Origin of the sequence: Variovorax sp. dw_308 (assembly GCF_019207085.1) — a bacterium.
GTDB lineage: Bacteria > Pseudomonadota > Gammaproteobacteria > Burkholderiales > Burkholderiaceae_C > Variovorax.
This window is the reverse complement of sequence record NZ_JAATOM010000001.1, coordinates 112,734-170,404: the sequence shown is the minus strand read 5'-3', so window position 1 is coordinate 170,404 and position 57,671 is coordinate 112,734. Positions and strand designations below refer to the sequence as shown.

47 protein-coding genes (2 of these 47 cut by a window edge) are annotated in these 57,671 nt (G+C 66.9%); 21 read left to right on the top strand and 26 right to left on the bottom strand.

Annotation, left to right across the window (positions count from 1 at the left end; translation table 11 throughout):
• From HCU76_RS00755 to HCU76_RS00745, 3 genes are all read left to right on the top strand, one after another.
• On the top strand, positions 1-455 hold the 3' portion of the coding sequence (locus tag HCU76_RS00755; protein ID WP_213955249.1) for a hypothetical protein. 244 nt of this gene lie to the left of the window's left edge; only the last 455 of its 699 coding nucleotides appear in the window; its start codon lies beyond the left edge, outside the window; it ends in the stop codon at positions 453-455.
• A 5-nt stretch (positions 456-460) separates the two neighbouring features.
• A complete protein-coding gene (locus HCU76_RS00750; RefSeq protein ID WP_256353898.1) occupies positions 461-991 on the top strand; it encodes a cysteine hydrolase family protein in 531 nt (176 codons plus the stop codon).
• 175 nt (positions 992-1,166) lie between these two features.
• Entirely contained in the window at positions 1,167-1,688 is a 522-nt protein-coding gene (locus HCU76_RS00745) for a hypothetical protein (RefSeq protein ID WP_213955247.1), read from the top strand.
• Positions 1,689-1,730: 42 nt separating this feature from the next.
• Here the strand turns inward: HCU76_RS00745 and HCU76_RS00740 are convergent, their stop codons facing one another.
• The 4 genes from HCU76_RS00740 to HCU76_RS00725 form a co-directional block, all read right to left on the bottom strand.
• Positions 1,731-3,464 carry a cation acetate symporter gene (locus HCU76_RS00740; protein ID WP_213955246.1) on the bottom strand — a complete coding sequence of 578 codons (1,734 nt, stop codon included), beginning with the start codon at positions 3,462-3,464 and terminating at the stop codon, positions 1,731-1,733.
• Positions 3,461-3,769 carry a DUF485 domain-containing protein gene (locus HCU76_RS00735; RefSeq protein ID WP_213955245.1) on the bottom strand — a complete coding sequence of 103 codons (309 nt, stop codon included), beginning with the start codon at positions 3,767-3,769 and terminating at the stop codon, positions 3,461-3,463. The genes HCU76_RS00740 and HCU76_RS00735 overlap by 4 nt, the downstream gene beginning before the upstream one ends.
• A 154-nt stretch (positions 3,770-3,923) precedes the next feature.
• A complete protein-coding gene (locus HCU76_RS00730) occupies positions 3,924-4,670 on the bottom strand; it encodes a response regulator transcription factor (protein WP_213955244.1) in 747 nt (248 codons plus the stop codon).
• Positions 4,667-6,628: a PAS-domain containing protein gene (locus HCU76_RS00725; protein ID WP_256353897.1), complete on the bottom strand. Its 1,962-nt coding sequence runs from the start codon at positions 6,626-6,628 to the stop codon at positions 4,667-4,669. The genes HCU76_RS00730 and HCU76_RS00725 overlap by 4 nt, the downstream gene beginning before the upstream one ends.
• 154 nt (positions 6,629-6,782) lie before the next feature.
• Between HCU76_RS00725 and acs the strand changes: the two genes are divergently transcribed.
• From acs to HCU76_RS00685, 7 genes are all read left to right on the top strand, one after another.
• Positions 6,783-8,768, top strand: a complete 1,986-nt coding sequence (gene acs, locus HCU76_RS00720; RefSeq protein ID WP_213955242.1) for an acetate--CoA ligase — start codon at positions 6,783-6,785, stop codon at positions 8,766-8,768.
• A gap of 127 nt (positions 8,769-8,895) precedes the next feature.
• On the top strand, positions 8,896-9,327 hold the full coding sequence (locus HCU76_RS00715; protein ID WP_213955241.1) for a GNAT family N-acetyltransferase: 432 nt from the start codon (positions 8,896-8,898) through the stop codon (positions 9,325-9,327).
• Between the two features lie 3 nt (positions 9,328-9,330).
• Positions 9,331-9,801 carry a GNAT family N-acetyltransferase gene (locus tag HCU76_RS00710; protein ID WP_213955240.1) on the top strand — a complete coding sequence of 157 codons (471 nt, stop codon included), beginning with the start codon at positions 9,331-9,333 and terminating at the stop codon, positions 9,799-9,801.
• On the top strand, positions 9,801-10,211 hold the full coding sequence (locus tag HCU76_RS00705; RefSeq protein ID WP_213955239.1) for a PaaI family thioesterase: 411 nt from the start codon (positions 9,801-9,803) through the stop codon (positions 10,209-10,211). Before HCU76_RS00710 ends, HCU76_RS00705 begins: the two co-directional genes overlap by 1 nt.
• Before the next feature lie 82 nt (positions 10,212-10,293).
• The gene (locus HCU76_RS36440) at positions 10,294-11,127 is read left to right on the top strand and encodes an SRPBCC domain-containing protein (protein WP_256353896.1); all 834 of its coding nucleotides are present in this window, start codon (positions 10,294-10,296) and stop codon (positions 11,125-11,127) included.
• A complete protein-coding gene (locus HCU76_RS00690; protein ID WP_213955238.1) occupies positions 11,124-11,462 on the top strand; it encodes a DUF1161 domain-containing protein in 339 nt (112 codons plus the stop codon). Before HCU76_RS36440 ends, HCU76_RS00690 begins: the two co-directional genes overlap by 4 nt.
• Before the next feature lie 28 nt (positions 11,463-11,490).
• Complete coding sequence (locus HCU76_RS00685) at positions 11,491-11,766, top strand: DUF2277 domain-containing protein (protein ID WP_213955237.1); 276 nt, start codon at positions 11,491-11,493, stop codon at positions 11,764-11,766.
• Between the two features lie 41 nt (positions 11,767-11,807).
• On the opposite strand, the gene HCU76_RS00680 is transcribed toward HCU76_RS00685, so the two are convergent.
• A complete protein-coding gene (locus HCU76_RS00680) occupies positions 11,808-12,125 on the bottom strand; it encodes a DUF1330 domain-containing protein (protein WP_213955236.1) in 318 nt (105 codons plus the stop codon).
• Positions 12,126-12,222: 97 nt separating this feature from the next.
• Positions 12,223-12,417, bottom strand: a complete 195-nt coding sequence (locus HCU76_RS00675) for a hypothetical protein (RefSeq protein ID WP_213955235.1) — start codon at positions 12,415-12,417, stop codon at positions 12,223-12,225.
• A 93-nt stretch (positions 12,418-12,510) separates the two neighbouring features.
• On the opposite strand from HCU76_RS00675, the gene pbpC reads away from it, so the two are divergent.
• Positions 12,511-14,745, top strand: a complete 2,235-nt coding sequence (gene pbpC, locus HCU76_RS00670; RefSeq protein ID WP_218508164.1) for a penicillin-binding protein 1C — start codon at positions 12,511-12,513, stop codon at positions 14,743-14,745.
• A gap of 58 nt (positions 14,746-14,803) precedes the next feature.
• Positions 14,804-16,282, top strand: a complete 1,479-nt coding sequence (locus HCU76_RS00665; protein WP_371319747.1) for an MDR family MFS transporter — start codon at positions 14,804-14,806, stop codon at positions 16,280-16,282.
• 27 nt (positions 16,283-16,309) lie between these two features.
• Here HCU76_RS00665 and cynS read toward each other — a convergent pair whose 3' ends face one another.
• From cynS to HCU76_RS00650, 3 genes are all read right to left on the bottom strand, one after another.
• Positions 16,310-16,753 (bottom strand): cyanase, encoded by a 444-nt coding sequence (cynS, locus tag HCU76_RS00660; protein WP_213955232.1) that lies wholly within the window; start codon positions 16,751-16,753, stop codon positions 16,310-16,312.
• Positions 16,754-17,547: 794 nt separating this feature from the next.
• A complete protein-coding gene (locus HCU76_RS00655; RefSeq protein ID WP_213954965.1) occupies positions 17,548-17,976 on the bottom strand; it encodes a nuclear transport factor 2 family protein in 429 nt (142 codons plus the stop codon).
• A 79-nt stretch (positions 17,977-18,055) separates the two neighbouring features.
• Entirely contained in the window at positions 18,056-18,982 is a 927-nt protein-coding gene (locus tag HCU76_RS00650) for an aminotransferase class IV (RefSeq protein ID WP_345944660.1), read from the bottom strand.
• A 101-nt stretch (positions 18,983-19,083) separates the two neighbouring features.
• Here HCU76_RS00650 and HCU76_RS00645 point away from each other — a divergent pair, with 101 nt between their 5' ends.
• From HCU76_RS00645 to HCU76_RS00635, 3 genes are all read left to right on the top strand, one after another.
• Entirely contained in the window at positions 19,084-19,878 is a 795-nt protein-coding gene (locus tag HCU76_RS00645; RefSeq protein WP_213954966.1) for a TetR/AcrR family transcriptional regulator, read from the top strand.
• A gap of 165 nt (positions 19,879-20,043) precedes the next feature.
• Positions 20,044-22,200, top strand: coding sequence for a YccS family putative transporter (yccS, locus tag HCU76_RS00640; protein ID WP_213954967.1), 2,157 nt, complete (start codon positions 20,044-20,046; stop codon positions 22,198-22,200).
• A gap of 134 nt (positions 22,201-22,334) precedes the next feature.
• The gene (locus tag HCU76_RS00635; protein WP_345944661.1) at positions 22,335-23,492 is read left to right on the top strand and encodes an alpha-hydroxy acid oxidase; all 1,158 of its coding nucleotides are present in this window, start codon (positions 22,335-22,337) and stop codon (positions 23,490-23,492) included.
• Between the two features lie 31 nt (positions 23,493-23,523).
• Here the strand turns inward: HCU76_RS00635 and HCU76_RS00630 are convergent, their stop codons facing one another.
• The 3 genes from HCU76_RS00630 to HCU76_RS00620 form a co-directional block, all read right to left on the bottom strand.
• A complete protein-coding gene (locus tag HCU76_RS00630) occupies positions 23,524-23,925 on the bottom strand; it encodes a hypothetical protein (protein WP_213954969.1) in 402 nt (133 codons plus the stop codon).
• 534 nt (positions 23,926-24,459) lie between these two features.
• Entirely contained in the window at positions 24,460-25,311 is an 852-nt protein-coding gene (locus HCU76_RS00625; RefSeq protein WP_218508163.1) for a class I SAM-dependent methyltransferase, read from the bottom strand.
• 157 nt (positions 25,312-25,468) lie between these two features.
• The gene (locus tag HCU76_RS00620; RefSeq protein ID WP_213954971.1) at positions 25,469-26,029 is read right to left on the bottom strand and encodes a putative glycolipid-binding domain-containing protein; all 561 of its coding nucleotides are present in this window, start codon (positions 26,027-26,029) and stop codon (positions 25,469-25,471) included.
• Positions 26,030-26,089: 60 nt separating this feature from the next.
• Here HCU76_RS00620 and HCU76_RS36435 point away from each other — a divergent pair, with 60 nt between their 5' ends.
• Genes HCU76_RS36435 through HCU76_RS00610 form a run of 3 tightly spaced genes read left to right on the top strand, consistent with a single transcriptional unit; the run spans position 26,090 to position 28,218 of the window.
• Positions 26,090-26,224, top strand: coding sequence for a hypothetical protein (locus HCU76_RS36435; RefSeq protein ID WP_256353892.1), 135 nt, complete (start codon positions 26,090-26,092; stop codon positions 26,222-26,224).
• 36 nt (positions 26,225-26,260) lie between these two features.
• Positions 26,261-27,526: a DNA polymerase IV gene (locus tag HCU76_RS00615; RefSeq protein ID WP_218508162.1), complete on the top strand. Its 1,266-nt coding sequence runs from the start codon at positions 26,261-26,263 to the stop codon at positions 27,524-27,526.
• Between the two features lie 5 nt (positions 27,527-27,531).
• A complete protein-coding gene (locus tag HCU76_RS00610; protein ID WP_218508161.1) occupies positions 27,532-28,218 on the top strand; it encodes a TIGR02117 family protein in 687 nt (228 codons plus the stop codon).
• On the opposite strand, the gene HCU76_RS00605 is transcribed toward HCU76_RS00610, so the two are convergent.
• Entirely contained in the window at positions 28,163-29,326 is a 1,164-nt protein-coding gene (locus tag HCU76_RS00605; RefSeq protein WP_218508160.1) for an acyltransferase, read from the bottom strand. The genes HCU76_RS00610 and HCU76_RS00605 overlap by 56 nt on opposite strands.
• A 175-nt stretch (positions 29,327-29,501) precedes the next feature.
• Between HCU76_RS00605 and HCU76_RS00600 the strand changes: the two genes are divergently transcribed.
• Positions 29,502-30,653: a DNA topoisomerase IB gene (locus HCU76_RS00600; RefSeq protein ID WP_256353890.1), complete on the top strand. Its 1,152-nt coding sequence runs from the start codon at positions 29,502-29,504 to the stop codon at positions 30,651-30,653.
• Here HCU76_RS00600 and HCU76_RS00595 read toward each other — a convergent pair.
• The 13 genes from HCU76_RS00595 to HCU76_RS00535 form a co-directional block, all read right to left on the bottom strand.
• A complete protein-coding gene (locus HCU76_RS00595) occupies positions 30,599-31,279 on the bottom strand; it encodes a hypothetical protein (protein ID WP_218508159.1) in 681 nt (226 codons plus the stop codon). The two genes, HCU76_RS00600 and HCU76_RS00595, sit on opposite strands and share 55 nt — an antisense overlap.
• Positions 31,276-31,641 (bottom strand): response regulator, encoded by a 366-nt coding sequence (locus HCU76_RS00590; protein WP_345944669.1) that lies wholly within the window; start codon positions 31,639-31,641, stop codon positions 31,276-31,278. Before HCU76_RS00590 ends, HCU76_RS00595 begins: the two co-directional genes overlap by 4 nt.
• 77 nt (positions 31,642-31,718) lie before the next feature.
• Positions 31,719-32,576 carry an NADPH-dependent 7-cyano-7-deazaguanine reductase QueF gene (gene queF / locus HCU76_RS00585; RefSeq protein WP_218508158.1) on the bottom strand — a complete coding sequence of 286 codons (858 nt, stop codon included), beginning with the start codon at positions 32,574-32,576 and terminating at the stop codon, positions 31,719-31,721.
• The gene (locus HCU76_RS00580) at positions 32,573-33,472 is read right to left on the bottom strand and encodes an alpha/beta fold hydrolase (protein WP_218508157.1); all 900 of its coding nucleotides are present in this window, start codon (positions 33,470-33,472) and stop codon (positions 32,573-32,575) included. The genes queF and HCU76_RS00580 overlap by 4 nt, the downstream gene beginning before the upstream one ends.
• 11 nt (positions 33,473-33,483) lie before the next feature.
• Positions 33,484-34,329, bottom strand: a complete 846-nt coding sequence (locus HCU76_RS00575) for a 2OG-Fe(II) oxygenase (RefSeq protein WP_218508156.1) — start codon at positions 34,327-34,329, stop codon at positions 33,484-33,486.
• Complete coding sequence (yaaA, locus tag HCU76_RS00570) at positions 34,326-35,111, bottom strand: peroxide stress protein YaaA (protein ID WP_218508155.1); 786 nt, start codon at positions 35,109-35,111, stop codon at positions 34,326-34,328. Before yaaA ends, HCU76_RS00575 begins: the two co-directional genes overlap by 4 nt.
• A 152-nt stretch (positions 35,112-35,263) precedes the next feature.
• On the bottom strand, positions 35,264-40,477 hold the full coding sequence (locus HCU76_RS00565) for a cadherin-like domain-containing protein (RefSeq protein ID WP_218508154.1): 5,214 nt from the start codon (positions 40,475-40,477) through the stop codon (positions 35,264-35,266).
• Positions 40,478-41,082: 605 nt separating this feature from the next.
• Complete coding sequence (locus HCU76_RS00560; RefSeq protein WP_218508153.1) at positions 41,083-43,248, bottom strand: HlyD family efflux transporter periplasmic adaptor subunit; 2,166 nt, start codon at positions 43,246-43,248, stop codon at positions 41,083-41,085.
• Between the two features lie 31 nt (positions 43,249-43,279).
• A complete protein-coding gene (locus tag HCU76_RS00555) occupies positions 43,280-44,938 on the bottom strand; it encodes an HlyD family efflux transporter periplasmic adaptor subunit (protein WP_218508152.1) in 1,659 nt (552 codons plus the stop codon).
• A gap of 5 nt (positions 44,939-44,943) precedes the next feature.
• Positions 44,944-45,870 (bottom strand): efflux RND transporter periplasmic adaptor subunit, encoded by a 927-nt coding sequence (locus HCU76_RS00550; protein ID WP_218508151.1) that lies wholly within the window; start codon positions 45,868-45,870, stop codon positions 44,944-44,946.
• Between the two features lie 26 nt (positions 45,871-45,896).
• Complete coding sequence (locus tag HCU76_RS00545; RefSeq protein WP_218508150.1) at positions 45,897-47,441, bottom strand: TolC family protein; 1,545 nt, start codon at positions 47,439-47,441, stop codon at positions 45,897-45,899.
• 528 nt (positions 47,442-47,969) lie between these two features.
• Positions 47,970-51,686, bottom strand: a complete 3,717-nt coding sequence (locus tag HCU76_RS00540; RefSeq protein ID WP_218508149.1) for an Ig-like domain-containing protein — start codon at positions 51,684-51,686, stop codon at positions 47,970-47,972.
• A gap of 128 nt (positions 51,687-51,814) precedes the next feature.
• Complete coding sequence (locus HCU76_RS00535; RefSeq protein ID WP_218508148.1) at positions 51,815-53,377, bottom strand: TolC family protein; 1,563 nt, start codon at positions 53,375-53,377, stop codon at positions 51,815-51,817.
• A 608-nt stretch (positions 53,378-53,985) separates the two neighbouring features.
• Between HCU76_RS00535 and HCU76_RS00530 the strand changes: the two genes are divergently transcribed.
• Together HCU76_RS00530 and galU are read left to right on the top strand one after the other, a co-directional pair.
• Entirely contained in the window at positions 53,986-56,871 is a 2,886-nt protein-coding gene (locus HCU76_RS00530) for a valine--tRNA ligase (protein WP_218508147.1), read from the top strand.
• Positions 56,872-57,128: 257 nt separating this feature from the next.
• Positions 57,129-57,671, top strand: the 5' portion of a protein-coding gene (gene galU / locus HCU76_RS00525) for a UTP--glucose-1-phosphate uridylyltransferase GalU (RefSeq protein ID WP_213954984.1). 345 nt of this gene lie beyond the right edge of the window; 543 of the gene's 888 nt are visible here — the first part of the coding sequence; it begins with the start codon at positions 57,129-57,131; the stop codon falls past the right edge of the window.

The window sequence follows — 57,671 nt, the reverse complement described above, 5'->3', positions numbered from 1 at the left end:
CGGCCCAGGTCTGCAGCGGGCTTTGGCTCTTGGTTCGCGGCTGGAAGCAACGGAAAGGCGCGGTCGCATGGTTGCAGGCCCTCTCCGGTGCCGTCCTCGCGTCTTTCCTGCTCATTCACGTGGGTGCCGTGCTGTTTGCGCGCACGGTGCTGGACCTCGACACGAACTTCTATTTTTCCGCGGCGGGGTTCCATGTTCCGCCGTACCAGTTCTTCTTCGCGCCCTATTACTTCTTCGCCGTCCTGGCGCTGTTCACGCACATCGGTTGCGCGGTCTACTGGCACTTGAAGTCCACATCTCCGCGTATTCGTCGCCTGTCGGTCGCGCTGCCGATGCTGGTCGGCTTCGTTGTTTCATCGCTCCTCGTACTTTCGCTCGCCGGCAAGATCCAGCCGGTTGACGTTCCCGCGAAGTACAAGGCGACCTACTCGTTCTTCAGCACTTCCTCACCATGAGCAACATGGCACTTCTCATCATCGACGTGCAACAAGGCTTGTGCGAAGGCGAACACAACGCCTTTGAATCGGCGCTTGTCATCGACAGGATCAACGCGGTTTCCGCCAAGGCCCGGGCAGCGGGCGTTCCGGTGGTCTTCATCCAGCATGAAGACGACAGCCTCTTGAAACACGAAACGCGCGAGTGGCAACTCGCGCAAGGGCTTCACGCGGAACCCGCCGACCTTCGCATTCGCAAGACCACGCCCGACTCCTTCCTGCGGACCGGGCTGGAAGCCGCCTTGAAGGAACGCGATGTCGTCGAGCTGGTCATCTGCGGCATGCACACCGAGTTCTGCGTCGACACGACAACGCGCCGCGCCCTCGCGTTGGGCTATCCGGTCCTGCTGGTAGCGGACGCACACACGACCGAGGGCAATGCATTCGTGACGCCCCGGCAAGTCATCCAGCACCACAACGCGACGCTCACCAACATCTCGAGTTTCGGCCCCAGGGTGCTAACGATGTCCAGCGTCGCGATTCGCTTCGACGCTTGAAAGCATTCCGACTTGAGAGCCTGCAATGGCCCGCACTCGTCCCGTTGCATCGAACGTGAGGGCGCCCCATGTCGCGTGCCGGACGTGCCTGCCACGGCCCGCCCTCCCTCCCTCCTCCGGGTGATCCCGAGCGGCCGTTTCTCGCGCATGCTCGGTCAAGCCCCATGGAGGTTTCATGTCCCTGCTTCCCCCTACGCGCGAGCTATTGAGCTACCTGCAGAAGAATCCGTCCGCCCGTTCGCAGATTGCCGCGCCGCCGAACGCGACGGTGCTCTATGCCGGCGAATTCATGCGGCCGATGTGGAAGGACCTCGAGGCGCTCAAGAGAACGAATCCGGCCTTCGCCTCCAAGCAGATGCTGCCGGATGTGCTGGCACGCATCCTGTGCCCCGGCCAGCCGCATCCGAACCTGCTGGCATGGGTCAAGGCACTCGACGCCCTGGCGCCGTGGAAGGAAAACGGCTTCATCGCCTGGCGCGCGTTGTCCGGCATCTTCGCGGCCAACGCGGTGGGAAGCGTGTCCTTCGCAATCGGCTCGAAAGTAACGAAGGACGACAAGGTCTTCGCAGCGACCGAACTGCCAGTCCTGCTGCGAAACACCAAGGTGGACCCGGTAACCCGCGACATCCTGGCCTACTACCAGCGTTGCGTGCAGACGGGTGAACGCGCCATCAACTTCGGGTTCACGGCAGGCTGAAAAAAGCGGAGCAGCCCCGCGACTGCTCCGCGCTCGCCGCCCTCAATGCCCGGACGCCGACGAAGCCCCCAGCCCCGTCTCCGACCTGACCTGCTGCGCCGGAAACGCCGCGCGCTCCTGCTGGGCCTGCTTGCTGCGGTCCAGCACCGAGAACAGCCAGATGCCCACGAAGCCGATGGTCATCGAGAACAGCGCCGGCGAGGCATACGGGAACAGCGCCGAGCCCTTGGGATACCCCAGCGTCGCCTCCCACACCGAAGGCGAAACCACTGTCAGCGCAACCGACGAGATCAACCCCAGGAACCCGCCGATCACCGCGCCGCGCGTGGTGCAGTCTTTCCACAGCACCGACATGAACAGCACCGGGAAGTTGGCCGACGCGGCCACCGCGAAGGCCAGCGACACCATGAACGCGATGTTCTGCTTCTCGAAGGCGATGCCCAGCAGCACGGCCACGACACCCAGGCAGACGGTCGTGATGCGCGACACCTTCAGTTCGGCGGCGCTGTCGGCCTTGCCCTTCTTGACCAGCGTCGCGTAGATGTCGTGCGAGACGGCCGATGCACCCGACAGCGTCAGGCCCGCAACCACCGCGAGGATGGTCGCGAAGGCCACCGCCGAGATGAAGCCGAAGAACACGTTGCCGCCCACCGACTTGGCCACCAGCACGGCCGCCATGTTGGCCGCCCCGCCGCCGCCCTTGATGGTGCCGGTTGCCACGTCCGCGAACTCGGGGTTGGTCAGCACCAGCGTGATCGCGCCGAAGCCGATGATGAAGATCAGCAGGTAGAAGTAGCCGATCCACGTCGTCGCCCAGAACACCGACTTGCGCGCCTGCTTGGCATCGGGCACGGTGAAGAAGCGCATCAGGATGTGCGGCAGGCCGGCTGTGCCGAACATCAGCGCCATGCCGAAGGAGATGGCCGAGATCGGGTCCTTCACGAATCCGCCCGGCCCCATGATGCTGAGCCCGATGGCCGCGGCCTCCTCGGGACTCTTGCCGCCGTTGGCCGCGATCTGCGTGCGCACTTCCACCGACTTGGCGAACAGCGCCTCGGGGCTGAAGTTGAACTGCGCCAGCACCATGATCGCCATGAAGGTCACGCCGGCGAGCAGCATCACCGCCTTGATGATCTGCACCCACGTGGTCGCGGTCATGCCGCCGAAGAGCACGTACACCATCATCAGTACGCCGACGATCACCACCGCCACGATGTAGTCGAGACCAAACAGCAGCTTGATGAGTTGCCCCGCACCGACCATCTGGGCGATCAGGTAGAACGCCACCACCACCAGGGTGCCGGAGGCCGCGAAGGCGCGGATCGGACCGGGCTGGAAGCGGTAGCCCGCCACGTCGGCGAAGGTGAACTTGCCGAGGTTGCGCAGGCGCTCCGCCATCAGGAAGGTGATGACCGGCCAGCCGACCAGGAAGCCGATCGAATAGATCAACCCGTCGTAGCCGGTCGCCATCACCGCGGCCGAGATGCCGAGGAAGGATGCCGCCGACATGTAGTCGCCCGCGATCGCCAGGCCGTTCTGGAAGCCGGTGATGCCGCCGCCGGCCGTGTAGAAGTCGGAAGCCGACTTGGTCCTGCCCGCCGCCCACTTGGTAATGAACAGCGTCAACACCACGAAGGCCATGAACATGCCGATGGCGATCCAGTTGGTCGGTTGCTTGTCCGCCTGCCCGACGTCGCCGCCCGCGGCCATCGCCGCGCCGGCGCCGAGCAGCAACGCCGCAGCGGTTGCGAATGATTTGACGCAATGGCGGCTCATGGCTTCGCTTCCTCGATGATTTCCGCGGTCAGGCGGTCGAACTCGCCGTTGGCGCGACGGATGTAGATCGCCGTGATGACGATGGTGAAGACGATCACGCCCAAGCCGATCGGTATGCCGATGGAGGTGACGCCCTTGCCGATCGGTTGCGCCAGGAAGGGCTTGTTGAACGCGATGAGCGCGATGTAGCCGTAGTAGACGACCATCATCAACGCGGCCAGCAACCATCCGAAGGCATTGCGTTTTCGTCGCAGCTCGAGGTACTTGGGATTCGACTGGATCTTCTGGACGGCGGGATCGAGCATGCGTTTGTCTCCGTTGATGGGTGGATTCGGCGCGATTCTGGGTCGCCGCCTTCAGCCCCGGGGATGGACGCAAAGATTCGTCACATTGGTGGTACTTCTCGGGCGAATTCCCGCCCTGTTCGGCGGTCCGATCGCCCGATCCTCGGGTTCTATTTCAAGCCCAAGTCACGGCCGCCGCGAACATGTAGCCCGCGCCGTAAACCGTCTTGATGATGACCGGATCATGCGGATCAACTTCGATCTTGCGGCGCAGGCGCGAGATGCGCACGTCGATGCTGCGGTCGGTCGGCAGCAGGTCGCGCGCGCCCATCAACTGCTCGCGCGTGAGGATCTGGTGCGGCCGCTCGACGAAGCAGCGCAGCACCTGCGTCTCGGCGGTGCCCAGCAGGTGCTCGCTGCCGTCCGGCGAGCGCAGTATGTTGGCCGCGCAATCGATTCGCCAGCCCAGGAAGCTGGCATAGCGCCGCTGCTGCGCGCCGGACGTGCCGTTCGACGACATACGCCGCCGCAGGATGCTGCGCACCCGCGCCACCAGTTCGCGCGATTCGAAGGGCTTGGTCATGTAGTCGTCGCCGCCCAGTTCCAGGCCCATCACGCGGTCGGCCGTGTGGCCGCGCCCGGTGAGGATCAGCACGCCGGCGCTGGTCTGCGTCGTGATGCGGCGCACCAGGTCGATGCCGTCCATGTCCGGCAGGCCGAGGTCGACGATGCACAGGTCGGGCTGTTCGGTCTGCATGCGGCGCAGCATGCTGGTGCCGGTCTGGAAGCCTTCGGCGTTGAAGCCGAATTCCGTCAGCGCGTTGAGCACCAGCTTGGTCACGGCCGGGTCGTCCTCGACCACGAAGATCAGGGACCGGGGTGCGCTTTCGTCGCGCGGCGGAAGGGTGACGTGCGTGCTCATGCTCTGCTTGCCTCGATCGCATCGGCCAGTTGCGCCGGAGTGAAGGGCTTGACCAGCCATGGCACGCCGGTCACGGCATGGTCGCCGGCGGCATTGCCGCTCATCAGCACCACGGCCTGCGCCAGGTGCAGCTGGCGCGCGGTGGCCGCGACTTCGCGCCCGTCGACGCCGCCCGGCATCGCCACGTCGGACAGCAGCAGCGCGATGTCGGAGGTCTGCCGCAGCAGGGCCAGCGCCTCGACGCCGCTGTCGGCCTCCAGCACCGCATAGCCCATGTCGAGCAGGGTGCGCCGCACCACGCGGCGGACCTGCGCATCGTCGTCCACCAGCAGCGCGAGGCCACGCCGCCCCGGGGCCTCCGGTGCGCCGGCCGGCGCGGGGCGGTCGAGGCCAGGGCGCTCGCTCGCCGGCAGCCAGAGCGAGATGGTGGTGCCGCATCCCGGCTCGCTGCGCACGTCGATCGCGCCGCCCGACTGCTTGACGAAGCCATAGACCATCGCCATGCCCAGCCCGGTGCCGCTGCCCGGCTGCTTGGTGGTGAAGAAGGGCTCGAACATGTGGGCCATGGTGCGGGCGTCCATGCCGCAACCGTTGTCCTGCACGTCGATTCGCACGCAGTCGCCCGGCGTGGTCTGGAGCGCGGCGGCAGCATCGGCATCCAGGTGCGCCGGCCGCGCGCGCAGCGTGACCTGGCCGCCGGACGGCATGGCATCGCGCGCATTCAGCACCATGTTGAGAATGGCCTGTTCGAGCTGGGCCGCGTCGATCCAGATGCCGAGCGACTGTGCCTCCACGTCGACACCCAGGTGGATGCGTTCGGGCAAGGAATGCCGGACCAGCCCTTCGACCGCGCGCAGCACCGTCGCCGCGTCCACCGCCCCTGCCTGCAAGGGCTGGCGGCGCGCGAAGCGCATCAGCCCCTTGACCAGGTCGGCGCCGCGCCGCGAGGCATCGAGCGCGGGCTGGATGTATTCGGGCACGTTGGGGTCGTCGGGGTACGCGTCCTTCAAGGCCGCGAGATTGCCGATCACGACGGTCAGGATGTTGTTGAAATCGTGCGCCAGCCCGCCCGTGAGGTGGCCCAGCGCTTCCAGCTTCTGGGTGCGCGCCAGCAACTCCTGCGCGCGCCGCTGCTCGGTGATGTCGAAGGTCAGCTCGAAGCAGCCGGCCACCGTGCCGTCGCTCGCGAATTCAGGGACGAGCGAGGTGCGCACGGCCCGCCGCTCACCGGTGTGGATGACCAGTTCGTACTCGAAGGTGACGGATTCGCCCGCGACCGCGCGAAGTACGTGAGGCTTGACCAGGGCGTAGACCTCGTCGCCGAGGAAGGCCCTGGCGCTGACGGTCTCCGGCCGCGTGGTGTCGATGCCGAACCACCCGTGGTAGCCGCGGTTGAGATAGTTGTACACCCGACGCCGATCGAAGTACGCCACCAGCGCCGGGATGGAGTCCATCACCAGCCGCATGCGCTGTTCGCTGCTGACCAGTTCGGCGGTGCGCGCCACCACGCGGGTTTCCAGTTCGGCGTTCTGCTGCCGGATCGTGCGCTCCGCGCGGCGCTGCGCGGTGACGTCGGAATACAGCGTGACGAAGCCGTGGCCGGGCAGCGGCTCGCCATGGATGTGGAGCACGCAGCCGTCCGGGCGGGTGCGCTCGAGGTCGTGCCCCATGAAGGTACGGGCCGCGGCCACGCGCTCGGCCACCAGCGCCTCGGGGTCGCCAGGGCCGTATTCGCCGCGCCGGGCGTTGTAGCGGATGAAGGTCTCGAAGGGCGTTCCCATGCGCGCCATGCCCTGGGGGAAGTCCAGCAGCCGCTCGTAAGCGCGGTTCCACGCCACCAGCCGCAGGTCGGCGTCGAAGATCGACAGGCCCTGGTCGAGCAGGTCGAGCCCGGCCTGCAGGGTCTGGTAGCGCGCCAGCGGGGCCGTCTCCGCGGCGGCGAATTCGTTGTCTCTCAAGTTGTCTCCCAGCCGTGCGTCGATGACGCGATCGCCAACATTCGATTTATAGCCCAGCGGAGCCCTGCAAACATTCGTCATATTTCGAGCCGACTGCTGCAAAGTTCACCGCGCATGCTCCGGTTCCATTGTTGAACGCTTCAAGGAACACATCATGGACCTCGCAACGACAGCCGTCGCAACCCCCGCGACCTACCCGCCCTCGAACGAAATCGTGCGCAACGCGCATGTCTCCGGCCGCGCCGCCTACGACAGCCTGGTGGCCGAGGCCGAGGCCGACCACGAGGCCTACTGGGCCCGCCTGGCGCGCGAGTTCATCACCTGGAAGACGCCGTTCACGACGGTGCTGGACAGCAGCAACGCGCCCTTCTTCAAGTGGTTCGAGGACGGCACGCTCAACGCCTCCTACAACTGCCTGGACCGCAACATCGAGCGCGGCCTCGGCCAGAAGACGGCACTCATCTTCGAGGCCGACGACGGCGCCGTGACCCACGTGACTTACGCGGACCTGCTGGAACGCACCTGCCGCACCGCCAACGCACTGCGCTCGCTCGGCGTGAAGAAGGGCGACCGCGTGGTCATCTACATGTCGATGTCGATCGACGGCGTGGTGGCGATGCAGGCCTGCGCACGCATTGGCGCGATCCATTCGGTGGTGTTCGGCGGCTTCTCCTCGCAGGCGCTGCGCGACCGCATCGCCGACACCGGCGCGGTGGCGGTGCTCACGGCCGACCAGCAGGTGCGTGGCGGCAAGCAGCTTCCGCTCAAGGTCGTGGTCGACGAAGCGCTGGCGCTGGGCGGCTGCGACAGCGTGCGGCATGTGCTGGTCACGCGGCGCACCGGCGCCGACGTGCCGTTCACGGCGCCGCGCGACCTGTGGATCGCAGACCTGCTGGCCGTGCAGCCGGCGACCTGCGAGCCCGAGTGGGTGAGCGCGGAGCATCCGCTGTTCCTGCTCTACACCTCCGGTTCCACCGGCAAGCCCAAGGGCGTTCAGCACTCGACCGGCGGCTACCTGCTGCATGCCGCGCTGACCTGCAAATGGACATTCGACCTCAAGCCGGAAGACGTGTTCTGGTGCACTGCCGACATCGGCTGGGTCACCGGCCACACCTACATCGCCTACGGGCCGCTCGCGCTCGGCGCGACCGAGGTAGTGTTCGAAGGCGTGCCCACCTACCCGGATGCCGGCCGCTTCTGGCGGATGATCCAGGACCACCTGGTCACCGTTTTCTACACCGCGCCCACGGCCATCCGCTCGCTCATCAAGGCCGCGGAAAGCACGCCAACGGCACACCCGCGCAACTACGACCTGTCGAGCCTGCGCATCCTCGGCTCGGTCGGCGAGCCGATCAACCCGGCCGCCTGGGAGTGGTACCACCAGCACATCGGCGGCGGCCGCTGCCCCATCGTCGACACCTTCTGGCAGACCGAGACCGGCGGCCACATGATCACGCCGCTGCCCGGCGCGCACGACCTGGTGCCCGGCTCCTGCAGCCTGCCCTTCCCCGGCATCAGCGCCGACGTGGTCGACGAAGCCGGCAACCCGGTCCCTTGGGGCCAGGGCGGCATCCTGGTCGTGAAGAAACCCTGGCCCGCGATGATCCGCAACGTCTGGGGCGACCCGGAGCGCTACAAGTCCAGCTACTACCCGCAGGACTTCCAGGGCCGCTACTACCTCGCCGGCGACGGCGCGATTCGCGACGCCGTGACCGGCAACTTCACCATCACCGGCCGCATCGACGACGTGCTGAACGTCAGCGGCCACCGCATGGGCACGACGGAGATCGAATCGGCGCTGGTGTCGTGCACCAAGCTCGTGGCGGAAGCCGCCGTGGTGGGCCGCCCCGACGACACCACGGGCGAGGCGATCTGCGCCTTCGTCGTGCTCAAGGGCGCGTTGCCCGCCGGCAAGGAGGCCGCCGCCGTCGCGGCCGAACTGCGCAGCTGGATCGCCCGCGAGATCGGCCCGATTGCCAAGCCGAAGGACATCCGCTTCGCGGAGAACCTGCCCAAGACGCGCAGCGGGAAGATCATGCGGCGGCTGCTGCGCTCCGTGGCCAAGGGGGAGACTTCGACCCAGGACACGTCGACGCTGGAGAATCCGGCGATCCTGGAGCAGTTGGGGCAAGCCTACTGAAGAAGGCGCGAAAACTTCGGGCCCGGGATGGTCGAGATCGCCGACCGGGCCTCACCCTCGCGACGGCGCAAGGGCCGGCTTGCTATAAACGCGGCTGGCTCCAAAACGCTTTCAATCGAGGCAATTCGTGGCATTGGTCTGGTCGCATTCGATCGACGACATCGACTGGGATGAACTCTCGGCGCTCTACCGTGCCGCACCGCTTGGCGACAAGCGGCCGGACTGGCTCCAGGGTGTATTCACGCACAGCATGTTCCGTTGCTTCGTGCGCGATGACGGCCGGCTGGTCGGCGCGGGCCGGGCGCTCGCGGATGGCGCCGACTGCTCGTACATCTGCGACGTAGCCCTGTTGCCAACGCATCAGGGCATGGGCCTCGGGCGGCAGATGTTGTCGAAGCTGGTGGACCTTTCAAAAGGGCACCGGAAGATCCTCCTGTATTCGGTGCCGGGCAAGGAGTCGTTCTATCAATCACTCGGCTTCCGGCGCATGACGACGGCCATGGCGATCTTCGAGGACCAGGGGCAGGCGTCGCGGCGCGGGTATCTGGAAGACACCTGACCGATGCACATCCGAATCGACGACCTTCGCGGCCCTGAGATCCATGCCCTGCTCGACGAGCACCTGCGCAACATGCGGGCGATCTCGCCGCCCGAGAGCGTGCACGCGCTGGACCTCGACGCGCTGCGCCAGCCCGACATCACCTTCTGGACGGCCTGGTCGGGCGACGCGCTGCTGGGCTGCGGCGCACTCAAGGAATTGAGCCCGACGCACGGCGAGATCAAGTCCATGCGCACGCCCGAGGCCCACCGACGCAAGGGCGCCGGCCGCGCCTTGCTCGCACAGATCATCGAGGAAGCACGCCGACGCTCTTACGCTCGCCTGAGCCTGGAGACCGGGCCCATCGCGACCTTCCAGCCCGCGCACAAGTTGTACGCCAGCTTTGGCTTCACTTACTGCCCGCCCTTCGGCGACTATGTCGAAGACCCGCACAGCGCTTTCATGACCCGCCTGCTATTCACCGAGGAGACCTGATGCTCGACCTTGCCACGCTGCAGAAATTCCTGGACCCGGTGTTCCCGGGCCTCATGGGCGTCAAGCTCGCCGAGGTCGCGCCCGAGCGCGTGCTCGCGACGATGGAAGTCCGGCCCGACCTGTGCACCTCCGGCGGCATCCTGCATGGCGGCGCCTACATGGCATTCGCCGACACGCTGGGCGCCGTCGGCACGGTGCTGAACCTCGCACCTGGCAAGAAGACGACGACCACCGATTCCAGCACCAAGTTCATCGCGGGGGCCCGTGTCGGCACGGTGGTCACCGGCGAGAGCCTGGCGCTGCACCGGGGCCGCACGACGATGGTCTGGCAGACCACGATCAAGAACGCTGACGGCAAGCTGTGCGCGGTGATCACGCAGACGCAGCTGGTGCTGGACGGGGCGAGCTGAAAAGGGCCTGGCACCTACGTCGCGAGAGCCCCGGAAGCCAGAGTGCGGGTCCCACCGGACCCGCAACACAAGGAGACCCACGATGCCCATCCAACTCGACCACACCATCGTCCCCACGCGCCACAAGCTCGCATCGGCAAGGCAACTGGCCGAACTGCTCGGCGTCCCCTGGGCGGAGACCTCCCTCGGCCCCTTCTCCCCGGTATTCGTCAACGATGGCCTGACGCTCGACTTCATCGATACCGATGAAGACTTCCCCATCCATCACTTCTGCTTCCGCGTGAGCGAGGCGCAGTTCGACGCGATCCTCGGCCGCATCCAGGCCGCGGGCATCCCCTACCGCAGCACGGTGACCGGCCCGATGAACATGCAGATCAACACCGAATACGGCGGCCGGATGGTCTACTGGAACGTGCCCGACGGCCACCAGTGGGAGATGCTGACGGTGAGCTATGCGCGCCCCGCGCCTCGCGATTTCCTGCACACGCGCCTGATCGATGCGCCGCGCGAGTTGGTGTTCAGCGCCATCAGCCACCCCGAGCACCTCGCACGCTGGTGGGGGCCCCGGGGCTTCTCCAGCACCTTCCGCGGTTTCGACTTTCGCAAGGGCGGCGCGTGGCGCTTCACGCTGCACGGCCCGGACGGCACCGACTATCCGAACGAGAACACCTTCGCCGACATCGTGCCGCTGAAACGCGTGGTGATCGAGCACATCGCCTCCCCCCACCACTTCATCCTGACGATCGACCTGGCAGACCAGGGCCAGCGCACCCTGGTCACTTGGCGCCAGGCCTTCGACACGCCGGAGGAACGCGATCGCGTGGCCCACGTCGTGGTCGAGGCGAACGAGCAAAATCTGGATCGGCTCGCCGACGTGGTGCGAGACATCCAGACCACTCCACAGGGAAAGCCATGACCAGGCTGATTGCACTCTTCATCGCCCTCCTCGCCGCATCCGCGTCGAGCCACGCGCTCTCCTGCGACGAACTCAAGGCCGAGATCGACCAGAAGATCAAGGCAGGCGGCATCGCCAGCTTCACCTTGACCATCGCCGATGCCGCATCCAGCGAGCCCGGCCGCGTGGTCGGCACCTGCGGCAACGGCAAGAGCAAGATCCTCTACGTGGCGGCGGCCGGGTCAGCGGGCGCCAGCCTTCAGGCCACGTCGACCACCAAACGGCCGGCCGTGCTCACCGAATGCAAGGCGGGCTTCACCGGCCCTGATTGCATGACGCGGATCGGCAGCCAGTAGACCCACCAGACGCACCGGGAGCACGCGCATGTGCAGGAACATCCGAACGCTTTTCAATTTCGAGCCGCCGGCCACCGAGCAGGAAATCCGCGACGCCTCGCTGCAGTTCATCCGCAAGCTGAGCGGCTTCACCGTGCCATCGAAAAGCAACACCGAGGCCTTCGACCGCGCCGTGGAGGAAGTGGCGGCCACGGCGCGGACGCTGATCCGGTCGCTCGTGACCACGGCCGAGCCGCGTGACCGGGAAGTCGAGGCGCAGCGAGCCAAGGCCCGGTCGGCCGCGCGCTTCGGCGAACGCGCCTGAAGGTGATTCTTTTCGCTGTCGCCAGGCCGTGAGTCGACGGCCTACGCCTTCGTGTCGCCCGGTTGCGGCCCCTCGTAGCCTTCGATGATCACGAGGTCGAGGGTCGAGACCGAGGTGCGCAGCTTGAGGGCCGCCTGGTACTCCGGCGATTTCCAGCAATCGAGGGCGGCCTGGTGCGACGGGAACTCGATCACGACGTTGCGCGAGCGGCTGATACCTTCGGGATTCTCGAACGGGCCGGCACGCACGAGGAAGTGCGCGCCGTACTTGCGGAACGGCTCCGCATTGGCCGCGATGTAGGCCTTGTATTGCTCCGGGTCGGAGACGTCGACGCGCGCGATCCAGTAACCCTTGGGCATGTGAGGCTCCGATTCGTGAGATGCGTTGATGGAGCCTCACGATAGGTTCAGCGGCCCGGCGTGGCAAGGCCGGGCATCAGGCGCGCGACATCCCGCTTCAGCGATACGCGGGATTGTCCGGCGCCCGGTCGTAGCGATTGGGCACGCCGTCGCCGTCGCGGTCACGATCACCGCGGCCGCGTGCATGAGGCGGCGGCTCGGCGCGCGAGTAGCCCGCGTCGTAGGGCACGGCGACGCATCCCGACAAGGCGGTGATGGCCGCTGCGGCCAGCAAGAGAACTGTTTTCTTCATGGTGTTTCCTTTTCTTTCACAGCCTTCACAATGGCCGCCGGGCCCGCGCGCAACAACGCCGCATCTGCCCGTATTCGAGTAGTCCCCAGACCCATGCGTCCTCCCCCGAGCCGCCGTCCATTGCCGTTGATCGCCATCGCCATCCTGTTGGCGATGACGGTGCCGCACGCGCAGGCGGTGCCGGCCTTCGACGAGGTGCGGCGCGACTTCCATCCCTCCGACGTGCGCGTACTCGACCGCGATGGCGAGCTGCTGCAGCGCGTGCGCACCGACGCCACCGTGCGGCGCGGGCAATGGGTGGCGCTGCCTGACGTGTCGCCCGCCTTGCGCAGCGCGATGCTGCTGTCGGAAGACAAGCGCTTCCATGAGCACAGCGGTGTCGACTGGCGCGCCGTGTCGGCGGCCGCGTGGGGCAATCTCTGGAACACGCGCACGCGTGGCGCATCGACCATCACCATGCAACTGGCCGGCCTGCTCGATGAAGACCTGCGCCAGGGCGCGGGCGGGCGCAGCCTGTCGCAGAAAGTCGGCCAGACCCTCGATGCGCAGCGACTGGAGCGCACCTGGCGCAAGGACCAGATCCTCGAGGCCTACCTCAACACCGTGCCGTTCCGCGGTGAAGTGGTCGGCATCGACGCCTTGTCGCGGACGCTGTTCGGCAAGGCGCCGAGCGGGCTCGACGCGCGCGAGGCCGCACTGGCCGCGGCACTGGTTCGCGCGCCCAACGCCAAGCCAGCGCAGGTGGCGCAACGGGCCTGCGAGCTGCTGCGAACGATGGAACAGACGGGCCCGGATCTCCGCCAGGCCGACTGCGACGCGATGGACATGTTCGCCAGCGCGGCCCTGCAGCGCCGCGTGTTCGATTCGAGCGAAGGCATCGCACCGCACCTCGGGCGCCGCGTCGCGAACAACGCGAATGGCGCAGAGAGCATCCGCACGACCTTGCGCGCGCCGCTGCAACGCTTCGCGCTCGGCGCCTTGCAGCGACACCTGCGCGAATTGCGCGGTCGCGAGGTGGAGGACGGCGCACTGGTCGTGCTCGACAACGCCAACGGCGAAGTGCTGGCATGGGTCGGCTCGTCGGGGCCGCTGAGCCAGGCGGCCGAGGTCGATGGCGTGCTGGCGCAGCGCCAACCCGGCTCCACGCTGAAGCCGCTGCTCTACGCGCAGGCGATTGCCGAGCGGCGGCTCACGGCCGCATCGCTGCTGGACGATTCATCGGCGCAGATCAGCACGGCCAGCGGTCTCTACATCCCGCAGAACTACGACCGGCTGTTCAAGGGCCATGTGTCGGTGCGCACCGCGCTCGCCTCGTCGCTCAACGTGCCGGCCGTACGCACGCTGGTGATGGTGTCGCCCGAGGCGTTCGCGCGCCAGTTGCGCGCGGCGGGCTTGCCGCTGCGCGAGAGCGGCGACTATTACGGCTACAGCCTGGCGCTGGGGAGTGCGGAGGTGTCCCTGCTGGCGTTGACGAACGGGTACCGAACACTCGCCAACGGTGGCCGCTACAGCCCGACGCGGGACGTGGTGCAGGCCCAGCCGGGCGCCGTCCAGGGCCGGCAGGCGATCGACGAGGGCGCGGCCTTCATCGTGGGGGACATCCTCAGCGACGCCAATGCGCGTGCGCGCACCTTCGGCCTGGACAGCGTGCTGGGCACCCGTTTCTGGACGGCCGTCAAGACCGGCACCAGCAAGGACATGCGCGACAACTGGGCCATCGGCTGGTCGCAGCGCTACACGGTCGGCGTGTGGGTCGGCAATGCCAGCGGCGCGCCGATGCGGGACGTGAGCGGCACCAGCGGCGCGGCGCCGGTGTGGGCCGACCTGATGGGCTTCCTGCACCGGCACGAACCCAGCCGCGCGCCATCGCCGCCGGCCGGCCTGGTGCAGGCGAAGGTCACGTTCGGCGCCAGCGCCGACGCCGACGCCGACGCCGACGCCGACGCCGACGCCGACGCCGGGCCGCTGGAGGCGGCGCGCAGCGAATGGTTCCTGCCAGGCACCGAACAAGCGCTGTTCGCGATCGAGCCCGCCACGGGCGACAGGGCAGCGGCGCGCATCACCGCACCGGCCGACGGCACCATCCTCGCGCTCGATCCGGACATCCCGCCCAACCGCCAGCGCGTGAGCTTCGAGGCCACCGGCCGCTCAGTCCGCTGGCGCATGGACGGCAAGCCCTTCTCGCGCGAGAACAGCGTGCAATGGCTGCCCTGGCCCGGCCGTCATGTCGTGCAGCTGACCGATGCGCAGGGCACGGTGCTTGACGAGATCCGGCTCGAAGTCCGCGGCGCCGGCGTCAAGGGCGGCAGGGCGGCGCGCGGGCCTTGACCCCACCCCGGCACGGGCGAGGCCGTTCGCCGATCATCCAGCGCTGCATTCCACGCGCATCTCCATGAAAAAGAACACCCACCGTCCGCTGGTCATCGCCGCGGTCATGGCCTCGATGGCCATGGTCGCGATCGAGGCCACCATCGTCTCCACCGTGATGCCCCGCATCGCTTCCGACCTCGGCGGCCTCGGCCTCTACAGCTGGGTCTTCGCATCCTTCCTGCTCGCGCAGACCGCGATGACGGTGGTTTTCGGCAAGCTCTCCGATCTCTACGGCCGCAAGCCGGTGATGCTGACGGGCATCGCGATCTTCCTCACGGGCTCGGTGCTTTGCGGCTTCGCATGGTCGATGCCGGCCATGATCGCCTTCCGCCTGCTGCAGGGCATCGGCGCCGGCGCGGTCCAGCCCATGGCGCTCACGATCGTCGGCGACCTGTACCCGGCGCGCGAACGCGGCAAGGTGCAGGGCTACCTCGCCAGCGTATGGGCTGCGTCGTCGGTGCTGGGGCCGCTGGCGGGCGGGCTGATCGTGAGCAACTTCTCGTGGGGCTGGATCTTCTGGATCAACGTGCCGATCGGCATCGCGGCCGCGGCCGGTTTCTGGTGGTTCCTGCACGAGACTCCCGCAGTCCGCCGCGCGTCGATCGACATCCCCGGCGCGATCCTCTTCACCGTGGGCATCGCGGCGCTGATGATCTGTCTCACCGAGTTCGGCCTGGGCCAGCCCGGCGTGGCATGGGCCTGGGCCGGCCTGTTCGCCGTCGTCGCCTTGCTGTTCATCGCGCAGGAGCGGCGCGCCGCCGATCCGATGGTGTCGCTGCGGCTGTGGGGCACGCGCGTGATGGCGACGCTCAATGGCTCCGCGCTGCTCGGCGGCATGGCGCTGATGGGCGCGACCAGCTTCGTGCCGATGTACGTGCAGGTGGTGCTCGGGCAGACGCCCGTGGTCGCGGGCCTGATGCTCACGATGGTTACGCTGGGCTGGCCCATCGGCGCGACGCTGGCATCGCGTACCTTCCTGCGCTTCGGGCTGTGGCGCCTGATGATCGTGGGCGGAGTGCTGCTGCCGCTGGGCACCGCGGTGTTCGCGCTGCTGGAGCCTGGCCATCCGCCGATGCTGGCCGGCGTGGGTTCCTTCCTGCTGGGCCTGGGCATGGGCCTCGTGAGCCTGTGCTCGCTGATCATCATCCAGGAGTCGGTGGACGTGGCCCAGCGCGGCATCGCCACGGCCTCCAACGTGTTCTCGCGCAACCTCGGCAGCGCGCTCGGCGCGGCGTTCTTCGGCGCGGTGTTCAACTTCGGCCTGGCGCGGCTGCATGGCGGCCAGTCGATTCCCGAGGACCAGCTTCGCCACCTGTTGCGCGAATCGACCGTGCAGGCCGCGGCCGATTCGGTGACACGGCTGGCGCTCGGCGGCGCACTGCATCTCACCTTCGTCGCCTTGTTGCTGACCAGCGTGGGAACGATCGTGCTGGCGCTGATGCTGCCCAGGGGCGGCGTGATCGGGAGCATGCGGGAGGTGCCGAAGGCATCCTGACCCGCGCCGGCCAGGAAGGCTCCTTCGTCAGTAGGTCTTGTACGGCAGGAACTTCCCCGACAGCACCACGTTGACGCGGTCGCCCTTCGGATCGGGCGTGCGCGTGATGTTCATGCTGAAGTCGATCGCGCTCATGATGCCGTCGCCAAATTCCTCGTGGATCAGTTCCTTGATCGTGGTTCCGTAGACGCTGACCATCTCGTACCAGCGGTAGATCAGCGGGTCGGTCGGCACGGCGGTGGGCAGCGAGCCCTTGTACGGCACGACCTGCAACCACTTCTGCTCCTCGGCGCTGAGGCCGAAGATCTTGCCGACGATCTTGGCTTGCGCGGCGTCGAGCGTCATCTGGCCGAGGCAGGCGGCCGTCACCCATTCCTTCGACAGGCCGACTTTCTTCGCGACATCGGCCCACTGGATGCCCTTGGCTACCTTGACGGTGATGATCTTTTCGGTGACGTCGTTGCGGTTCATGGTTTGGCTCCTTCTGGATTGAGGCGCTTCGAGGCAAGCAACTGGCGTGCCGTCCTCGTGCTTCCCGGGGAGCGCCCGGCAGACCATGCCCTCCGGTCGCCTTCACTGTGACGGTCGCTGCGCGACTCCCCTGCGGTGCTCGCGTTTCGCGGGGTCCACGTGAACTCGCTTCGCTCAAACAGCACGTGGCCCTGATCCGCGAAACGCTGCGCTCCTCGGCGCCACAGAGGCGGCAACCGGAGGGCATGGTCTACCGGGCTTGGGGGTGATCGGAGGTAGGAGCGTCTCGGAGACTGAAGAGCCCCAGGCAATTGCCGCGGACCCGGGCGGCCGTCCCCGCTCGCCGCTCGCCGTAACAGCAACCCGAGCCTCAGCCCCGCCCCCGCCCCAGCCCCCGCCCCCGCCCCCGCCCCAGCCCCAGCCCCAGCCCCAGCCCCAGCCCCAGCCCCAGCCACCGCGACCGCCACCGCCACGGCCACGGCCACGGCCACGGCCGCAGTCGCAGTCGCAACCACGACGCGGCGCTGTGATCTATCCGCTCACAGGCATCACTGCCCGTTGATCAACCCCGCAGCCCGGCATGCGGTGCGCGACGGATGCCGCCTCTGTGCCGCTGAAGCGCGCAGCGTTTGGCGGACAAGGGCCATGTGCTGTTTGAGCGAAGCGAGTTCACATGGACCCCGCCGAACGCGAGCACTGGAAGGGAGTCGCGAAGCGACCGGCACAGTGAAGGCAGCCGGCGCGCACCGCATGCCGGGCGGACCCCGCAGCGCACCGAACATGAAACTATCGACTCATGAAGCCCGCGCCCAACGAAACTTCCGATCCGCTTCCGCAATCGGCTGGTCGTTGATGCTTGCGTAGCGCTTCGCCATCAGCCCCTGCGCGGTGAACTCCCAGTTCTCGTTGCCGTGACTGCGAAACCACTGCCCCGAGTCGTCATGCCATTCGTACTCGAAGCGCACCGCGATGCGGTTGTCCATGAAGGCCCAGAGCGTCTTCCTGAGCCGATAGTCCAACTCGCGTGCCCATTTGCGCTGCAGGAACTCGACCACCTGCTCGCGACCGTGGATGAATTCCGCGCGGTTGCGCCATTCGGTGTCCGGCGTGTAGGCCAGGCTGACGCGAACCGGATCGCGCGTGTTCCAGGCATCTTCGGCCGCCTGTACCTTTTTCGTGGCGGATTCGAGGGTGAAGGGAGGTAGGGGTGGACGTGATTCCATGATCGGCTTTCGTGGCGGGGTGTGGGCACGCCGGCTGAATGTGCCACACCGCCATGCCCCGTGTCTTGCCCCTGCGCGCTCAAGCCCCGCTGCCGTAGTCCACCGGGTCGTTGTACGCCGGGTCATCGTGCAGCGCCCAATAGCCGTCATGGAGCCGCGTGGTCACGGGCCCGGGGAACGGCGGCAGCGGCTGGCCATCGATCTTGCCGATGGGCAGCACGCCACCACCGCTCGACGTGAGGAACACCTCGTCGGCATTGCGCAGCGCATCGACCGACAGCGGCCCCACATGCAGGGGAATGCCCAGCGTGCCGCACAGTTCCAGCACGGTGCGCCGGGAGATGCCTTCCAGCACGCCCTTGTCCGCCGTGAAGACCTGCCCGTCCTTCACCGCGAAGACGTTGAAGCCCGGCCCCTCGGTGACGTTGCCCTCTGCATCGACCACGCAGCTGGTGTCGTGCCCCCGGTCGTAGGCGTCGAACATCGATTGCACCAGGTCGATCCAGTGGTAGTTCTTGACCGTCGGATCGACCGACGCGGGCGAGATGCGCTGGCGCTCGCTGATGTGCAGGTCGATGCCGGCCAGCTGCTTCTCGCGCGACGCAATCCACACATAGGGCAGCGCATAGGCATAGAAGCGGTTCTGCGCCAGGCGCGGGTCGCGGGCGCCGCGCGGCGGCACGCCGCGCGTGCAGACCATCGCGACGTAGCCGTCCTGCAGGCCGCCCGCGCGCACGCAACCATGCAGGATCTCGCGCAGCTCTGCGCGCGAGTACGGGATGCCCAAGTGCATCTTCTGCAGGCTGTGGAAGAAGCGGTCCATGTGCGCGTCGAGGCGGAAGAAGCTGCCCTTCCACGTCGTGGCGACGTCATAGGTCACGTCGGAACGGGTGAAGCCCCAGTCGAACAGGGAGACTTTTGCCTCCGACAGCGGCGCGTACGCGCCATCGATGAAGACGCAACCGCCGTCGAACTGGCCGACGGGCGGGGTGGCGGGAATGAGCACTTGGAACTCCTCGAAAAAGGGGCGCGGAAGGACGGGTGAAAAATTAATTGTACGTTGTTCAATTAAAATTGAACACCGGACAAGACGCCTAGAATCCGCCGATGCCGAGTCCGCGACCTCCTCCCGCCTCCCGCAAGGCGTCACCACCCGCGCGACCTCGCCCGGGCCGTCCACGCAAGCAGGACGCAGCCAGCGGTGGCAACGCGGCACTGGGACGCGAGCGCATCCTGCAGGCGGCCCTCGACCTGATCGATCGCAAGGGCCTGCCAGCCTTCAATATCCGCCAACTCGCGGCCAACCTCGGCGTGTTTCCGGCCGCGATCTACTGGCACGTTCCGAGCCGCGATGCCTTGGTCTCCGGCGCCATCGCGCTGGCGCTTGCGGAAGTGGCCACCGGCCTGCCCGATGGCACCTGGCAAGTGCGCCTGCGTGCGGTACTGCAGGGGTTTCGGGAGGCGCTGCGCCAGCATCCGCACCTGGCGCCGGCCGTGGCCAGCGAACTGTCCTGCAACGCTGCCTTCGATGCGCCGCTGTTGCAGCATGTGGTCGCCGCGCTGGAGGATGCGCGCTTCGAAGGCGATGCACTGGTCGACGCCTTCAATGTCGTCATTGCCGCGATGTGCGGCTTTGCCACGCTGGAACTGTCGAGCGCGCCCGCGGACGACACGGCCGCCTGGGAAGCCGCCTGCCGCGCGCAGATCGACGCGGTGGATCACGCACGACACCCCCACCTGGGCCGCAACCTCGACGCCTTGCGCAACCGCGCCTTCCTGCTGCGCTGGTCGAGCGGCAAGACGCAGCCGCTCGCCAGCGGCTTCGAAGCCTGGGTGGACGTGGTGCTGCGCGGGCTGGAGTCCCGCAGCCGGGCATTGCGGGCCGCGGAGCGGCGCGGATGAGCGCCGCCCGGCCGCTCCGAAGGCGCTCGCACCGTAGCGCGCAGCGCGAAGGTTACCCGGTGAGCGCCGCCCGGCCGCCCGAAGGCGCTCGCACCGAAGCGCGCGGCGCGAAGGTTACCCAGTGAACGTCGTGGCGCTGCGGCACGATCGTTGCAGCGCAACACCATGTTCTCGCTGAATGTCTCCGCCACGTTGCGCCGCCTGTGGGCGTTCAACAGCTTCGCCTACAGCGTTCGCGTGGGGATTGCGCTCGGGGTGCTCGTGGGCGGCTGCTGGTCGCTCGACCAGATGCCGCTACTGGTGCCCTTGTTGCTTGGCGTGGTGGCCAGCGCGCTGGCGGAGACCGACGACAACTGGCGCGGCCGCGCCCGGGCGCTGCTGCTGACGCTGGCCTGCTTTGCGACGGTGGCGTTCGCGGTGCAGGCCGCGTTCGCCCATCGCGCGGTGTTCGTCGCCGGGCTGGTCGTGGTCACCTTCACGCTCACGATGCTGGGCGCCATCAGCCGGCGCTACCAGGCGATCGGCTATGCCACGCTGATCCTGGCGCTGTACACCGCCATCGGCATGGACCAGCGCGGCGATGCGGGCCAGGCCTTCTGGCTGGAGCCGGCCCTGCTGCTGGCGGGCGCGAGCTGGTACGGCCTGCTGTCGGTACTCTGGTGCGCGCTGTTCGTCCACCAGCCAGTGCAACAGGACCTGGCGCAGGTGATGCGCGAGCTGGAGGCCTACCTGCGGCTCAAGTCCACCCTGTTCGAGCCCGTGCGCGACGACCAGGGCGAGGTGCGGCGCCTGCGGCTCGCGCAGCAGAGCGGCCGCGTGGTGATGGCGCTCAACCAGGCCAAGGAAGGCCTCTTCAACCGCATCGACGCCACGCGCTCCAGCCACCGCATGCAGCAGTACATGGGGCTCTACTTCATCGCGCAGGACATCCATGAGCGGGCCAGTTCGTCGCACTACCCGTACGACGCCCTGATCGATGCCTTCTTCCACAGCGACGTGCTGTTCCGCTGCCAGCGCCTCCTGCGTGTGCAGGGGCGCGCCTGCGGGGAGCTGGGGCGCGCAATCCTGCTGCGCCTGCCCTTCGTCAAGGGGGACGAGAGCACCACGGCGCTGCGCGACCTGCGCAACGCCATCGACTACCTCGACACGCATCGGGATGCGCAGGGGACCGACTTGCTGGCCTCGCTGCAAGCCCTCGCCGGCAACCTGGCCACGCTCGATGCCCAGCTCGCGGGCGCGAGCGATCCAGCCATGCAACTCGGTGCCAACGACGGCGCGCTGTATGACCGCACGCCGCGCTCGTGGCGTGACGCGTGGGGCCGCGTGCGCGAGCAGTTCCGCCTGTCGTCGCCCTTGCTGCGGCACGCCCTGCGCTTGAGCCTCGCGCTGGCGGCCGGCTATGGGCTGATGCGCGCGATCCATGCGCACCAGGGCTACTGGATCCTGCTGACCACCATCTTCGTCTGCCAGCCCAGCTTCAATGCCACGCGGCAACGCATGCTGCAGCGGGTGGCGGGCACCTTCGTCGGCCTCGCCATCGGCTGGGCGCTGTTCGACCTGTTTCCGAACCTGCTGCTGCAAGCCATGTTCACCGTGGTGGCCGGCGTGCTGTTCTTCAGCACGCGCACCACGCGCTACACCATCGCCACGGCCTCGATGACGCTGGTCGTGCTGATGTGCTTCAACCAGACCGGCGACGGGCAGGTGCTGATCGTGCCGCGCATGGTCGACACGTTGATCGGCAGTGCGCTCGCCGGCGCGGCCGTGTTCCTGGTGCTGCCCGACTGGCAGGGCCGCCGGCTCGATGCACTGGCCGGCCGCTGCCTGGCGGCACTGGCGCACTACCTCCGCGAACTGGCCCGGCAGTTCCAAGACGGCCGCGTCGACGACCTGGCCTACCGCCTCGCGCGGCGCAACGCGCACAACGCCGATGCCGCGCTGTCGACGGCCCTGGGCAACCTCATGACCGAGCCCGGCAGCCGCGCCGACGAAGGCGAGCGCGGCCTGCGTTTCCTGGTGCATTCGCACACGGTGCTCAACTACCTTTCCGGCCTTGGCGCGCACCGCGAGGCATTGGCCGCGGGCGAACGCTCGAGCGCGCTGCTGGCGGATGCCGAGCAGGTCGCATCCGTGCTGCAGGCGCTGGGCAGCAGCCTGGCGCAGGGCCGGGCGCCCGCGTCCGGCAACCCCTCCGCGGCTGCGGAGGCCGGCGGCACGAATGCCGCCGACGCCTCGCAAAACCTGGTGGCCGAGCAACTGCGCCTGATCCACGGCCAGCTCGGACCGTTGCAGCAGGCGGCGCGGTCGCTCGTTGCGCACTGAGGACGCATCGAGGAGGCATTGACTCAGGTCCCACACTGCGCGGCCGGAGCGTCCCTGGCGCGTACGTTGCACATGTGCCATCCCCCGTGCCGATAATGCGGCTGCACCGTTTACACCAGCCAGGAGACCGCGAAGTGCCCGACCTTTCCAAGATCACCTGCATCGAAGACCTGCGAGTGATCGCCAAGCGCCGCGTGCCGCGCATGTTCTACGACTACGCCGACTCCGGCGCCTGGACCGAAGGCACCTACCGCGCCAACGAGAGCGACTTCCAGAAGATCAAGCTGCGCCAGCGCGTGGCCGTGAACATGGAAGGCCGCTCCACCCGCACCACCATGATCGGCCAGGAGATCGCGATGCCCGTGGCCATCGCGCCCACCGGCATGACCGGCATGCAGCATGCCGATGGCGAGATCCTCGGCGCCAGGGCAGCCAAGGCCTTCGGCATTCCGTTCACGCTGTCGACCATGAGCATCTGCTCGCTGGAAGACATCGCCGCCGCCACCAACGGCCATCCGTTCTGGTTCCAGCTCTACGTGATGAAGGACCGCGACTTCATCGAGCGCCTGATCGACCGCGCCAAGGCTGCCAACTGCTCGGCCCTGCAGATCACGCTCGACCTGCAAGTGCTGGGGCAGCGCCACAAGGACATCAAGAACGGCCTGACCGCGCCGCCCAAGCCGACCATCGCCAACCTCATCAACCTCGCGACCAAGCCGCGCTGGTGCATGGGCATGCTGGGCACGAAGCGGCGCACCTTCGGCAACATCGTCGGCCATGCGAAGAACGTGGGCGACGTGTCCTCGCTGTCGTCATGGACGGCCGAGCAGTTCGACCCGGCCCTGAGCTGGGCGGATGTCGAATGGATCAAGAAGCGCTGGGGCGGCAAGGTGATCCTCAAGGGCATCATGGACGTGGAGGATGCGCGGCTGGCCGCGTCGAGCGGCGCCGATGCGCTGATCGTGTCGAACCATGGCGGACGCCAGCTGGACGGCGCCCAATCCTCCATCGAGGCGCTGCCGGCCATCGCGGACGCGGTGGGCCGCGAGATCGAGGTCTGGATGGATGGGGGCATCCGCAGCGGACAGGACGTGCTGAAGGCCCGTGCCCTCGGCGCGCGCGGCACGCTGATCGGCCGCACCTTCCTTTATGCGCTGGGGGCGTTCGGCGAGGAAGGTGTGACGCGCGCGCTGCAGATCCTGCACAAGGAGCTCGACATCACCATGGCCTTCTGCGGCCGCACGCAGATCGACCAGGTGGATTCGAGCATCCTCGTTCCAGGTACGTTCTGACCTCCCAGGGCCGGGCCCGGCCCGCCGCCCCTCACTGCTCGCGCTTGTCGTCCCGCGGCGTTGCGGGGAGCGGCTTCAGGTTGGTGAAGCCCATGTACGCCGTCGGCGCATAGCTGTCGGGGGTCGGCTGGTGATCGGGCACGACGAAATCCTGGAAGTCGGTCGGCTCGAAATGGGTGTCGCGCTTGACGGGCACCGGCTTGTGGCGCTCCTTGGCATTCGCGCGCAGCCGCGCCAGGTCGGCCCGGACTTCCTCCAGCGAGCGCATCGGCTTGGCGACGGCGGGCGCTTCGGCGACGGGCTTGGGCGCGGCCGGCTTGGCCACCTGGGGAGCCGGGGCGGGCTTGCTGATCTGCTCGTCCCAGTCAGCCGGGACCACGGAAAGGACGGGCTTGCGCGCAGGCGCTGCCGCCGGCACGGATGCCGATGCCACGGTCATAGGCTCGGCGGCTTGCGCCGCGACCGGTTGCGAGGCAACTGGCGCAACTGGCGCAACCGTCCCAACTGGCGCAATGGGTGCCTTGGGCGCAATGGGTGCGACAGGCGCCACGCTGGCTGGCCGGGCCTGCGGTCCCTGGGACGCCGCGCGTTCCACCGGCATCGCCGTTGGCTCGATCCGCTCGGCTGCCCGCGCCGCGCCGGTGCGCGGCGGCAACGCCGTCGGGCCACCCCCGAAGGACATCACGCGAGACCCGGGCCGCGAAAGCTTGTGCTTTCGCGAGCCTCCCAGGAGGCCACGCAGATAGCGGCGGACGGATCTGATCCAGCGAGAAGCGTTCATCACGATTGGGCCTCGAATGTTCGCCCAATTGTTAACTTACGTTGCAACGAACAGAATGGGTGACAACACCCGATGTCGCGCGAAGTGCACACAAATGCACGAACAGCGCCCCATCGCGATGCGTTCGTGCGGCTTTTGCGTTCGATCGCAGAAAAGGCGGGGCGCCGCAGGCGAATTCGGGGTTGGTCAGACTCGTACGGTCAACATATGCCCCAGCCCGCCGGCCATGAGCTGCTCAGGACGGTCCGGGAAGTACATCGCGTTCAGATCGCTCGGCCCGAGGTCGCTCACGTGCGAGAAATCGAGCGCCCGCAGCGCCTCGACAAGCCCGGCCGGATCGAAGTACGACTTCCACGGCTCGCCCAACCAGGCGAGTTGCACAGTCATCATGCCGATCAGGATCTGGCGCAGGAAGCCGACGCTCTCGACCGGCGCCAGGTAGTCGAACACGACACCGCTGCCCGCCGGCAACGACCGGAAGAAGCGCATCATGTCCATGACCACCTCGTGCTCCAGGTACATCGAGACGCCGAGCCACGAGAAGAAGGCCGGCTTGTCGCGCTCGAACCCGGCAGCGCGCAGTTCCGTCGCCAGATCCTGATGTTCGAAGTCGCAGCTCACATATCGCAGCGTGGACGGCTCCTGGATGCCGGCCTCGGCCAGGCGCTCGCGCTTCCAGGCCTGCGTGTTCGGGTGATCGACTTCGAAGACACGCAATCGCGCCGCCGGATACGGGTTGCGATACGCAAAGGTGTCGAGCCCAGCGCCGAGCACGACGAACTGGCCGACGCCACGCTCGATCGCCGCGCCGAGTTCTGCCTCCGCGAACCGGGCGCGCGCCACCACGAAGGCCCTCAGCGCGCGCGCGGCATCGTTGTCCAGGAGGCGCCCGCCGAGTGCGATCCGGTCGGCGTCCTCGCGACCGATGATCGGCACCGCGATCGGGTCGTCCATGACCACGGGTTGGTCGAGCAGTTGATGGGCGGCACGACTGGCGGCGACGCCGCGTGCTGTGAGACTGGGTCCGGTTCGCTTCATTCGTTTCCGATTCCTGGATTTCTGGTGCTTTGAGCGGCAGGGCATCGTCCGCGAGTGACGAGGGCACCGCGCAAGGTCCGCAAGCGCCGGCGCCGGGCATCCAGGACTTGCGGCGATCTGCCGGGCGTCGGGCGACCGGACGCACAGGGAGTGTGCGCTACCGCTCCGCCATCCACAGCCGCGGGTACTCGCGCACGAAGCCTTCGCTCGTCACGTGCAGCAGGTCGGCGTAGTCGAAGCGCGGCGCCTGGTACCAGTAGCTGTGGTCGTCGCGGCGCTCGTAGCGTTGCGCCAACATGGTCAAGCCGCCGTCCTCCACGTCGAGCCAGGCGGCCGGCGCGTCGGCGGCTTCGCCGGGCTGGAGGTTCAGGCGTCGCAACTGGATCAGGTTGGTGGCCGGCGTGAAACCCAGGTCGAGGTCGACGCAATGCGCCAGCTCCGGCACCGCAACGTCGTTGAGCTTCCAGTCGCCATGCGCGCCGCGTGCCACCGAGAAGTCGATCGCGCTGCCGCCCATCCAACCCCGCACCGTGCCCCATTGGGTGTGCCAGTTCTTGTCGCAACGCACCCGGTAGTGCAGTTGCGCGATGCGCCCGTCGGACTGCCGGAACAGGGCCGTTCCGTCCAGTTGCCACGCGTCGCCCTGGCGATCGAGCCGGCAGGCATCGTGGCCCGGGAGGTCGAGGCGGTGCCAGAGCGTGGAGGCAACGGGTTGCATGGCGTTGATGATGACCGGAGGCACCGCGCAGCGCAAGACGCCGGACGCACAATTCCTCCCATGCCGAATCCGCGCGTTCCCGCAGCCATTTCGATGCGCGAGCGCTACGGCGACCATGTGCCGCTGGACGAGCCGGTGATCTCGCCGGTGGCGATGTTCGACTCGCCCCTGCTCGTCACCGTCGAGCAACGCTGACGGCCGCCCTGACGGCGACCACGGCATCGCGCGAAAATGCCCGCAGTGCCACCGCCCGATTCCTCCAAGCCGCCCCTTCGCCGCATCGCCCATCTCGACATGGACGCGTTCTTCGCGTCGGTCGAATTGCTGCGCTATCCGCAGTTGATGGGCCTGCCGATGGTGATCGGCGGCGGGCGGCGCAAGGTGGACGAGATCCTGTCGCGCGACCATGCCGGCCTGCCTTCGCACGAGGTGCCTGTCGCGGCCTTCCCGCTGCTCAGGGACTACGTCGGCCGCGGCGTCATCACCACGGCCACCTATGCCGCGCGCCAGTTCGGCGTGGGTTCGGCGATGGGCATGATGAAGGCCGCCCGGCTGTGTCCGCAAGCCATCGTGCTGCCGGTGGATTTCGACGAGGTGCGGCGGCTGTCGCGCCTGTTCAAGAGCACCATCCGCGAGATCGCGCCGGTCGTGGAAGACCGCGGCGTGGACGAGGTATACATCGACTTCACGGATGTGCCCGGCGGCCAGCGCGAAGGCGGCCGCGTGCTGGCCCGCCTCATCCAGAAATCGATCCTGCAGGCCACAGGCCTCACCTGCTCCATCGGCGTGGCGCCGAACAAGCTCATTGCCAAGCTGGCCAGCGAATTCAACAAGCCGAACGGCATCTCGATCGTCCACGAGAACGACCTCGAATCGAAGATCTGGCCGCTGGCGGCGCGCAAGGTCAACGGCATCGGGCCGAAGGCGGACGAGAAGCTCAAGGGGCTCGGCATCCACACCGTCGGCGATATCGCCGCCAGGGAACGCGACTGGCTGATCGCGCACTTCGGCAAGTCCTCCGGCGCCTGGATGCATGAAATCTCCTGGGGCCGCGACAACCGGCCCGTCGTCACCGAAAGCGAGCCCGTGTCGATGAGTCGGGAGACCACCTTCGAGCGCGACCTGCATGCCGTTCGGGACCGGGCCGAACTCGGCGCGATCTTCACGCACCTTTGCGAGAAGGTCGGCGAGGACCTGCAGCGCAAGGGCTACGTCGGCAAGACGATCGGGATCAAGCTGCGCTATGACGACTTCAAGACCGCCACGCGCGACCACACGATGAGCGTCTTCACTGCCGACGGCAGGACCATCCGCCAGATCGCAGGCCAATGCCTCAAGCGCGTGCCGCTGGAGCGCCCGCTGCGACTGCTGGGCGTGCGCGTGGGCACACTGGTGCGCGCGGACGAAGCGCCTGCCCCGACGAGCGGCGTGGCTGCGCCGGGCAAGCGCCCGCGCGTCGACGCCGAAGCGACCGCGATCACGCCGTCGCTGTTCTAAAGCCTATGTGGCGCTTGCTCCTCTGCGTGGCGATGGTGCCGGTGATCGCCGCGCTGGCGTATGTCGCTATCGCGAGCGCGCTGATGTTCTGGCCGGCCAACGCGACGCCGCCCGCCGAGGATCGCGCCATCGAGGCGTGGGTGCTGAGCAATGGCGTGCACACCGACATCGTGCTTCCCCTGCGCGGCCATGGCACGGACTGGTCGCAGACTTTCCTGCCCGCCGATTTCCGCGCCGCACCTCCAGACGCCGACTACATCGCGATCGGCTGGGGCGACCGGGACTTCTACCTGTACACGCCGACCTGGGCCGACCTGACCGTGAAGCGCGCCCTCGGCGCGCTGGCGGGTATCCACAGCGCGGTGCTGCACGTGACCTACCTGCGCCGCGCCGAATTCGAGAAGCTGGCCCATCGCGTGCCGCTCTCGCAGCGCCAGTACGACGTGCTGCGCGACTACGTGCGCGCCTCGTTGCCCCAAGGCCGCGCCGCGCCGGTGGCGGGCGTCCACTACGCCGCCAACGACGCCTTCTACGAGGCCGAAGGCCGCTACAGCATGGTCGAGACCTGCAACAACTGGACTGGCCGCGGCCTGCGCCTCGCCGGCGTCACGGTGAGCCGCTGGTCGCCGTTCGACTTCAACGTCGTGCGGCACCTGCCGCCTCGTGGGGTCGCGGGGTCGCCAGGACGCTGACCATGTCCGGCGCTTTCGGCTTCGAAGCGGCCCGAGGCGCGAGCCCCTTGAGCAAGGGCCGCTCGATCCATTGGTGAAAGGCGACCGACGCCGCGATGCAACTCGCCAGGATGAGCACGAACGAAACCAGCATGCCGCCCACGCCATGCAGTCCTGCGGCAACGGCCGCCTTGCTCAGCAGCGCAAGCAACGGGAAGTGAATCAGGAACAGCGCATACGAGGCGTCGCCGACAACCGCGGCGAATCGGTTCCCGAAGCGCCCCGGCTCGCGCTGCTCTGCCTGCACCAGCGCGACGATCAGCATCGCGGCAAACAACCCGTAGCCCAGGTGCACGAGCGGCAGGGGCAAACCTCCATCGAGCGCCTCGGCCACGGCGCCGAATCCGAAGAAGAGAACGCCCGCCACGATAGCCACGGGAACCGGCCGAGGCATGCGCCAATCCTGCGCCACCACCCAGGCAGTCGCCGCGCCGATGCCGAACAGCAACAGCAGGTCATTGGCGAAGAAGCTCCCGGGAAAGGACTCGCTGCCGCCGTGCAGTTGCCAGGCCAGGTTCGCCATGTACATCGCCACCGCGCCGACGAAGAGCCTGCGGTGAAGGATGCCCAATCCCACCACCCCATAGAACACCATCTCGTACTGCAGCGACCAGGCCACGTAGATCACGGGCGCGCCGGTGCCGCCCACCACGGCCGGATCCTGCGGCAACAACAACAGCGACTTGACGAGCACGCCCAGGCCGGTCGGCAGTCCCTCGCGCAGAGAAGGCGCTGCCAGCGACCCCAGGTACACGCACGCGAAGACCAGCACGTAGGTCGGATAGATTCGCGTCGCCCTCCTACACAGGTATGGCAGCAGGCGACCGGGCACGCCGAAATCCTGGCGGTGTATCAACGTGATGATGAAGCCGCTCAGCACGAAGAAGAACGCCACGCGGGCCTGCCCACCGAGCGCGAAGATCCGCACCAGCACGTCCGCGTCATGGCCGAAGAACTTGTCCTTTGCTAGGTTGTCGGAAAGATGAAAGCACACCAGCAGGATGGCCGCAACGGCCCTGCAGGCCCGCAGCGATCGATACCGCCCTGCGGCTGCATCGGGCGGACTCATCGCTGCGAAGTGGAAAGCGCGCAAGCATGCGCGGGGTGTGACGGTGTTGCCGGCATCGTTCGCTCCCGTGAACTTCTTGATTCGGAAACGGCACGAACCGGTAACTTTTTCCCTTTACCACGTTTCATGCCGACGTCTTCATGACGCCGGAAAAAGTATCGCCGAGCAATGTGACATGCAGCGCCAACCTAGACTTCAGATAGCCGATGGTCTGAGCCTGATCTACGTCAGGCCGGACATGCCGGGCTTCAGTCGGGTGAAGACCGGTACCACATTCCGCTACAGGGATACGAATGGCGAATGGCTCAGCGACGCAAAGGAGATTGCGCGCATCCGCCAACTCGCCATTCCGCCGGCGTACGAGCGCGTATGGATCTGCCCGTTGGCCAATGGGCACCTGCAAGCGACCGGCCAGGACGCGCGCGGACGCACGCAATACCGCTATCACGCTGGCTGGCGCGCGCTGAAGGACCAGACCAAGTTCGACCGGCTCGAGGCTTTCGGCCAGGCGCTGCCGCGCATCCGCGCCCGCGTCGCGCGCGACCTGCAGCCGGGCCGCGGTGCGCCACTGAAGCGCACGCTGGTGCTCGCCACGCTCGTGCGCCTGCTCGACACCACCTTCGTGCGCGTGGGCAACGAGGAGTACGCCAGCAGCAACGGCTCCTTCGGGCTGACCACCCTGCGCAATCGCCACGCCCAGGTGCGTGGGAGTGCCTTGATGCTGCGTTTCCGCGGCAAGAGCGGCGTGATGCATGAGGCGAGGGTCGACGACCCGCGCGTGGCGAACGTGGTGCGGCGCTGCCAGCAACTGCCCGGGCAGGAACTGTTCCAGTACCAGGACGAAGACGGCGCCCCCCACAGCCTCTCGTCCACCGACGTGAACGACTACCTGCGCGAAGCCGCGCCTGGCGGCCCATTCACGGCCAAGGATTTCCGCACCTGGCATGGCACCGTCCAGGCGCTGGAACTTACGCGGCTGGCCTGCAACGCGCCGCTGTGCGGCACGCCAGGCGGCACGCGCCCGGGCATCAAGGAAATCCTGGCTGCAGTGGCGGCGCGACTCGGCAACACGCCGGCGGTCTGCAAGAAGGCGTACGTCCACCCGGCGGTGCTGGCGCTGGGCAGCAGCCTCGCGGCCGATGCAGACGCGATGACCGATATCTGGAAGGAGATCGCGGGCCGCGCGTCCGGCGCGCGCCGGCTGCTGGCCGCGGAGGCCCGGCTGCTGACCTTCCTGCGGCTGCAGCGACGACGCGCGTCACGCAACGCGCGTCAGGCTGCCCCGAAATCCAGGACCAGGGTCGAGCCCTCGCGCGTCACGGCGTAGCCGAGGTCGTCCGCCAGGCTCTGCAAGGCGATCGCGTCGATGGCCAGCGCGCGCGGCGCGCGGTGTGCGTCCGCGCTGTCTCGCGGTGCGCTGCCCTGGTCGTGCGTGACGGCCGTCAGGCGCAGCGCGCGAGTGCCCTCTGGCGCGATGCGGACCGCGCCAAGGCCCTGGATGCTGTCGTGCAGATGCCCCATGCCGCCCAGCAGCAGGTAGCGCAAGGCTGCCGATTGCGGCCAATGGGTCTCGCCTTCCACAGGCTCCAGCCCGGAGTCGACATCGAGCGAAATGCCCTGCATCTCGTAGGCCGCGCGCATCAGCGAGACACACTGCGCCACCAGCGCCGATCGCGTGATGCCCTCGTCGGCGGTGGCCAGTTCCCAGTCGCGCAGCGAGCGAACGCCGGCAACGAGGGCGCCGACCTGGCTTTCCACCAGTTCAACACGCTGGGCGCAGGTCGAAGCGTCGATCGGGTCCGCCGCGACCTGGCGCTTGAGCATCAGCAAACCCATGCGAATGACCGACACCGGCGCCACCATGTCGTGGCGCAATGCCGGCAGCGCGCGCGTCAGCAACTCGTGCCGAACGCCCGCCGCGATCCAGCTCCTGGCACTCGGCGAAGCCTTCATGCAGAAGCGCGCACGCGCGGCGCCGCGAGGATGCGGTCGAGCGCGTCGAAATCGATCGGCTTCTGCAAATAGTGGTCGAACAGGTCGCGTGCCTTGGCGCCGGTAGCGTCTTGCTCGGAGTAGCCGGAAATCGCCACCAGCAGCACGGGTTGTCCGCCGCTGGTGCTGCGCAGGTGGCGAGCGACTTCGCTGCCGGGAAGGTCTGGCAAGGAAAGGTCGATGAGCGCTGCGTCGAACTGCTCCGACGCCGATGCATCGAGCGCCTGCCGCGCGTTGTAGCAGCAGCGGGCGGTGTGGTCCTGCAACAAGAGCAATTCCTGCAACAGGTCGGCCGCAGACTCGTTGTCGTCAACGATCAACACGTTCAAGGCGCCCTCCGGGGAAATTGTCGAAGCGGTGAGTATGGTCCCGGCCGCGCGCCCTGGCTGTAGGAGCGTGCCTACTGTCGCGCGGTGCGTACGTTGGCTGGCAGCGCCTGCGGCCAGCTGGTACGGAACGGATTGATGTCCAGTCCGCCGCGTCGCGTGTAGCGGGCATACACGGCCAGCTTGGTCGGTTTGCAGCGTTGCAGGATGTCGTTGAAGATGCGCTCGGCGCAAGGCTCGTGGAACTCGTTGTGGTTGCGGAAGCTCACGATGTATGCCAGCAGGCCCGCCTGGTCGATGGGCGGGCCGCTGTAGCGGATCTGCACGCTGCCCCAGTCGGGCTGGCCGGTGACCAGGCAGTTGCTCTTGAGCAGGCGGCTGGTCAGCGTCTCGTTGACGTGCACTTCGTCCTGGTCGGCACGAAGCAGCTCCGGCGCGGGCTGGTAGTGCGTGCATTCGATGTCGAGCCGGTCGAGGTTGAGCCCGTCCATCTCGTGCACGGGCTCCTGGTCGAATGCATCGGGCAGCACCAGCCGCACGCCGATGCCGCCGCTGCGGTCGCTGCCGCGCCAGGTGGCTTCGGACAGGTCGGCACGCAGCCGCTCGCGCACCGCGTCGGCACTGGCGAACACGGTGCTGTTGAAGCTGTTGAGGTAGAGCTTGAAGGACTTGCTCTCGATGATGTTGGGCGTCTCGCACGGGATCGTGAAGTGCACGATGGCCAGTTGCGGCTTGCCGCGCGCGTTGAGCCAGCTCAGTTCGAAGCCGGTCCAGAGGTCGGCGCCGAAGAAGGGCAAGGCGCCTTCCCGGATGCCCATGGCCTCGCGCTGGGTTGCGCGCGCGATGGGAAACAACTGGCTCGCGTCGTACTGGTCGACATAGGCCGAGCGACGGCCGAGCTGCGACTCCTCGGGCGTGTTCGAAAGGCTCATGCAGCGTGGTCCCGGAGGAAGGGAACGATGTGCTCCAGCAGGATGGCGCTCACCTGCGGCGGCAGGTCGTGCCCCATGCCTGCGATCGGCACGAAGCGCGCGCCCGGAATGCGGCGGGCCGAATCCTGCCCGCATGCCATGGGCACCAGCTTGTCGGCATCGCCATGCAGCACCAGCGTCGGGCTCTTGATCTTCGACAGCACCGTGGGCCGGTCGCTGTCCGCGCCGATCGCGAGCATCTGGCGCACCACGCCGTCGGGACGGTAGGCGCGCCGGATGCCGGTGCGCACGCGCGTGGCCAATGCGACGGGTTCATAGGGGTACGCCGGGCTCGCGATGAGCTTGATGAAGCCGACGCTGAAGTCGACCAGCGCGTCTTCGTCGTGGCTCCTCGGGCGGCGCATCAGGCCGCTGGCGATCTGCGGATGCGGACCGGGCAGCCCGCGCGCGCCGCTCGAACTCATGATGCTGGTCAGGCTCAGCACGCGATCCGGCGCGGTGGCGGCGACGCGTTGCGCGATCATGCCGCCCATCGAGGCGCCGATCACATGCGCGCGCTGCACACCCAGCGCATCGAGCACGCCGAGCGCGTCGTTGGCCATGTCCTGCAGCGTGTAGGCCGAGTGCACACGCAGGCCGATGCGCTGGCGCAGCGTCTGCCACACCAGGCTGCGCTTGCCCTTGTGCTCGAAGCCTTCGCTCAGGCCGATGTCGCGGTTGTCGTAGCGCACTACCCGAAAACCCGCGTCCACGAGCGGCTGCACGAAGTCGGGCGGCCAGCCGATCAGCTGCATGCCCAGGCCCATGATGAGCAGCACCACCGGGCGGTCGCCCTGGCTGCCGTCGGCCCCGCTGTCGTCGACTTCGATCTGGATTCCGTTTGCCTTGAGTTTCATGAGGTGCCTGTTTACTTGAATTCGCGTTCGCGCAGCCATTTGGTCGCGACCCATTTCTCGCCTGCGAGAACGGGTGCGCCGCCGTGGAGCGTCTTGGTGGCCGGATCGGGCCGGTCGTAGCTGAAGAACACGCCGCTACCGCGCACCGGCCCCACTTCCAGGCCGACGTCGGGGAAGGTGGTCGCCCCGCCCTGCTCCGGCGACTGCAAGTACATGACCAGCGTCGCCACGCGCTGTCCGCCGCGCTTGAGGATGACCGGCGTGCCGGGCTCGACCGGGTCGAAGTAGTCGTAGTGCGGGCGGTACTGCGCGCCGGGGCTGTAGCGCAGGATCTGCAGGCCCTCGCCGAACTCGATCGGCCAGCGCAACAGGGCCGCGAGGCGCGACTCCAGCCGCGCGACGATGGCGTTTTCCCCGCGCTCGAAGAACATGCCGTCGCTGGTGCGATCGATGTTGAGGACTTCGCCACCGGTCTTGGTCTCGACCGTGAGCGAGCGTGCCAGCCGTTCGCGCGCGGCAGCGATCAGGCCCTCGCATTCGTCGTCCGACAGCAGGTTGCCGAACACGATCACGCGCGGGTTCTGCAGGGTCTGCAGCACCTGCACCTTGCGGCCATCGGCATCGATCTCCAAAGGTGCGTTGCTCAGGTCGGGCCCCGGCATCTCGCGCGGGGGCGCCGGGGCCACGCCCGCGCCGGTTGCCAGCGGGCCGAGTTCGGCCAGCGCGGCGCTGGCCACGTCGTCGTGCCAGCCGGCATCGCGCATCGAGGTCTTCAATGCGGGTATCGAATGGCCCGCGGCCAGTTGCGACACGATCCAGGCGCGCAGCTCCGGACTCACTGCCTGTGCTCCGCTCATTGCGTCTTCCTCCGAAAAACGAGTCTGTCGGGCTTCGACGCAGCGGCATCGAAGCGATAGCCCTCCAGGTCGAATTTCTCGAGTGCACGGGGCGTCGTGGCCTGGTGCAGGATGGCCCATCGTGCCATGAGGCCGCGCGCCCGCTTGGCGAAGAAGCTGATGACTTTGTAACGGTCGCCCTTCCATTCCTCGAACACGCATTCGACGATGCGGGCCTTCAGCGCCTTGCGGTCGACCGACCGGAAGTACTCGTTCGACGCCAGGTTGACGACCACCGGCGTGCGGTCGGCCGCGGCGCGCTTGTTGAGGTAGTCCGAGATGCGGCTGCCCCAGAAGTCGTAGAGGTTGTTGCCGTGGCGGTTGGGCAGCGGCGTGCCCATTTCCAGGCGATAGGGCTGCAGCCGGTCGAGCGGCCGCAGCACGCCGTAGAGGCCGCTGAGGATCACGATGTGTTGCTGGGCCCAGTCGAGTTGCGCGGGCTCGAGGGTCTTGGCGTCGAGGCCGCCGTAGACGTCGCCATCGAAGGCCAGCGCCGCCTGCTTCGCATTCCTGGCGGTGCTCCGCTGTGCCCAGGCGGCGTAGCGGCCGACGTTGAGCGCGGAAAGGTTGTCCGACAGGTGCATCAACTCGGCGATCTGCTGCGGTGATTTTTCGCGCAGCAGCGTGATCAGTTCGGATGACGGCCCCTTGGGACCTTCGAACACGGGCTTGGTGGCGGGCAGGTCGGCCGGGACGGGGGTTTCGTAGTCCAGGGACTTGGCGGGCGACAACAGGAAAAGCATCGAGGAATTATCGGGCGGGGCTGCGGATGCTTATTTCGGGCAAAAAATACCCGCCGATCGCGCCGTGTGCAGGCGGGCGATCGGCGGGCCAGGGCCGGGTGGTCCAGCCTTGCTTGCAGTCGTTGCTTCTTGTTGTGTTGTTGTCCCTGCGATCAGCCCAGCAGAGCCATCAGCTCGGCATCGACCGAAGCCGGGGCCTTGCTGGCGTGGCCGAGCTGGTCCGCGAAGGTCATCGAAGCCGTCTTGCCGGCGGCCTTGCCCGACTTGCCGGACTTGTCTTTCGTCGATTCGCCGACCTTGCGCATTTCCACCGCGTTCGAATCGATCTCGATCACGTGCGTCTGGGACTGGCCGCTGGCGCGCGCCACCTTGATGCGCAAGGTGAGCACTTCGGCACCGACCGGGCGGTCGATCGCGATGTGGCCGTGGCCGTCGACGCGAATCCAGCTCGGCAGCGCCTTGCCGTCGGCCAGCGTGGCGCTCACGCTCTGGATGGCGGAGTGGCCCGGCGCGGCGAGGTCGCTCACGTCGATCCAGGTCTGCTGGCCGTGCGAGACCAGTTCCAGATGCACGTCACCGTCCAAGCGCAGCGAGGTGATCGAGCGCGGTTCGACGCTGAAGCCATCGACGGCATTGAGCTGCGTGTGCAGCGTGTTGTCGCTGGCGACATGGCTGACGACGTTGCTGCCTTCGACCGCGCCCAACACGCGCTGCGTGCTCTCGACCGAACTGCCGTGCAGCGAATCCACGCCGTTGACGGCTTGCAGCACCACACCGCGGGCATTAAGTTCCTGCGTGCCGTTCAGGCTTTGCACGCCATTGACGGCATCGACCACCGCACCTTCGACATCCAGGCGCGGTGCGCCTGTCAGCGATTCGAAGGTACCGTCGGCGTTGCGCCATTCGCCCGTGTGGCGGCCGAACAGGTCGTCCGACGGCTCGTACACGAAGGGATAGTCGTGGCGGGCCATGTCGTCGGCCTGCAGGACATGCAGCGTCAGCGTTGCGTTGACCAGGCCGCCCTTGCCGTCGCTCACGGTGTAGACCACCGACAGGTCGCCGCTGTAGTTGCGGTTCGGCGTGAAGCTGTAGCTGCCGTCGGCGTTGATGTTCAAGGTGCCGACGCCGGGGATCTCCACCGGCTTGCCGGCCTCGATCGGGCCCGGCACGCCGGGAACGGTGAACTCCTTGATGGTCAGCGCGTCGCCGTCGACGTCTCGATCGTTGGCCAGCAGGCCATCCTTGGGACCGGCCACGATCGGGTGATCGTTCGTGCCCGTCATTTTTTCGCCGATGACCACCGGCGCGTCGTTCACCGAAGTCACCGTGATGCTGACGTGGCCAGTGTTCTTTCCACCCGACGCGTCGGACACTTCGTAGTTGAAGCCGACCGGGCCGTTGTAGTCGGGCGCCGGGACGAATGTGATCGTGCCGTCGTTGCCGATGTGCACCATGCCGTTCGGCACAGCGATGTCCTGCGCGCCACCGGTGAGCGGCGTGCCGTTGATCGAGGTGATCTTGAGCGCGTCGCCGTCCGCGTCGGTGTCGTTACCGAGCAGGTCGAGCACGACGGGTGTGTCTTCCAGGGTCGTGACCGCGTCGTCGTTGGCGACGGGCGCGTCGTTGACCGGCTTGACCGTCAGGATCAACTCGCCCGTCGCTTCGCCGCCGTGGCCATCGTCCACCGTGTAGTGGACGCCCGGCACCGGGCCGTTGTAGTTGGGCGCCGGGGTGAAGGTGTAGCCGCCATCGGGGTGGATGACGAGCACGCCCACGCCGGGGATGTTCGCGGGCTGGCCGGCCAGGATCGGGCCTGGCACGCCGTCGACCGTGAAGTCCTTGATGGCGAGCGTGTCGCCATCGGGATCGGTGACGTTCCTCAGCAGGCCGTTCTCCGGCGTGACCACCAGCGGCGTGTCTTCGGTGACAATGGCAGTGCCGTCGTCAGACGCGCCCGGCTTTGGCTGGCCGGGGTTGCCCGGGTTGCCTTCGCCAAGGTTGCCAGGGTTGGCAGGCTTGCCCGACGGGCCTTGGATGACGGGCGCGTCGTTCACCGGCGTGACCGCGATGTTCACGGTGCCCGTGCCCTTGGCTCCAGACGGATCGCTCGCCTCGTAGGTGAAGCTGACCGGGCCGTTGTAGTCGCGGTTCGGCGTGAAGCTGATCGTGCCGTCGATGGCGACGTTGACCTTGCCGTTCGGCACGTCGATGGTCTGCGCGCCACCGGTGAGCGGCGTGCCGTTGATCGAGGTGATCTTCAACGTGTCGCCGTCGACATCGGTGTCGTTGGCGAGCAGGTCGAGCACGAGCGGCGTGTCTTCCTTGACCGTCAGCGTGTCGTCCCCGGCCACCGGGGCGTCGTTGACCGCCGTCACCTTGAGCGTGAGTTCACCCGTGGAGTCGCCACCCTTGCCATCGGTGATGGTGTAGTTGGCATCGGTCACGCCGGGGATGCTGAAGCCGGTGACGGACAGCGTGTCGCCGTCGACGTCGGTGTCGTTGGCCAGCAGGCCCGAGGCCTTCGGCACGTTCAGGGTCGTGTCTTCGGCAGCGGTGCCAACGTCATTGCGTCCGACAGGCGCGTCGTTTACCGACTTCACGTCGACCGTGACGTTGCCCGTGGCAGCCGCGCCAGACGGGTCCCTGACCACGTAGTTGAACGCAACCGGGCCGTTGTAGTCGGCGGCGGGCACGAAGCTCATGCTGCCGTCCGCGGCGACCTTCACCATCCCGTGCGGCACAGCGATGTCCTGCGCCGTGCCCGGCGTAAGGAGCACGCCGTTGATCGAGTCGATGCGCAGCGTGTCGCCGTCCGCATCCGTGTCGTTGGCGAGCAGGTTCAGGGCCAGCGGCGTGTCCTCGTTGGTGCTGAGCAGGTCGGCACCTGCGAGGGGCGGGGTATTGCCCGGCACCACCGAGATGGTCGCCACCGCCGTCGGCGAAACGGTGCCGCCGGCGTCGGTCAACGCGAAGGACAGCGTGCGGTTGCCTGCGGTGGCAGCGAGCTTGGTGTCCCGGTAGGTGATGCCGCGCACCAGCGCGTCCAGGCTGCCTTCCGGCATGACGCCGCCGGCAGACCTGGTGATGACGAAGCCACCGGCGGTGGTGTAGGCCACGGAGAAGCTGTTGCCACCGATGCTGACGGTCTTCGTGCTGTTGGCATTGAGCACGAAGTCGGTGCCGCCGATGTTGACGATCTCGCTGGCGCCATCGCGTACGCCGCCCACTGCGATGCGCATCGTGCTGAGGTCGTTGTCGCCGAGGTCGTTGACGTCGGCGGTCGCGCTGGCGATCGCCACGCCCGGTGCGCCGCCGGCCTGGGCGACCGCGTTGTCGCGTGCCGTGTCGGCACCGGTGGCGGCGGAGTTGAGGTCGATGAGCGGCGCGTTGGTGGCGTCGCGGTAGTCGAAGTCCCTGGTCATGGCCACGGCGCCGATGCCGCTGGAAGCGGTGTCGCCGTCGCTGTCGGCCAGGGTGAACTTGCCGCCGGCCAGGTTGTTGCCGTTCACCACGAAGCCGTTGTTCGGGTTGCTGCCCTCGAAGATGTCGAGCAGGCCGTCGCGGTCGGAATCGACCGTGCTGGTCAGGGAAGTCGGCGCGCCGTCGCCACGCTCGACGACGTCGAGCTTGCCGTCGTTGTCGCTGTCCAGGTCGAGGTAGTCGCGCTTGCCGTCGCCGTCCGTGTCCACCGGCGTCAGGCCCTTGCTGGCTGCAGTGGAGATGTCGCTGGTGTTGGCGTCATAACGGTCATCGAGACCGTCGTGGTCGAGGTCGGTCATGGCCAGGCCGGAGCCCGACGGTGCGATGTAGGAGCCGCTGGCCTGCGCTTCGACGTTGTCCGTGATGCCGTCGTTGTCGCTGTCGATGTCCAGGCGATCCGGAATGCCGTCGTTGTCCGAGTCCTTCCCTCCCGTTCTGGCCAGGGCGCTCACGTTGCGGATTTCAAAGGAGTCGAATCCCAGGTAGCGGGCCTCGCCAGCGCCGCCGATCGAGACGACGATCTTCGGTGCGGTCGATTTGGCGATGAAGGTGAACGAATCCGTGGACCAGGTCTTGGCCACGTTGCCTTCATAGGTGAGCGACTTGCCCGAGTAGGCCACGCCGTCGATGGTGAAGATCAAGTTCGCGACCGTGCCCAGCGTGGTCATTCCGTTCACGCCGCCAAAGATCTGCGCGAAGTCGATGCGGACCGTGTCTCCGACCTGGATGCCGGCGGATGCGGGGATCGTGCGGGCGATCGATTCAGTGAGGGAGCCGTTGTAGAAGGCGATGAAGACATCGCCGTCAGCGGCACCCGGAACGCCGTTCATCGCGCCCGCCCAGAAGCCGCTGCCGTTCAGGGAGAAGGGCCCCTTCCAGGTGTCGGCAGTCCCTTCGTTGGACGTCCAGCCCGTGCCTGCCACGGTGGAGTTCAGGCTGGCGGTGTTGGTGTTCTCCGTCCAGGCGACGCCGAACGCCCCTTCGTTCGTGCCGTCGACGAGAGATGGTGTCCAGTCTTCGATCACATCGAGGATGCCGTCGTTGTCGTCGTCGATGTCGGTGTTGTCGATGACGCCGTCGCCATCCGTGTCGAGCGTCGTGCTGGTGCTGGACGCGGGCACAACGACCGGAGCCTGGGGGGCCAGCGTGTGATCCCAGTCGCGCGCTTCCACGGAGGTCGCCTCGATCGAGCCGACGTGGTCTTCCAGCGTCCAGTTGCCGCCCAGGCGTTCCGCGCCCGTCGGGTCGGTCGATGCTGCGACGTCGGCGCCGGCAATGTCGCTGAGCACTTCCGCCGCGTGGGCACCCTCGGTGCCGGCGCCGAAGTCGCAGCCGTAGATCAGGATGTCGCCATTGACCGCCAGAGCGTGGCCGATGATGGTGAGGTCGTCACGGTATTGGCCCTGCATGCTCTCGGTCGAGAGGATGGCGTTGCCGAGTTCCAGGTGGCCTTCTGCGCCGTGGCTGATGATGTGGATCGCAGCAATGTCGGTGCGGCCTTGCAGCGTCTCGGCAATGGCATGCACGCCATCGGTGTTCGATTCGATGAAATGGACTTCGGCGTTGGCCCCCAGCGAAGCAACCAGGACCTGCGAGTCTTCGACGGAACGGTCGATGAAGTAGACGTTGGTGCCGGTCGCCGCGGCCTGCTGGGGCGCGCGAGTTCCTTCCGCTTCGACCGGCGCGACCGCCTTGCTGTTCGCCTGCTCGAGCGCGTGCATCAGTTCGGCGTTGCCGGCATCGGGCGCCGCAGGTGCGGCTGCCGCGTGGGCTTGCTCGGCCGTCGTCTCGGCGGTCGCGGCAGCGGCGGCGTCGAGCAGTACGCGGGCTTCGAGGGCCTGCAGGCGGATCTTCTTGGGCGCGGCGCTTGCGGCAGTCAGTGCCATTGCGGTGTTGCGATTTTGGCGACGTGAGATCTTGAACATGCGGTCTTCCTTCGAATTAGGTAATTGCGGAATTTGAATCTGGATTCCGCTGTAATGATCTGCCTGCCATGCCCGTTGCATCACTCGACTCGATCAACATTCATCACCTGCAATTTTCTCAAACGGGGAGCGGTCGCGATAGTCGATTGGCGCCGCCAAACGCGTGCATCTCCCATTCGTTCGTCGATCGAGAAACGTCCTGCAGGGGCATGAGGAAAGAACTTCGGACTTATTGGAAATTTCCGAAGCGGCCAGGATTCACGCGGCGCCGGGCGCGCTGCCGGCGTGTCCTGCAGCAGTGTCCAGGCGGCGCGCTGCCAGTCCGCATCGTCCATTGAGACCCAATTCAAGCCACACAATTGGCGCAAGAAAAATAGCAATGACTTAAAAACCCGCCAAAGAGACCGGGTTCCTTTTAGGGCATGTTTCAGCCCTGTCAATCAACCAGAAATTTTCATCCGTCCGTCCATTTGTTCGCATCATTTGAATTCAAATAATTCGCAAGCAGAAATGAAAACAGCCACCCGAAGGTGGCCGTCATTTATTTCAGCAGAATCGCGCTTTGCTTACGCCGCGCCTTCCCGAACCAGCACGTGCACCACGCGCTTGAATACGCGCACCGCCATGCTCTGGGCGGCGCCGCGCACATGCATCTCGCCGCGCAGCTCGGTGCGGGGCGCAACGCCTTCCGGGCTGCTCGCCGTTGCGGCGATCTCGAACATCGCATGCTCGGAACGTGCCTTCTTGCCTTCGGCCCGCGCGTCGACCGGGCCGCCGAAGGTGGATGCCAGCAGCCAGTTGTCCAGCGAGTCCGACGCTGCGGCGCCGATGCGCTTGACCTGGATGTCGCGCGATGCCGCCATGTGGTGCTCGTCGACGAAGCGGCCCTTGTCGCCCTCCTCGATGCGCGCCAGGTCTTCGGAGTCGATGTAGCCGCGCGCTTCCAGCACGCCGGGCTTGCCGACCAGCACGAGCATGGTCTGCGCATTGATCCAGCGGCCGGGATGCAACTCGGCGGCGATCTCCATCACGGTGCCGTCCATCGGGGCCTGCACCACGAGCCGGGCCTTCTCACGGTTCAGGCCGTCGATGCGGTCGCGTTCCAGGCGCAGTTCGCGCATCAGCACCAGGCTGTCGGAGAGGTCACGCGAGTCCGAGGCGCGGCGGCCCATGCGTTCTTCCAGCAGCGCGGCGCGGTCCCCGGCTGCTTGCAGCTGCTGGTCGATCTCGGGCGCCGAGAGCTTCATCATCACCTGCCCTGCCTTGACCGGGTCGCCGGCCTTCACTAGGACCTGCTCGATCCTTGCCGGCCGCGGTGCGAAGGACGGCGCCTGCTCGGCAGCCGTCAGCACCGCCGGGATGCGGACCATGTAGGGGAACGGCACGAGGAAGGCAAGCAGCAGTGCCAGCGTGACGACCGAAGTGACGCGAACCCGCGCACCCGTCTCATTGCGGCGCTGCAGCCATACCTTCATCTCACGCCAGATCGGCAGCACGATGAACCAGCCCATTTCCACGGCGAACATGAAGATGCCGAGCGCCTTGAAGAAGAAGTGATAGACCAGGAACGCGATGCCCAGGAACAGGAAGAAGCGATAGACCCAGGTCGCATACGCGAAGCAGATCAGCATCACGCGCTGGCGGCCTTGCGCCGGCTCGGGCTGCTCGTCGCCGTAGCCGAACAGCTGTTCGCGCAGGAACCAGCGGCCCATCGCGAACGAACGCTCCTGCAGGTTCGGCTCGCCGATCATGTCGCTGAAGAGGTAGTAGCCGTCGAAGCGCATCAGCGGGTTGCAGTTGACCGCGATGCTCATGACCCAGCTCGTCGTCGCCAGGGCGAAGGCGGCATGGCGCAGTGCGCCCTCGGGCGTGAAGATCCAGATGTAGGTGGCGATCACCGCGATGATGAGTTCCACGGCCATGCCGGCCGCATCGATCAGCACGCGCTGGCGACGGTTCGGCAGGCGCCATGCGTCGGTGGTGTCGGTGTAGAGGATGGGCGTCATCACGACGAAGGCCACGCCCATGGTCGTGACGCGGGAGCCCATGCGCACTGCCGTGTAGCCGTGGCCGAGTTCATGCAGCGTCTTGACCAGCGCCAGGCTGATGCCGAAGGTGGCGATGCCGGCCACCGAGAACATGTCGGGGAAGGTGTGCAGGAAGGCGTCCCACTGGCGCGAGACGAGGTAGAGGCTGAACAGGCCCAGGCCCGCCAACGCCAGCCAGAACGCCGGCTGGAAGAACACGCGCACCAGGTGCTGCGTGCTGCGCAGGAAGGCATCGGGACGTGCCAGCGGCACCTTGAAGAACAGGTAGCTGTGCAGCAGCTTGTTGCCGAACGAGCGCTTGGCGCCATCGGCCTGGCGGCGCACGCGCGCGAAGGTCTGCATCGGTACGGGGCGAACCAGTTCGTGGCGTTGCAGGAACTCCAGCAGTGCCGCGATCGATTCGTCGGAGACCTGGCGGCCGTTGTCGGCGGCCAGTTGGGCGCGCATGGCGCCCACGGTGCCGGCGCCCCAGTGCGCCAGCAGGTCGACCGCATCGCGCTCGATCTCGAAGAAGCGCTGGGCCATCGGGTCGTGGATCTTCCACTGGCCTTCCGTGCCGGCCTTGACGCCGCCGGCGCCGCCTTCGATCAGGCGCAGGTCTTGCCGCAAGGGCGGCAGCACCTGGTCGTCGAACTTGGGCCTGGCCGCGGCAGCTTGCATGCCGGCTTGCAGACCGGGTTGCATTCCAGGAAGAGCGGTTGCGTGTTCCATGGCATCAGATTCCAGTCCATTGACGCAGCGCGGTGAGCGGGCGACGCATCACGTAATAAAAGAGAGAGACAGGCTCGCCGTAGACGCGCGCCGTACCGCGCAGGCCCAGGCGCTCGGCCGGTGCCTTGAGGTCGTCGGCGCGGGCCGTGACCGTGAAGCTGGCCACGCCAGCCGCATCGGCCTCGGCCTTGTAGGCCGCGCGCACCACGGTCGCCTTGATCGACGACAACGGTGCCGCATCGAGGAAGACCTTGGCTTCGGCGCCATCGCGCAGGTTGACCGCATCGGCCACCGGCATCTTGATCTGGAACTCGACGTTCTTCGGGTTGGCGACGCGCATGATCGCCTCGCCCACCGCCACCGGGCGGCCGACCCAGTCGCGCGGATCGCCGAACAGGGCGACACCGGGCTCCTTGGCCTTGATGATCGACTTGTCGAGCATGGCGCGTGCGAAGTCGAGTTCGGCGCTGGCGACGGTCTCTTCGCTCTGCGCGACCGCGAGTTCGCGCTTGGCGGTCTGGTCGTCGATGGAGGCTTGCTGGAAGCGCAGCATCTTGGCGCGGGCCACTTCGAGCTTCTGGGTGGCGACTTCGAAGTCGCTGCGCAGCGTGGTGTCCACGAGCTGGACCAGCGGCGTGCCTTCCTTCACCTGTGCGCCGGGGGCGACCAGGATGCGCTCGACCACGCCAGCCACGGGTGCGGCCACGACGAAGGGATCCTGCGGCGTGACTTCCACCGGGGCCAGCGTCGTCAGCGGCACCGGCACGAAGGCCAGCAACAGCGTCGCGACTGCCGCGCCGATGGCTGCCTTGCGGTAGTGCTGGCGCCACTTGCGGGCGGGCTTGACGCGGCCCGCGATGGCGCTCGCGCCATGGGCATAGGCTTGTGCCAGGCGCTCGGCGAGCTTCTGGTGCGACTCTTCCCATTCGGTGTCGCGAGCCAGCAGCCAGCCGGTCTGGATGGCCTGCCCGCCGTCGACGAGGGGCACCCAGAGCATGTGGCGCAGGGCCGCTTCCTCGGTACACGGATCGGCGGGATCGGCGTACGACGGCAGGCTGAAGGCGTGCATGGTGCGGGCGACTTCGCCTTGGCGCCACAGCGTGGCCGTCAGGTTCTCGTACCAGCGCAGCATCGGCGCATCGCGGTTGACGCGGGCCAGGCCCGAGACGGCTGCGACGGACCATGCGGTGAGGTCGGCGTCGGAAGCCGCCTCTGCCTTCTTGAACTTCGCCATGGTCTTCGACCGAGCGACCTTCGCGATGGATTCGCGCGATTCGAGCACCAGCGCCTGGCCGAAAGGCAGCAGGGCCACGGCTTCATTGGCCAGGTGCTGCCACAGGGCTTCGCGCGTCGTGATGCGGCGCAGTTCGCCTTCGATGCGGATCAGGTGGGCGATGCTGGCGCTCATCGCGGCACTGGCTGGCGCGGTCGCCGGCATGGCGGCGGCAGCTGGTACAGCGGATGCAGCGGCAGCTGACACGGCGGCGGATGCCGCTGCGCTGGCGCCCTTCCGCGCGTCCGCTGCCGGCTTTGCAGTAACAGGTGATTGGACGGGCCGCTGCACGTTGGCGGCGCGGCTGTCGCGGACCACGAGCCGGGGACGCGCCACCGGCGTGGCCGTTTCGCCGGCCACGGCCGGCTGGATCTTGTGAGCGGCGGTCATGGTGTTCAGCGGGCGCGCACGGCGCTCGTGGTTTGCGCGACGGCCGTGACCTTCGTGCTGGTGGATGCAACCGGAGCGACCGGCGCGGCGGCGACTTGCGCATTGGGGACGGCGGCGGCAACGGGAACCGCCGCAGCGGTCGCCGCGACAGGCGCTGCGGCGCCGAGGGTGGCGCGGCCGCTCATGCCGGGCAGGACTTGCGCCGGTATCTTCGGCACGGCCGCGATCACCTTGATCGTCTGGCTCACGGCATCCACGCCGCCCGAGATGCGTTGCACCTTGGCTTGCAGCACGTCGCCCGTTTCGTCGACCTTGAAATTGAAGTCGGAACCGGTGTGCAGCCAGGCGAGCCATTTCGACGGCACGACCATGTGCAGCTCGACCGGGCCGTCGCTCACGACGCGCATCAGCTTCTCGTTGGCTTGCGGCGATTCGTGCACGCGGGTCATCGTCTCCACGACGCGGCCGGCGAAGGGCGCGACCACGCGGCAGCCGGTCATGCGTTCCTGGATGACCTGCGACTGCGCTGCACGTTCCTTTTCCTTGAGGCCGGCGATCTCGGCTTCGGCGCGGCCGGTGGCTTCCATGCCGAGCAAGGCGCTCTGCACTTCGGCATTACGTGCCTCGGCCTTCTGGCCGGCACGGGCCGCATTCAGTTCGGCGCCGAGGCGGGCGCAGTCGAAGCCGACCAGCACGGCGCCCTTCGGAAAGCGGTCGCCTTCGCGGAAAGGCATGCTTGTGATGCGCTCGGAGACGCTGCTGGAGAGCACGGCTTCCTGCTGCGCACGCAGCACGCCGCGTGCGACGCCGGCATCGGCGCCAGGTGCGGTCTGTGCCATCGCGAAGGGAGCTGCGAGGGCGAGGCCGAGGAGGCTGAGGTGGGCGGCGCGCTTGAACGAGCCGACCTGGACTTGGGAGAGGGAGTGAGTCATGGCGTTGATCGATCAGTAGGAGTTGTTCAGGAGTTGGAGGAAGCCGGGGCAATCGCCACCGAGTCCCCGCGCTTGGCCCACATGCCGCGCAGCCTGCCGGCGAGTTCGTTGACCGGTTGCGTGGTGCTCATGTCCTTGTCCACCGGGTCGATGCCCAGCGAGGAGTACACGTTGGCGTAGGCGTTCTGCAGGTCTGCCAGCGCCATGTCGTAGCGCACCTCCGACACGAGCGTGTTCATCTGCTCGCGGATCAGCGTCTGGCGGCTGAGCTTGTCGGACTTGAAGCCCGCGTCGATCTGCTTCTCGATCTTTTCCTGCACGTTGTAGTAACGGCTGGCCGTGTCGAGCTCGCGGATGCGGAATTCATAGCGCGCACGCGCCACCTCGACCTGCGTGCCCACCGCCATCGTCAGGGCGAGTGCGCGCTGGTCCAGCAGTTGGCCTTGCGCCTTCACCTTGGCTTGCGCCGCCGGCAGGCTGAACACGTTCAGCAGGTTCCAGCTGGCCCGTGCGCCGAAGCCCAGCCAGTTGGCGTTGTAGAGGAAGCTGTTGCTGCTGGCGTCCAGGCCCGCGAACACGCGCAGGCTCGGCAGTGCGCGCAGGTAGGCCGCCGTCTCTTCACGGTCGTTGTTGCGCAGCTGATAGGCCACTTCGCGCAGTTCCGGACGGTTCTCGATGGCCGTCTGCAGCATGTCCTGGCCTGGCAGGCTGAAGGGCTTCCACTGCATGTTGCGCGTGGGCATGGCGACCTTGAAGGAGGTGTCGGCCGGGAGGTTCATCAGCGCGGCGAGTTGTTGCTTGGCCACGCTCAGTTCACGGCCCAGGTTCTGCGCCTCGCGGCGGATGCTCAGCAGTTCGCGCTGGTAGGTCAGCGGCGCGAGCGGTGCGGAGAGACCCGCCTTTTCCTGCTTCTCGGCCTGTTCGAGCGCGGACTTGGTGACGACTTCGAGTTCGTTGATCTTGCCCAGCAGGCGCTCGGCGGAGACAGCGCGCCAGTAGGCGGTGCGCACGTCCTCGACGATGCGGTTGGCGACCTTGCGCTTGCGCTCCTCGGCGATGTTGACTTCGTCGGCGGCCTGCTTGGCACGCACGTAGGACAGGCCGAAGTCCAGCACGTCCCAGCTCAGCGTCAGGTCGGAAGCCAGTACGTTGCGGTCCGAGGAGGTCGAGGGCTCCAGCGAGGTGCGCCCGGTGCTGATCGAGCGGCTGATGCCGCCGGAGTCGTTGTTGCGCCCGGCGTAGTCCAGCGAGACCACCGCCTTGGGCAGCATGTCGTAGCTCCTGAGGTCCAGCTCGCGCTGGCTCAGCGCCACGGTCATGAGTTCGACGCGCGAGTCGAGGTTGTACTTGAGGGCGCGCGCCATGGCTTCGTACAGGTCGATCGCGCCGGTGACGGGCTCCTGGTCGGCTGCGACGCGGTGGATCAGGTCGGTGGCGCGGTCCTTGTTCTGCCTGGCCTCGAAGGGCTGCGGGGACACCGCGCAACCGGTCAGCGCAATGCACAGCAACGCGGCGTGCGCCGGACGCTTGAGGATCCACTGGGCGGGCTTGAGAAATCTTGCGCTTGTCATATCGTCTGGAACTCCGTGTGTATTGCCTGTGCTCGGCGCAATTGCGCTTTGCTCGAATTAATCAACCTCCGCCAATTTTCCCGAACCGTGGAATTGATGAATACCCTTTGGCGACTGGCCGGAGGCTGAATCAATCAATACTTCACAATTAAAAATCTTTGTGCTCCACGGCAATCAGTCCCACAACGATTTTGGAATCGGCTCCTGAAAGCAATGGAAATCGCTGCACTGGCTCGACTTTCAGATCGTCTGTGCTCGGAGGAGAGTTCGACGAATTTTCAGGCTTGCCGTCATTTGCTGGAATCCACTCGCTTCAGGACGGGTGGAACATCTGACGGGTTCAATATTAAGAAAATTGCCGTTTCCGGTCTGCGGGAGCCTTCCCACAGCGGCGCTGACATTTCCTATTCGCCTTCAGGAATATTCGGAAGCAAGACAGAATTGCCAATAAAAAAAAACGCCCGGAACCGGCGCCGCAATCAAGCGGGCCGGTTCCGGGCGATTCGGTTCAGCGGGCGCGGCCGGGTATCAGCAGCCGCCGAGCGCCTTCATCAGGTCCTGGTTGGCGGACGAACGGTGCCGGCTCGCGTGCTCCAGTTGCTTGCCCGCGTCGACGGGGCCCGGCAGGCCTTGGACCGTGAAGTCCTTGATGGTCGGCGTGTCGCCGTCGATGTCGCTGACGTTGGACAGCAGGCCGTCCTTCGGCAGCACCACCAGCGGCTGGTCTTCCGGCGTGCTGACCAGGGTCTGCACCGGCTCCCCCGGTGCGCCAGGTTCGCTCGGACCGTGGGGCACGCCCGGCTCTGCCGGGGTGCCGGGATTGCCCGGATTGCCCGGCTCGACCGGTTGCACCGGCGGCAGCGGCGTGATGACAGGGGCATCGTTCACCGGCGCCACGTCGATGGTGACGTGGCCCGTGGCCTTCAGGTCGGTCAGCGCGATCGCGGTGTCTTCCTTCGTGACGAAGGTGTCGTCCGTCGCCACCGGCGCGTCGTTCGACGGCTTCATGCCGACCTGGACATTGCCCGTGCTCTCGGCGCCCGAGGTGTCGGCAACCACATAGGTAAAGTTCACCCAACCCGTGACGTCCTTGCCCGGCACGAAGACGATCGTGCCGTCCACAGCCACGTTGACCTTGCCGTTGGTCACGTCGATGCTCTGCGCGATGCCGGGCGTGAGCGGCACGCCATTGATCGACACGATGTGCAGCGCGTCGCCATCCGGGTCGGTGTCGTTGGCCAGCGGGTTGATCGTCACCGGCACGTCCTCCTCGGTGAAGTACACGTCTTTCTTTGCCACCGGCGGATCGTTCACCGGCGTCACGTCGACCGCGACATGGCCTGTGGCCCTGGCGTCCGAAGTGTCGGCCACGACGTAGTCGAAGCCGGCCGTGCCGTTGTAGTTCGCGTTGGGCACGAAGGTGAGCGTGCCGTCGGTGGCGACGTTGACCTTGCCGTTCGGAACATCGATCGATTGCGCAGTGCCGGGAGTGATGTCCACACCATTGATCGAGACCAGGTGCAGCGTGTCGCCGTCGACATCGGTGTCGTTGCCGATCAGGCTCACGACGACCGGCTTGTCCTCCTGGGTCGAGAAGCTGTCATTCATCGCCACCGGCGGATCGTTCGCCGGCGTGACCGTGATGTTCACCGTGCCCGTGTCGGTCTTGCCGCTGGTGTCCTGCACCACGTAGTCGAAGGTTGCGGGGCCGTTGTAGTTGGCCGCCGGCACGAAGCTCATGCTGCCATCGGCCGCGATCTTGACGGCGCCATGGGGCACCGCGATGGTCTGCGCGCCGCCAGTCAGGGCCGTGGCATTGATCGAGCTGACCTTGAGCGCATCGCCGTCGGGATCGGTATCGTTGGCCAGAAGCTTCAACGCGACCGGCGTGTCTTCATTGGTGACGAATGCGTCGTCGCCCGCCACCGGCGGATTGGCCACTTCGCGCATCGCCACGCGGTCGATCAGGTAGTCGTTGGTGGAACCGGTGTTGGGCGTGACGCGGAAGGCCAGGACGTAGTTGCCGGTGGTGGGCAGCGTGAAGTTGCCGCTGAAGGTGCGGAACACCTGGCCGTCCGGGGAACTGCCGCCGCTGGGCAGGCCGGAGATCATGCCTTGGGCCAATACCGGGCCGAAGGTCTTGGTGTCGACGTTGTACATCGACACCTCGTAGCCGTCCATGCCTCCGTGGGTGAAGCGGTCGGCCAGGTCGAAGGTGTATTCGTACTTCGCCGCAGCCAGCGGCTGCTCGAACTTGTAGTAGACGGCCTCGGTCGTGGTATTCAACTCATTGACCACGCTTTGCATGCTGCCGGCAGGGCTGGCGCCCACGCCAGGGTTCAGTTCAGCGAACAGACCGCCCGTCTGGTCCGACTCCCAGCCGCGGGTGCCGTTGCCGTAGCCGTAGGCGTCCCACACGTTGCCCGCCTTGCCGGGCAGCGCACCTGTATACCAACCTGATGCCGTCGAGCCCGAGAAGTTGCCGTTCTTGATGAGGTTGGGGCCGTTCTGGTCACGGTCGAGAATGCCGTCGCCGTTGTCGTCCAGGTCGGTCTTGTTGCCGATGCCGTCGCCGTCCGAATCGAGGTCGACCGAGACCTTGGCGACCACGGTGTTCGACAGGTTCGTGCCGTCCGAGGCCTGCAGGAAGAAGGAGCGGTCGCCCAGGTGGGCGTTGAGTCCGGCCGCGTTCGAATACGTGATCGAGCGGATCAGCGCCGTCAGGTCCGCGGGCGGGATCACCGCGCTGCCGCCGGCCGCGTTGGTGATGGTGAACTTGCCAGCGGCGGTCGGGTGGACCAGGAAGGTGGTGCCGCCAACGGTGACGGTGACGTCGGCCGTGGAGCCCAGCGGCACCTTGGCGCCGCCGATAGTCAGCGCTTCGCTGGTGCCGTCGAGCACGCCGCCCGAGGTGATCGTCAGGGACTTGAAGGACGTGACCGAGCCGACCAGGGAAGCCGAGGCGTCCGCCGCGTCTGCCAGGTTCACGCTCTTGAGGGTCGTGCCTGCCAGGTAGATGGATTCGTTGTTGGCATTGTTGGCCCCGCCCCGCGAGTTGTTCGGGTCCAGGTTCAGGCGCGGGTCATTGGGGGCGGCATCCACCCGGAACTGCAGGAAGGAAGCGGCCATCCCGGCCGAGGACATGTTGGGAGCCGACTCGTACACGTTGAATTGAGCGTTCACGAAGCCGGTGAAGCCTGCGGCGGGCGTCAACCTGACGCCACCGTTGGCGCCGGCGAGCAATGCGTTGACTGCCGCGGCCGAGCCTTCGATCCGCAGCGCATTGGTGCCGCTCCCGGTCACGGTGACGCCAGGCGCGCCAGCGCTGTCCATCGTGCCGTCTGACAATGGCTGAATCAGCACCATGAGGTTGTCGTTCGCCATGCCGGGGGTGACCGACAGGCCGGTCAGCATCTGCGATCCGCTGTCCTGGTGGATGGGCACGCTCGTGCCCCCGCCTTTGATGACAGGAGTCGCCAGCAGGTGATCCCAGTCGGCAGCGCGCACCGAAGCCGCTTCGATGGAGCCGACTCTGTCCTCGAGGTCCCAGTCCCCGCCCAGGCGCTCGGCGCCCGTCGGGTCGGTGGAGGCTGCCACGTCGGCGCCGGTGATGTCGGCCAGCAATTCGGCGGCGTGCTCGCCGCTGTCGCCTGCGGCAAAGTCGCAACCGTAGATCAGGATGTCGCCGTCGGCCGAGAGGCTCTTGCCGATGGCGGCCAGTTCGTCGCGGTATTCGCCCTGCATGCTGGCCGCGTTGATCACGGCCGTGCCCAGGTGCAGTTCGCCGGCGCTGCCGTGGCTGAGGATCTGGATCGAGGAGATGTCGGTGCGGCCTTGCAGCACTTGCGCCATCTCGTGCACACCGTCCTGGCCCGCCTCGATGAAGTGCACTTCGGCGTTGGGGCCCAGGTCCTTCACGAGGGTGTCGACGTCGGGCAGCGTGTGGTCGATGAAATAGACGTTCGCCGCAGCGGGTTCGCTTGCGCGCGGCGCGCTGTTGCCGGCTTCTACGGGTGCAGCCGCGACGTTGGCGTGCTCCAGCGCCTGCATCAGTTCAGCATTCGCCGCATCAGGCGCGTGCGCCGACGCGGCCTGCGCGTGGTCAGTCGCCTGGGCCGCAGTCGCAGCCGCTGCGGCGTCCAGCAGGACGCGGGACTCGAGGGCTTGCAGGCGAAGCTGCGGCGCGGCCTTCAGGGCCTTGGACGAGGAGGTTCCGCGCTTCTGATGACGTGATGTTTTGGACATGATGACTTACTGGCTGAACTGAAACTGACGGGGCTGGGAGGTGTTCAAGGCCGGGCGTCCCGATGGCGGGGGGCCCGACGCTGTGGATGCCTGTGGTCTGGGGATGCGACGCTCGACGCGCGCCAGACTCAGGACTTCGAAGGCGAGGCGGCCGTGGCCACTGCGTCCTGGCGCTTGGCCCACATGCCGCGCAGCCTGCCGGCCAGTTCGTTGACTGGTTGCGTGGTGCTCATGTCCTTGTCCACCGGGTCGATGCCCAGTGACGAGTACACGTTGGCGTAGGCGTTCTGCAGGTCTGCAAGGGCCATGTCGTAGCGCACTTCCGACACGAGCGTGTTCATCTGCTCGCGGATCAACGTCTGGCGGCTGAGCTTGTCGGCCTTGAAGCCCGCGTCGATCTGCTTCTCGATCTTTTCCTGCACGCCGTAGTAGCGGCTGGCCGTGTCGAGCTCGCGGATGCGGAATTCATAGCGCGCTCGCGCCACCTCGACCTGCGTGCCCACCGCCATCGTCAGGGCGAGTGCGCGCTGGTCCAGCAACTGGCCCTGCGCCTTCACCTTGGCTTGCGCCGCCGGCAGGCTGAACACGTTCAGCAGGTTCCAGCTGGCTCGTGCGCCGAAGCCCAGCCAGTTGGCGTTGTAGAGGAAGCTGTTGCTGCTGGCGTCCAGGCCCGCGAAGACGCGCAGGCTCGGCAAGGCACGCAGGTAGGCCGCCGTCTCCTCACGGTCGTTGTTGCGCAGCTGGTAGGCCACTTCGCGCAGTTCCGGACGGTTCTCGATGGCCGTCTGCAGCATGTCCTTGCCGGGGAGGCTGAAGGGCTTCCACTGCAGGGTGCGCGTGGGCATGGCGACCTTGAATTGCGTGTCCGGGGGCAGGTTCATGAGTGCTGCGAGTTGCTGCTTGGCCACGCTCAGCTCACGCCCCAGGTTCTGCGCCTCGCGGCGGATGCTCAGCAGTTCGCGCTGGTAGGTCAGCGGCGCCAGCGGGGCGGACAGACCCGCCTTCTCCTGCTTCTCTGCTTGTTCGAGGGCAGACTTGGTGACGACCTCGAGTTCGTTGATCTTGCCCAGCAGGCGCTCGGCAGACACAGCGCGCCAGTAGGCGGTGCGCACGTCCTCGACGATGCGGTTGGCGACCTTGCGCTTGCGCTCTTCGGCGATGTTGACTTCATCGGCAGCCTGCTTGGCACGCACATAGGACAGGCCGAAGTCCAGCACGTCCCAGCTCAGCGTCAGGTCGCTGGCGAGCACGTTGCGGTCCGAGGAGGTCGAGGGCTCCAGCGAGGTGCGCCCGGTGCTGATCGAGCGGCTGATGCCGCCGGAATCGTTGTTGCGCCCGGCGTAGTCCAGCGAGACCACCGCCTTGGGCAGCATGTCGTAGCTCTTGAGGTCGAGCTCGCGCTGGCTCAGCGCCACGGTCATGAGTTCGACGCGCGAGTCGAGGTTGTACTTGAGGGCGCGCGCCATGGCTTCGTACAGGTCGATCGGGGCAGCGACGGGCTCCTGGTCGGCGGCGACGCGCTGGATCAGGTCGGTGGCGCGGTCCTTGTTCTGCTTGACCTCGAAGGGCTGCGGGGCGACCGCGCAACCGGTCAGCGCAATGCACAGCAACGCGGCGTGCGCCGGACGCTTGAGGACAGCCTTGCCCAGCCGGAGTGCGGGGGCGCCAAATTTTGCCTTTTGGGTGTTCATATGTTCAATCAACTCTGTGGTCCGACGAGCGACGCGTGCTGCGTTTTTGCCCGAAATATTGTTAAGTCCTCAAGTCTTGCACCGTCTTGACAATTGACCCGTCATTGGCGGTTTCAATTGATTCAATTCGGTCAACTTTTCATCAATTGCCTTTGTCACTGCCTTGATCGTGAATTCTTTCCAAGCAATTAATTCACGCTCCAATTCAGCTCTCGAAAGGATGGCAACCAACGCTTGAGCAAGCCATGGCGGGGGCGACTCCATACAATGAGGCTGTCGCATCCAACCCATCTATTAAAGAACATTCACTTGATAAACGATGTAGGAGGCTCCGACGGAATTCGCAAGACAATTCCCAAACGCCATGCAGAAACTTCCCACTTGCGCCCCCGTGCCCGCTCAATTGACAATTAATTCCGGAAAACCAGCCGAATATCAATTCGCACAACGACGGCAGGACGAGCGCCACGCCCGTGCTGGCAGGCGCCACGCAGAAGGCGCGCGGCCCCGAGCGCCTGCTGCGTGGCGGCGTCGAATAAAATCGCGGCCCTTCTCCTACTGTCCCGAACGACTTCCACGCGAAGCGTTCGCGTTCCCCCTGCACCCCCATGAGCGACACCCTGCTTCAACCTGGCCTCGAGAGCCTGTCCAAGTCCTTTGAACCCGCCGCGCTCGAAGCGCACTGGGGCCCGGAGTGGGAGCGCCGCGGCTATGCCAAGGCCGGCTACCGCGGCACGCAGGCGCCACAGGAAGGCGCCCCGGCCTTCGCCATCCAGTTGCCGCCGCCGAACGTCACCGGCACGCTGCACATGGGCCACGCGTTCAACCACACGATCATGGACAGCCTCACGCGCTACCACCGCATGAAGGGTGACAACACGGTCTGGGTGCCCGGCACCGACCATGCCGGCATCGCCACGCAGATCGTGGTCGAGCGCCAACTGCAGGAACAGAAGCTCGACCGCCACGAACTCGGCCGCAAGAACTTCGTCGCGCGCGTGTGGGAGTGGAAGGAACAGTCCGGCAACACCATCACCGGCCAGATGCGCCGGCTCGGCGACACGGTCGACTGGAGCCGCGAGTACTTCACGATGGACGACAAGCTGTCGAAGGTCGTCACCGACACCTTCGTCAAGCTCTATGAAGAAGGCCTGATCTACCGCGGCAAGCGCCTCGTCAACTGGGATCCGGTGCTGAAGACCGCTGTGAGCGATCTGGAAGTCGAGAGCGAGGAAGAGAACGGCTTCCTCTGGCACATCGCCTACCCGCTGGAAGACGGATCAGGTTCGCTGACGGTCGCGACCACGCGCCCCGAAACCATGCTCGGCGACACCGCCGTGATGGTCCACCCCGAAGACGAGCGCTACACGCACCTCATCGGCAAGAACGTCAGGCTGCCGCTGGTCGACCGCCTCATCCCCGTGATCGCCGACGAATACGTCGACAAGGCCTTCGGCACCGGCGTGGTCAAGGTCACGCCCGCGCACGACAACAACGACTACGCCGTCGGCCAGCGCCACAAGTTGCCGATGATCGGCGTGCTCACGCTGGACGCCACCGTCAACGAGAACGCGCCCGAGAAGTACCGCGGCCTCGACCGCTTCGTCGCGCGCAAGGCCATCGTGGCCGACCTCGAAGCCATCGGCGCATTGGTCGACACGGTCAAGCACAAGCTGATGGTCCCGCGCTGCACGCGCACCGGCGCCGTCATCGAGCCGATGCTCACCGACCAATGGTTCGTCGCAATGAGCAAGCCTGACGCGAAGGGCCAATCCATTGCGCAGAAGGCGATCGACGCCGTGCAGTCCGGCGAAGTGCGCTTCGTGCCCGAGAACTGGGTCAACACCTACAACCAGTGGATGAACAACATCCAGGACTGGTGCATCAGCCGCCAGCTCTGGTGGGGCCACCAGATCCCCGCCTGGTACGACGAAGACGGTGCGGTCTACGTGGCGCGCAACGAAGCCGACGCACAAGCCAAGGCGCCGGGCAAGACGCTCACGCGCGACGAGGACGTACTCGACACATGGTACTCGTCGGCATTGGTGCCCTTCTCGACGATGGGCTGGCCCGACGACATCGGCGATTCGTCGACCGCCGACTACAACCTCTACCTGCCCTCGTCCGTGCTGGTGACGGGCTACGACATCATCTTCTTCTGGGTGGCCAGGATGATCATGATGACCAAGCATTTCACCGGCCGCGTGCCCTTCCGGGACGTCTACATCCACGGCGTGGTGCGGGATTCGCACGGTCACAAGATGAGCAAGTCCGAAGGCAACGTGCTCGACCCGGTCGACCTGATCGATGGCATTGCCTTGCCCGAGTTGCTCGACAAGCGCACCCAGGGCCTGCGCCGACCGGAGACCGCGCCGCAGGTTCGCAAGAACACGCAGAAGGAGTTCCCGGAGGGCATCCCGGCCTTCGGCGCCGACGCGATGCGCTTCACTTTCGCGTCGCTGGCTTCGCTCGGCCGCAGCATCAACTTCGACCCGAAGCGCTGCGAGGGCTATCGCAACTTCTGCAACAAGCTCTGGAACGCCACGCGCTTCGTGCTGATGAACTGCGAAGGCCAGGACTGCGGCCTGATGGAGCACACGAAAGAGGAATGCGCCGTCGGCGGCCCGGCCCACGGCTACCTGACCTTCAGCAAGGCCGACTTCTGGATCACCTCGCAGCTGCAACGCGTCGAGGCAACCGTCGCCAAGGGCTTCGAGGAATACCGTCTCGACAACGTCTCGACCGCCATCTACCAGTTCGCCTGGGACGAGTTCTGCGACTGGTATCTCGAGATCGCCAAGGTGCAGATCCAGAACGGTGACGATTCGCAGAAGCGCGCCACGCGCCGCACGCTCATTCGCGTTCTTGAAGCGCTGCTGCGCCTCGCGCATCCGATCGTCCCGTTCATCACGGAAGAGCTGTGGCAGAAGGTCGCGCCCGTCGCCGGACGCGGCGGTGAGTCGATCATGATTGCAGCCTACCCGCAATCGCAACCCGGGAAGATCGACGAAGCCGCAGAGGCCCACGTCGCCAAGCTCAAGCAGCTGGTGGACGCCTGCCGCACGCTGCGTGGCGAAATGAACGTCTCGCCCGCCACGCGCCTACCGCTCTACGCGGTGGCCGATAGCGAAGCCGATGCCAAGTTCATCCGCGACACCGCGCTGGTGCTGCAGGCGCTGGCCAAGCTCAAGGAAGTGAAGCTGTTCGAAGACGCGGCCGCCTGGTCCGCGGCCGCCGAATCGGCACCCGTCGCGGTCGCCGGCGACGTGCGTTTCTGCCTGCACATGGAGATCGACAAGGGCGCGGAAAAGGCACGCATCGGCAAGGAGACGATGCGGATCGAAGGCGAGATCGCGAAGGTGCACGGCAAGCTCGGCAACGAGGCCTTCGTCGCCAAGGCCCCGCCGGCGGTGATCGAGCAGGAGCGCAAGCGCCTGACCGATTTCAGCGCCATGCTGGCCAGGCTGCAGGACCAGCTCGCCCGGTTGGGATGAACGGGCGCGCTCGCAGCAGCGCGCCCAGTGCCAGGCCCGGGAACGGGAAGATGGCGGGGAGGAATACGCGTGCATTCAGGAACGCGCAGGCGCTTCCACGTGCCGCAATTCGGCGATGTCTCGCCTGATGGCTCTCCTCCGACTTTGTTCACATGTCCGAGCGGGCTAAGCACCTTGGCTGACAGGTTCCACGCCGCAAGGCCACTAATATCCAGCTCTTGCCGCTTGTGCACCTTTCTTCTTCATTCAAACACCTCATGTCTTCACCCTCCACCATTCGCAAAGCCGTATTCCCGGTCGCTGGCTTCGGCACCCGCTTCCTGCCCGCCACCAAGGCCCAGCCCAAGGAAATGCTGCCGGTGGTCGACAAGCCGCTGATCCAGTACGCCGTCGAGGAGGCCTATGCCGCAGGCATCCGGGACATGATCTTCGTGACCGGCCGCAACAAGCGCGCCATCGAAGACCACTACGACACCGCCTACGAGCTTGAAAGCCAGCTCGAGGCCAGCAAGAAGTTCGAGCTGTTGAACATTGCGCGCTCGGTCATGCCCGACGACATGACCTGCTCCTACGTGCGCCAGCCGCGCATGCTGGGCCTGGGCCACGCGGTGCTCTGCGCCGAGCACCTGGTCGGCAACGAGCCCTTCGCCGTGTTGCTGGCCGATGACCTGATGGTCGGCCCGTCGGGCGGCGAGCCGGTTCTCGCGCAGATGACGCGCGCTTTCGCAAGGCTGCAAAGTTCCTTGCTCGCGGTGCAGGAAGTGCCGCTCGACCAGGTCCGCCGCTACGGCATCGTGGCC

Bases quoted from the DNA above. Each gene is read 5' to 3' on its own strand.
- HCU76_RS00750 (WP_256353898.1), top strand. From the start codon at position 461: ATGGCACTTCTCATCATCGACGTGCAACAAGGCTTGTGCGAAGGCGAA.
- HCU76_RS00745 (WP_213955247.1), top strand. From the start codon at position 1,167: ATGTCCCTGCTTCCCCCTACGCGCGAGCTATTGAGCTACCTGCAGAAG.
- HCU76_RS00740 (WP_213955246.1), bottom strand. From the start codon at position 3,464: ATGAGCCGCCATTGCGTCAAATCATTCGCAACCGCTGCGGCGTTGCTG.
- HCU76_RS00735 (WP_213955245.1), bottom strand. From the start codon at position 3,769: ATGCTCGATCCCGCCGTCCAGAAGATCCAGTCGAATCCCAAGTACCTC.
- HCU76_RS00730 (WP_213955244.1), bottom strand. From the start codon at position 4,670: ATGAGCACGCACGTCACCCTTCCGCCGCGCGACGAAAGCGCACCCCGG.
- acs (WP_213955242.1), top strand. From the start codon at position 6,783: ATGGACCTCGCAACGACAGCCGTCGCAACCCCCGCGACCTACCCGCCC.
- HCU76_RS00710 (WP_213955240.1), top strand. From the start codon at position 9,331: ATGCACATCCGAATCGACGACCTTCGCGGCCCTGAGATCCATGCCCTG.
- HCU76_RS00705 (WP_213955239.1), top strand. From the start codon at position 9,801: ATGCTCGACCTTGCCACGCTGCAGAAATTCCTGGACCCGGTGTTCCCG.
- HCU76_RS36440 (WP_256353896.1), top strand. From the start codon at position 10,294: ATGCCCATCCAACTCGACCACACCATCGTCCCCACGCGCCACAAGCTC.
- HCU76_RS00690 (WP_213955238.1), top strand. From the start codon at position 11,124: ATGACCAGGCTGATTGCACTCTTCATCGCCCTCCTCGCCGCATCCGCG.
- HCU76_RS00685 (WP_213955237.1), top strand. From the start codon at position 11,491: ATGTGCAGGAACATCCGAACGCTTTTCAATTTCGAGCCGCCGGCCACC.
- HCU76_RS00680 (WP_213955236.1), bottom strand. From the start codon at position 12,125: ATGCCCAAGGGTTACTGGATCGCGCGCGTCGACGTCTCCGACCCGGAG.
- HCU76_RS00675 (WP_213955235.1), bottom strand. From the start codon at position 12,417: ATGAAGAAAACAGTTCTCTTGCTGGCCGCAGCGGCCATCACCGCCTTG.
- pbpC (WP_218508164.1), top strand. From the start codon at position 12,511: ATGCGTCCTCCCCCGAGCCGCCGTCCATTGCCGTTGATCGCCATCGCC.
- cynS (WP_213955232.1), bottom strand. From the start codon at position 16,753: ATGAACCGCAACGACGTCACCGAAAAGATCATCACCGTCAAGGTAGCC.
- HCU76_RS00655 (WP_213954965.1), bottom strand. From the start codon at position 17,976: ATGGAATCACGTCCACCCCTACCTCCCTTCACCCTCGAATCCGCCACG.
- HCU76_RS00645 (WP_213954966.1), top strand. From the start codon at position 19,084: ATGCCGAGTCCGCGACCTCCTCCCGCCTCCCGCAAGGCGTCACCACCC.
- yccS (WP_213954967.1), top strand. From the start codon at position 20,044: ATGTTCTCGCTGAATGTCTCCGCCACGTTGCGCCGCCTGTGGGCGTTC.
- HCU76_RS00625 (WP_218508163.1), bottom strand. From the start codon at position 25,311: ATGAAGCGAACCGGACCCAGTCTCACAGCACGCGGCGTCGCCGCCAGT.
- HCU76_RS00620 (WP_213954971.1), bottom strand. From the start codon at position 26,029: ATGCAACCCGTTGCCTCCACGCTCTGGCACCGCCTCGACCTCCCGGGC.
- HCU76_RS36435 (WP_256353892.1), top strand. From the start codon at position 26,090: ATGCCGAATCCGCGCGTTCCCGCAGCCATTTCGATGCGCGAGCGCTAC.
- HCU76_RS00615 (WP_218508162.1), top strand. From the start codon at position 26,261: ATGCCCGCAGTGCCACCGCCCGATTCCTCCAAGCCGCCCCTTCGCCGC.
- HCU76_RS00610 (WP_218508161.1), top strand. From the start codon at position 27,532: ATGTGGCGCTTGCTCCTCTGCGTGGCGATGGTGCCGGTGATCGCCGCG.
- HCU76_RS00605 (WP_218508160.1), bottom strand. From the start codon at position 29,326: ATGAGTCCGCCCGATGCAGCCGCAGGGCGGTATCGATCGCTGCGGGCC.
- HCU76_RS00600 (WP_256353890.1), top strand. From the start codon at position 29,502: ATGCAGCGCCAACCTAGACTTCAGATAGCCGATGGTCTGAGCCTGATC.
- HCU76_RS00595 (WP_218508159.1), bottom strand. From the start codon at position 31,279: ATGAAGGCTTCGCCGAGTGCCAGGAGCTGGATCGCGGCGGGCGTTCGG.
- queF (WP_218508158.1), bottom strand. From the start codon at position 32,576: ATGAGCCTTTCGAACACGCCCGAGGAGTCGCAGCTCGGCCGTCGCTCG.
- HCU76_RS00580 (WP_218508157.1), bottom strand. From the start codon at position 33,472: ATGAAACTCAAGGCAAACGGAATCCAGATCGAAGTCGACGACAGCGGG.
- HCU76_RS00575 (WP_218508156.1), bottom strand. From the start codon at position 34,329: ATGAGCGGAGCACAGGCAGTGAGTCCGGAGCTGCGCGCCTGGATCGTG.
- yaaA (WP_218508155.1), bottom strand. From the start codon at position 35,111: ATGCTTTTCCTGTTGTCGCCCGCCAAGTCCCTGGACTACGAAACCCCC.
- HCU76_RS00565 (WP_218508154.1), bottom strand. From the start codon at position 40,477: ATGGCACTGACTGCCGCAAGCGCCGCGCCCAAGAAGATCCGCCTGCAG.
- HCU76_RS00560 (WP_218508153.1), bottom strand. From the start codon at position 43,248: ATGCAACCCGGTCTGCAAGCCGGCATGCAAGCTGCCGCGGCCAGGCCC.
- HCU76_RS00555 (WP_218508152.1), bottom strand. From the start codon at position 44,938: ATGACCGCCGCTCACAAGATCCAGCCGGCCGTGGCCGGCGAAACGGCC.
- HCU76_RS00550 (WP_218508151.1), bottom strand. From the start codon at position 45,870: ATGACTCACTCCCTCTCCCAAGTCCAGGTCGGCTCGTTCAAGCGCGCC.
- HCU76_RS00545 (WP_218508150.1), bottom strand. From the start codon at position 47,441: ATGACAAGCGCAAGATTTCTCAAGCCCGCCCAGTGGATCCTCAAGCGT.
- HCU76_RS00540 (WP_218508149.1), bottom strand. From the start codon at position 51,686: ATGTCCAAAACATCACGTCATCAGAAGCGCGGAACCTCCTCGTCCAAG.
- HCU76_RS00535 (WP_218508148.1), bottom strand. From the start codon at position 53,377: ATGAACACCCAAAAGGCAAAATTTGGCGCCCCCGCACTCCGGCTGGGC.
- HCU76_RS00530 (WP_218508147.1), top strand. From the start codon at position 53,986: ATGAGCGACACCCTGCTTCAACCTGGCCTCGAGAGCCTGTCCAAGTCC.